The organism is Syntrophorhabdaceae bacterium (genome assembly GCA_036504895.1).
Taxonomy (GTDB): Bacteria; Desulfobacterota; Syntrophorhabdia; order Syntrophorhabdales; family Syntrophorhabdaceae; genus PNOM01.
The window spans coordinates 1-52,183 of record DASXUJ010000040.1 but is presented as its reverse complement, the minus strand read 5'-3'; the positions used below and the strand labels follow the sequence as shown (position 1 = coordinate 52,183).

At 54.8% G+C, this 52,183-nt stretch carries 46 protein-coding genes and 1 tRNA gene; 16 read left to right on the top strand and 31 right to left on the bottom strand.

The window, feature by feature from the left end:
- Positions 1–325 precede the first annotated feature (325 nt).
- The 17 genes from VGJ94_05115 to mraZ form a co-directional block, all read right to left on the bottom strand.
- Positions 326–1,918 (bottom strand): radical SAM protein, encoded by a 1,593-nt coding sequence (locus VGJ94_05115; protein ID HEY3275979.1) that lies wholly within the window; start codon positions 1,916–1,918, stop codon positions 326–328.
- Positions 1,919–1,999: 81 nt separating this feature from the next.
- On the bottom strand, positions 2,000–3,154 hold the full coding sequence (gene ftsZ / locus VGJ94_05110) for a cell division protein FtsZ (protein HEY3275978.1): 1,155 nt from the start codon (positions 3,152–3,154) through the stop codon (positions 2,000–2,002).
- 10 nt (positions 3,155–3,164) lie between these two features.
- Positions 3,165–4,409: a cell division protein FtsA gene (ftsA, locus tag VGJ94_05105; GenBank protein ID HEY3275977.1), complete on the bottom strand. Its 1,245-nt coding sequence runs from the start codon at positions 4,407–4,409 to the stop codon at positions 3,165–3,167.
- A 1-nt stretch (position 4,410) separates the two neighbouring features.
- A complete protein-coding gene (locus tag VGJ94_05100) occupies positions 4,411–5,112 on the bottom strand; it encodes an FtsQ-type POTRA domain-containing protein (GenBank protein ID HEY3275976.1) in 702 nt (233 codons plus the stop codon).
- Positions 5,109–6,017, bottom strand: a complete 909-nt coding sequence (locus tag VGJ94_05095) for a D-alanine--D-alanine ligase (protein ID HEY3275975.1) — start codon at positions 6,015–6,017, stop codon at positions 5,109–5,111. The genes VGJ94_05100 and VGJ94_05095 overlap by 4 nt, the downstream gene beginning before the upstream one ends.
- Positions 6,010–6,861 carry a UDP-N-acetylmuramate dehydrogenase gene (gene murB, locus VGJ94_05090; GenBank protein HEY3275974.1) on the bottom strand — a complete coding sequence of 284 codons (852 nt, stop codon included), beginning with the start codon at positions 6,859–6,861 and terminating at the stop codon, positions 6,010–6,012. The genes VGJ94_05095 and murB overlap by 8 nt, the downstream gene beginning before the upstream one ends.
- A 26-nt stretch (positions 6,862–6,887) precedes the next feature.
- Entirely contained in the window at positions 6,888–8,264 is a 1,377-nt protein-coding gene (gene murC, locus VGJ94_05085) for a UDP-N-acetylmuramate--L-alanine ligase (GenBank protein ID HEY3275973.1), read from the bottom strand.
- Positions 8,251–9,318, bottom strand: a complete 1,068-nt coding sequence (murG, locus tag VGJ94_05080; protein HEY3275972.1) for an undecaprenyldiphospho-muramoylpentapeptide beta-N-acetylglucosaminyltransferase — start codon at positions 9,316–9,318, stop codon at positions 8,251–8,253. The genes murC and murG overlap by 14 nt, the downstream gene beginning before the upstream one ends.
- Positions 9,315–10,100 carry a hypothetical protein gene (locus tag VGJ94_05075; protein ID HEY3275971.1) on the bottom strand — a complete coding sequence of 262 codons (786 nt, stop codon included), beginning with the start codon at positions 10,098–10,100 and terminating at the stop codon, positions 9,315–9,317. Before VGJ94_05075 ends, murG begins: the two co-directional genes overlap by 4 nt.
- The gene (murD, locus tag VGJ94_05070) at positions 10,097–11,419 is read right to left on the bottom strand and encodes a UDP-N-acetylmuramoyl-L-alanine--D-glutamate ligase (GenBank protein ID HEY3275970.1); all 1,323 of its coding nucleotides are present in this window, start codon (positions 11,417–11,419) and stop codon (positions 10,097–10,099) included. The genes VGJ94_05075 and murD overlap by 4 nt, the downstream gene beginning before the upstream one ends.
- A 1-nt stretch (position 11,420) precedes the next feature.
- Entirely contained in the window at positions 11,421–12,497 is a 1,077-nt protein-coding gene (gene mraY, locus VGJ94_05065; protein HEY3275969.1) for a phospho-N-acetylmuramoyl-pentapeptide-transferase, read from the bottom strand.
- Positions 12,494–13,855 (bottom strand): UDP-N-acetylmuramoyl-tripeptide--D-alanyl-D-alanine ligase, encoded by a 1,362-nt coding sequence (gene murF, locus VGJ94_05060; GenBank protein ID HEY3275968.1) that lies wholly within the window; start codon positions 13,853–13,855, stop codon positions 12,494–12,496. The genes mraY and murF overlap by 4 nt, the downstream gene beginning before the upstream one ends.
- Positions 13,839–15,323 (bottom strand): UDP-N-acetylmuramoyl-L-alanyl-D-glutamate--2,6-diaminopimelate ligase, encoded by a 1,485-nt coding sequence (locus tag VGJ94_05055; protein HEY3275967.1) that lies wholly within the window; start codon positions 15,321–15,323, stop codon positions 13,839–13,841. The genes murF and VGJ94_05055 overlap by 17 nt, the downstream gene beginning before the upstream one ends.
- Complete coding sequence (locus VGJ94_05050; GenBank protein HEY3275966.1) at positions 15,293–16,324, bottom strand: hypothetical protein; 1,032 nt, start codon at positions 16,322–16,324, stop codon at positions 15,293–15,295. Before VGJ94_05050 ends, VGJ94_05055 begins: the two co-directional genes overlap by 31 nt.
- The gene (locus tag VGJ94_05045) at positions 16,317–16,631 is read right to left on the bottom strand and encodes a hypothetical protein (GenBank protein ID HEY3275965.1); all 315 of its coding nucleotides are present in this window, start codon (positions 16,629–16,631) and stop codon (positions 16,317–16,319) included. Before VGJ94_05045 ends, VGJ94_05050 begins: the two co-directional genes overlap by 8 nt.
- Before the next feature lie 11 nt (positions 16,632–16,642).
- Positions 16,643–17,509, bottom strand: a complete 867-nt coding sequence (rsmH, locus tag VGJ94_05040; GenBank protein HEY3275964.1) for a 16S rRNA (cytosine(1402)-N(4))-methyltransferase RsmH — start codon at positions 17,507–17,509, stop codon at positions 16,643–16,645.
- Positions 17,509–17,949, bottom strand: coding sequence for a division/cell wall cluster transcriptional repressor MraZ (gene mraZ / locus VGJ94_05035; GenBank protein HEY3275963.1), 441 nt, complete (start codon positions 17,947–17,949; stop codon positions 17,509–17,511). Before mraZ ends, rsmH begins: the two co-directional genes overlap by 1 nt.
- Positions 17,950–18,294: 345 nt before the next feature.
- Here mraZ and VGJ94_05030 point away from each other — a divergent pair, with 345 nt between their 5' ends.
- The 3 genes from VGJ94_05030 to hflX all read left to right on the top strand — a co-directional run bounded on the left by VGJ94_05030 (position 18,295) and on the right by hflX (position 21,238).
- Positions 18,295–18,909: a pentapeptide repeat-containing protein gene (locus VGJ94_05030; protein HEY3275962.1), complete on the top strand. Its 615-nt coding sequence runs from the start codon at positions 18,295–18,297 to the stop codon at positions 18,907–18,909.
- A gap of 113 nt (positions 18,910–19,022) precedes the next feature.
- Complete coding sequence (locus tag VGJ94_05025; protein ID HEY3275961.1) at positions 19,023–19,517, top strand: transcription termination/antitermination NusG family protein; 495 nt, start codon at positions 19,023–19,025, stop codon at positions 19,515–19,517.
- 209 nt (positions 19,518–19,726) lie between these two features.
- On the top strand, positions 19,727–21,238 hold the full coding sequence (gene hflX / locus VGJ94_05020; protein HEY3275960.1) for a GTPase HflX: 1,512 nt from the start codon (positions 19,727–19,729) through the stop codon (positions 21,236–21,238).
- Here the strand turns inward: hflX and VGJ94_05015 are convergent.
- From VGJ94_05015 to VGJ94_05005, 3 genes are all read right to left on the bottom strand, one after another.
- A complete protein-coding gene (locus VGJ94_05015) occupies positions 21,235–21,570 on the bottom strand; it encodes a LysR family transcriptional regulator (protein ID HEY3275959.1) in 336 nt (111 codons plus the stop codon). The two genes, hflX and VGJ94_05015, sit on opposite strands and share 4 nt — an antisense overlap.
- 115 nt (positions 21,571–21,685) lie before the next feature.
- A complete protein-coding gene (gene radC, locus VGJ94_05010; protein ID HEY3275958.1) occupies positions 21,686–22,378 on the bottom strand; it encodes a DNA repair protein RadC in 693 nt (230 codons plus the stop codon).
- A 109-nt stretch (positions 22,379–22,487) separates the two neighbouring features.
- On the bottom strand, positions 22,488–23,834 hold the full coding sequence (locus VGJ94_05005; GenBank protein ID HEY3275957.1) for a TAXI family TRAP transporter solute-binding subunit: 1,347 nt from the start codon (positions 23,832–23,834) through the stop codon (positions 22,488–22,490).
- A gap of 262 nt (positions 23,835–24,096) precedes the next feature.
- Between VGJ94_05005 and VGJ94_05000 the strand changes: the two genes are divergently transcribed.
- From VGJ94_05000 to VGJ94_04985, 4 genes are all read left to right on the top strand, one after another.
- Positions 24,097–24,372: an NHLP leader peptide family RiPP precursor gene (locus VGJ94_05000; GenBank protein ID HEY3275956.1), complete on the top strand. Its 276-nt coding sequence runs from the start codon at positions 24,097–24,099 to the stop codon at positions 24,370–24,372.
- Between the two features lie 287 nt (positions 24,373–24,659).
- Positions 24,660–26,909: a TOMM precursor leader peptide-binding protein gene (locus tag VGJ94_04995; protein HEY3275955.1), complete on the top strand. Its 2,250-nt coding sequence runs from the start codon at positions 24,660–24,662 to the stop codon at positions 26,907–26,909.
- Between the two features lie 8 nt (positions 26,910–26,917).
- Entirely contained in the window at positions 26,918–28,270 is a 1,353-nt protein-coding gene (locus tag VGJ94_04990; protein HEY3275954.1) for a SagB family peptide dehydrogenase, read from the top strand.
- Positions 28,271–28,832: 562 nt separating this feature from the next.
- Positions 28,833–29,756 carry an MBL fold metallo-hydrolase gene (locus VGJ94_04985; GenBank protein ID HEY3275953.1) on the top strand — a complete coding sequence of 308 codons (924 nt, stop codon included), beginning with the start codon at positions 28,833–28,835 and terminating at the stop codon, positions 29,754–29,756.
- A 652-nt stretch (positions 29,757–30,408) separates the two neighbouring features.
- Here VGJ94_04985 and VGJ94_04980 read toward each other — a convergent pair.
- Complete coding sequence (locus VGJ94_04980) at positions 30,409–30,789, bottom strand: cytochrome c3 family protein (protein ID HEY3275952.1); 381 nt, start codon at positions 30,787–30,789, stop codon at positions 30,409–30,411.
- A gap of 186 nt (positions 30,790–30,975) precedes the next feature.
- Here VGJ94_04980 and VGJ94_04975 point away from each other — a divergent pair, with 186 nt between their 5' ends.
- From VGJ94_04975 to VGJ94_04955, 5 genes are all read left to right on the top strand, one after another.
- Positions 30,976–31,722 (top strand): cytochrome c3 family protein, encoded by a 747-nt coding sequence (locus VGJ94_04975; GenBank protein ID HEY3275951.1) that lies wholly within the window; start codon positions 30,976–30,978, stop codon positions 31,720–31,722.
- Positions 31,723–31,745: 23 nt separating this feature from the next.
- Positions 31,746–32,510 (top strand): 4Fe-4S dicluster domain-containing protein, encoded by a 765-nt coding sequence (locus VGJ94_04970; GenBank protein HEY3275950.1) that lies wholly within the window; start codon positions 31,746–31,748, stop codon positions 32,508–32,510.
- A 1-nt stretch (position 32,511) separates the two neighbouring features.
- Complete coding sequence (gene nrfD, locus VGJ94_04965; protein HEY3275949.1) at positions 32,512–33,753, top strand: NrfD/PsrC family molybdoenzyme membrane anchor subunit; 1,242 nt, start codon at positions 32,512–32,514, stop codon at positions 33,751–33,753.
- A 1,198-nt stretch (positions 33,754–34,951) separates the two neighbouring features.
- Complete coding sequence (locus VGJ94_04960; protein HEY3275948.1) at positions 34,952–36,301, top strand: DnaB-like helicase C-terminal domain-containing protein; 1,350 nt, start codon at positions 34,952–34,954, stop codon at positions 36,299–36,301.
- Positions 36,302–36,438: 137 nt separating this feature from the next.
- Positions 36,439–36,723: a helix-turn-helix transcriptional regulator gene (locus VGJ94_04955; protein HEY3275947.1), complete on the top strand. Its 285-nt coding sequence runs from the start codon at positions 36,439–36,441 to the stop codon at positions 36,721–36,723.
- 231 nt (positions 36,724–36,954) lie between these two features.
- On the opposite strand, the gene VGJ94_04950 is transcribed toward VGJ94_04955, so the two are convergent.
- The 4 genes from VGJ94_04950 to VGJ94_04935 are packed head-to-tail and all read right to left on the bottom strand — an operon-like array spanning position 36,955 to position 40,522.
- Positions 36,955–37,986: a rod shape-determining protein gene (locus VGJ94_04950; protein ID HEY3275946.1), complete on the bottom strand. Its 1,032-nt coding sequence runs from the start codon at positions 37,984–37,986 to the stop codon at positions 36,955–36,957.
- Between the two features lie 12 nt (positions 37,987–37,998).
- Entirely contained in the window at positions 37,999–39,375 is a 1,377-nt protein-coding gene (locus tag VGJ94_04945) for a GAF domain-containing protein (GenBank protein ID HEY3275945.1), read from the bottom strand.
- Complete coding sequence (locus VGJ94_04940) at positions 39,372–40,337, bottom strand: TIGR00269 family protein (GenBank protein HEY3275944.1); 966 nt, start codon at positions 40,335–40,337, stop codon at positions 39,372–39,374. Before VGJ94_04940 ends, VGJ94_04945 begins: the two co-directional genes overlap by 4 nt.
- Complete coding sequence (locus VGJ94_04935; protein ID HEY3275943.1) at positions 40,334–40,522, bottom strand: MoaD/ThiS family protein; 189 nt, start codon at positions 40,520–40,522, stop codon at positions 40,334–40,336. The genes VGJ94_04940 and VGJ94_04935 overlap by 4 nt, the downstream gene beginning before the upstream one ends.
- A 105-nt stretch (positions 40,523–40,627) precedes the next feature.
- Between VGJ94_04935 and VGJ94_04930 the strand changes: the two genes are divergently transcribed.
- On the top strand, positions 40,628–40,795 hold the full coding sequence (locus VGJ94_04930; protein ID HEY3275942.1) for a hypothetical protein: 168 nt from the start codon (positions 40,628–40,630) through the stop codon (positions 40,793–40,795).
- A gap of 112 nt (positions 40,796–40,907) precedes the next feature.
- Here VGJ94_04930 and VGJ94_04925 read toward each other — a convergent pair whose 3' ends face one another.
- The 4 genes from VGJ94_04925 to VGJ94_04910 all read right to left on the bottom strand — a co-directional run bounded on the left by VGJ94_04925 (position 40,908) and on the right by VGJ94_04910 (position 42,746).
- The gene (locus VGJ94_04925; GenBank protein HEY3275941.1) at positions 40,908–41,114 is read right to left on the bottom strand and encodes a hypothetical protein; all 207 of its coding nucleotides are present in this window, start codon (positions 41,112–41,114) and stop codon (positions 40,908–40,910) included.
- A 186-nt stretch (positions 41,115–41,300) separates the two neighbouring features.
- Positions 41,301–41,804, bottom strand: a complete 504-nt coding sequence (locus VGJ94_04920; protein ID HEY3275940.1) for an Hsp20/alpha crystallin family protein — start codon at positions 41,802–41,804, stop codon at positions 41,301–41,303.
- A 72-nt stretch (positions 41,805–41,876) separates the two neighbouring features.
- A complete protein-coding gene (locus tag VGJ94_04915; protein HEY3275939.1) occupies positions 41,877–42,278 on the bottom strand; it encodes an Hsp20/alpha crystallin family protein in 402 nt (133 codons plus the stop codon).
- Between the two features lie 21 nt (positions 42,279–42,299).
- A complete protein-coding gene (locus VGJ94_04910) occupies positions 42,300–42,746 on the bottom strand; it encodes an Hsp20/alpha crystallin family protein (protein ID HEY3275938.1) in 447 nt (148 codons plus the stop codon).
- A 343-nt stretch (positions 42,747–43,089) separates the two neighbouring features.
- Between VGJ94_04910 and clpB the strand changes: the two genes are divergently transcribed.
- Both clpB and VGJ94_04900 read left to right on the top strand, forming a co-directional pair.
- On the top strand, positions 43,090–45,675 hold the full coding sequence (gene clpB, locus VGJ94_04905; GenBank protein HEY3275937.1) for an ATP-dependent chaperone ClpB: 2,586 nt from the start codon (positions 43,090–43,092) through the stop codon (positions 45,673–45,675).
- Positions 45,676–46,052: 377 nt separating this feature from the next.
- Positions 46,053–46,127, top strand: a tRNA-Val gene (locus VGJ94_04900).
- 543 nt (positions 46,128–46,670) lie between these two features.
- Here VGJ94_04900 and VGJ94_04895 read toward each other — a convergent pair.
- Entirely contained in the window at positions 46,671–46,928 is a 258-nt protein-coding gene (locus tag VGJ94_04895) for a hypothetical protein (GenBank protein HEY3275936.1), read from the bottom strand.
- A 1,420-nt stretch (positions 46,929–48,348) separates the two neighbouring features.
- Between VGJ94_04895 and VGJ94_04890 the strand changes: the two genes are divergently transcribed.
- Positions 48,349–51,648, top strand: coding sequence for an ATP-binding protein (locus VGJ94_04890; GenBank protein HEY3275935.1), 3,300 nt, complete (start codon positions 48,349–48,351; stop codon positions 51,646–51,648).
- 159 nt (positions 51,649–51,807) lie between these two features.
- Here the strand turns inward: VGJ94_04890 and VGJ94_04885 are convergent.
- The coding region (locus VGJ94_04885) for an ion channel (protein ID HEY3275934.1) at positions 51,808–52,183 on the bottom strand (376 nt) is incomplete at its 5' end.

Below are 52,183 nucleotides of genomic sequence, written 5' to 3'. Positions count from 1 at the left end.
CTGTACCATACGAGTATTCATCTGGCTACCTCCTTTTCTTTGTTCGTGGTGAAGACGATCACCACGATCTTTCTTAAGAAAGAGGGTAGCCTTTTTTTCTTTTCCCTGTACATTGTCTTTTATACATAGCATCTGAGGAGGCACGACGAGTTGGGTGGCTGAGTGCCGGACGAGCCGTCTTTTAGTGGGTAATGGGCGCAGCCGAAGCGGAGAGGATAAAGCCCTCACGCTGCCGTGGCCCCCAAACTTGCAAGTGCAAGGCTACCCGCCAAGACTTTGCCTTTTCACTTCTTTTCCCTCTCCCGCCTTATCTCTCTTCCTTTTCCTAGTCTTTCAACCCCTTCACACAAACCTCCAACCTCTTCCTCAACATCTCCTTCCCCACCACCCCCTTGATAAAATCCCACGGAAAGACCTCATCCTCTCCCCGCTCCCTCAACGTAAAGAAATCAGGGTTCAACGGGCTCTCGCGCCACACCTTCGCAGGGGGCTCGCCTTCGGCGAGCTTTACTATCGCGCCTTTCAGCCTCCTGTCTCCTCTCGCGAGTATGCCCTGGAGGACGCTGTATTTTACCGACTCGTGGGTGAAGAAGGTGTTGTCCACCTTGCCGAAGATCCTCTTGAGCCTTGTGAGCTTTTCCTTCAGGCTTGCCTGGTCATCCATGGGGAGCCACTGGAAGGGGGTGGCGGCCTTGGGGACGAAGGGGCTCGCGTGGACGGTGATGCTGCCTATGTTTCCTCTTGGTGCCGCGGCTCTTAGCATCAGGTGCTTCAGGTGCTTTACCAGCTCCCCTATGCTGTCCACGTCGTCCGCGGTCTCGCCGTAGAGGCCGACCATGAAATAGAGCTTCAGGTTGAAGGGACCGATGTCCAGGATCGCCTGGATCTTGTCCAGGATCTCGTTGTCTGTGAGGGGCTTGCCTATCGACTTTCTCAACCTTTCCGTGCCTGCCTCCACACCGAAGGTGAGGGTCTTCACGTCGTCCTTTATCTGCTCGATCACGTCCAAGGGGACCTCGTCCATCCTCAGGCTCGGCAAATGGGGGACTTTGCCTTGCCGTTTCAGTTCCTTTATGGTCTCGATCAGCCTCGGGTGGAAGGAGACGCCTCCGCCTATGAGGCCTATATGAGTCTCATTCGTTTCGAAGGGGGACGTGTTGTCATGGGTGAAGCCGTAGGAATTCCCTAAAAGGCAGAAGGGGCACCTCGAGGGGCAGCCTCTCGTGCCTTCCACCAGGTACATATCGCTGAACTCGGTGCCGTCGGTCATGATCTGGGAGGTGCCCAAGGACTTCCCCTTATACCGCTTCACTTTCACCGTGTAACCGGCGGGCGTAAAGGAGCGGATTGCCCCGTCCTCGGTATAGGAGGGCTCCATTTGTCTTGGATCGTAGGCAAAATCGAAGCTCCCGAGCTTCTCCAGGACCTTTTCTCTCTTTTTTCCGCGCTCTTCCCGGTAGGCATCCATGATGTCCGGGATCACCGCCTCGATATCTCCCATCAAGAATAGATCGATGAAATCGTGGATGGGCTCGGGGTTCGCGGTGACCGTGATGCCTCCGGCGATGATGAGCGGATCGCCCTCCTTCCTTTTTCCGGCGGAAATCTCTATGCCCGCGCGCTTCAGGATCTTCGGGAGGTTGACATAGTCTAACTCGAAAGAAAGGGTGACGAAGACGATCTCGAAGGCATCGAGGGGCCTGTTGCTTTCCACGGAGAGGGCCTCGCCGCTCTCTTCCCAAAAGGTGCGCTCGCAGACCACGTCATCCATGCGGTTTAAGTGCTTGTAGAGCATGTGGACCGCGAGGTTCGACATGCCCATGTAGTAGGCGTTGGGGAAGAGGACGGCCACGGGGATCATGGACCGCCACTTCTTTACGATCGCTCCCCGCTCGTGGGGTGGTGCTGCTTTTTTCATCACTTCTTCCCTCTACACAAAGGGGCGCTTTCCGTTCTCGTGCTCACGGAAAGCGCCCCCATAAATTTAGCCTGTGCCCCTTCAGTCGGCCTGCTTCCTCAGGAAGGTGGGCACGTCGTACCGGTCGTCGTCGATGTCGATGGACTCTTTCTTATTCATATCCTTGTAGTCCACGGCTACTTTCTTTTTCATGAAGGGCGGCATGTCCTCTTCCTCGAAGAGCCTGCTTCCCCTTCTTATGGGCTCGATATTACCTTCTTCCTGGGTGACGGTCTCTTCGAAGCCGGTGGCGATCACGGTGATTCTCAGGTTGTCGTTCATATTGTCGTCGAAGACGAGGCCCCAGATCACTTTCGCGTCTTCGTGGGCCTGTTCCTGGATGAGGGTCGAGGCCTCGTGGACTTCATGGAGCTTCATATCCGAGTTGCCCGTCACGTTGATGAGCACTCCGCGAGCCCCATGGATGGAGATGTCTTCGAGAAGCGGGCTTGATATGGCCTTCTGGGCCGCTTCCTTGGCCCTGTTCTCGCCGGAGGCCATGCCCACGCCCATGATGGCCATGCCCCTCTCGCTCATGATGGTCTTCACGTCGGCGAAATCGACTACCACGTGGCCTGATCCTATGATGAGGTCGGAGATGCTTCTGACGGCATTGAGGAGCACTTCGTCCGCTTTGAGGAAGGCTTCCATGATGGTCATATGTTTGCCGCCTATGGAGAGGAGTCTCTGGTTCGGGATGGTGATGAGAGAGTCTACCCTTGTCTTGAGCTGCTGGACCCCGAGCTCGGCCTGCTTCATGCGGTCCCTGGCTTCAAAGGCAAAGGGTTTTGTTGCGATGGCCACGGTGAGGGCCCCAAGTTCTTTTGATATCTCGGCTACTACGGAGGATGCGCCGGTCCCGGTCCCGCCGCCCAGACCGCAGGTGATGAAGACCATATCAGCGCCCTCTAAATGTTCTCGTATCCTGTCCACATCCTCGAGCGCCGCTTTTCTGCCGATCTCCGGATTGGCGCCCGCGCCGAGGCCGCGGGTGAGCTGCTGTCCTATCTGTATTCTAGTCGGCGCCTTGCACATGGCGAGAGACTTTACGTCCGTATTGACGGCGATGAACTCGACGCCCTGCACATTCGCTTCCACCATGTTGTTCAGGGCGTTGCAGCCCCCGCCGCCGATACCTACTACTTTAAGCTTGGCCGAGAAACCATTGGACTCATCCATGTAAAATACAGTATTCACCGTGCACCTCCTAGAAAATTTCTTTGAACCAGTCTCTCATCCTGTCGATCATCTTGCCGCCCGAAAACATTTTTGTAAGTCCTGCAGCCCGGTCGTAGCCCTGCCTTTTGGCTTTTCCCCCCTTGAACCCATGGAGGAGAAGGCCTACGCCGGTAGAATATATGGGGTTGTTCACCACGTCGATAAGTCCTCCCACGCCGATGGGGTAGCCGCGCCTGGCCGGGAGGTTGAAAATGCCTTCCACGTACTCGGGCATGCCTTCCAGGTTCGCGCATCCGCCGGTAAGGACCACCCCTGAGGCGAGGACTTTCTCCGCGCCTGATTTCCTGATCTCTTCGTAGATAAGGGATGCGATCTCTTCGACCCGGGGCTCGATAATGTCGGCCAGGGTCTTGCGCATCAGCGTCCTGGGCTTCCTGCCGCCCACGCTCGGCACGTCTATGGTCTCGTTCGCGCCGATCATGCCCGAGGAGGCACAGCCGAATTTTTTCTTGATCTTCTCCGCCTCTTCCACGGGGGTCCTGAGGCCTATGGCGATGTCATTGGTGATGTTGTTGCCGCCGAAGGGCAAGACCGAGGTATACCTGATGCTCCCGTTCGAAAATACGGCGATATCGCTCGTGCCGCCGCCGATGTCGACAAGGGCGACCCCGATCTCCCTCTCTTCCTGAGTGAGGGTCGCTTCCGCGGAGGCGAGCTGGGCGAGGACGATGTCGGTCACGTTGAGGCCCGCGAGCTTGCAGCACTTCATGATATTCTGGGCCGAGGAGACGCTGCCCGTCACGATATGGACTTTCACTTCGAGCCTGACCCCCGAGATGCCGGTGGGCTCGTAGATGCCGTCCTGGTCGTCCACGATGAATTCCTGGGGGATGACGTGGATAAGCTCCCGGTCCGCGGGTATGGCCACTGCCTTGGCCGCATCTATTGCCCTCGTGATGTCGTCCGCCCTTACCTCTTTGTCCTTGATCGCCACTACCCCGTTCGAATTGAAGCTCTTTATGTGGGGCCCGCCGATGCCCGCCAGGCAGGACTCGATCTTGACGCCCGCCATGAGCTCGGCCTCCTCCACCGCTTTCCTGATGGAGTTGACCGTAGTATCCATATTCACGACCACGCCTTTTCGTAATCCGGTGGAAGGGTAGGAGCCTATTCCTATAATATTGATCTTGTCTTCCACGACCCGCGCCACGACCACGCAGATCTTGGTGGTGCCTACATCAAGGCCGACAAGGAGCCCGTCCTCTCTTTGCATATCAACCCTTCCTTTCCTGAATGATGGCGCCTTTCTCGAAACGTGCGTCGATACATTTTATCAGGAGCCCTCTCTTTTTTGCATCTTCGAACACTGCCACCGCTCTTTTCAGCCGCTTGTCCTGCTCTTCTTTTCCGAGAATGATCTCCACCCCGTTCTCAAGGCCGAAGAGGGTGATGTTCCCGTCATTATACGCTATTTCCGACAGGGCGTCCTTCTTGATAATTCCTTCCCTGACCCACCCGCTGATCTCCCGGTAAAGGCTCTTCGCCTCTGCCTTCTCGCGGGCGTTGATGATGTAGAGGTCCTTGTCGTCTCCCTTTTTCAGGCCTCTGTAAGGGGAGCCCGATTCATCGAGGACCATGATTTTCCCGTCGCCGTTTATCCACAGGGCGGAAGCCTGTTTCTCCTTCACGTCGATGACGATGGAGAAGGGGAAGACCCGCTTGATGCTTACTTCTCTCACCAGCGGGTTCGCGGTGATCGCCTCTTTCATCTTCGCGGCGTCGATGCTCAGGATGCTTTCCCTGAGAAAGGGGGCGACCCTGCTCATCACGTCCGTCTCTTCTATCTGGCGGACCCCGTTGATCTTGATGTTCTTGAGGAAGAAGAGGGGCTCTTCCTTGGAGAACAGGTAGATCACCGTGAGGGTCGAGATGACGCACAGGGGAATGAGGAAGAAGAGGGTGAGTGTTTTCTTCATATTTTCAGCGCTGCCCCCAGGAGTATCTCCTCCACCAGGTCGTCGAAGGTCCCGCCAAGCTCGGCCCAGGCCTTCGGCACGAGTGAGGTCTCGGTCATGCCGGGTGAGGTGTTGATATCGATCACCGAAGGTGTCAGCCCGTCGACCAGCATATCGATCCTCGCCGAGCCGGAGAGGTCGAAGGCGTGGTAGACCTTGAGGGCCGCCTCTATTGCCGCTTTTTCCGCCTCTTTGCTCATGGGGGCGGGCACGATGTAACGGGTCTTGCCTTTCGTATACTTCGCCTCGAAGTCGTAAAAGCCGCTTTCGGGCCTTACCTCCACGATGGGCAGCGCCCGGCCGTTCACCACGGCTACCGTAATCTCCTGGCCGGCCACGAACTGCTCGACGAGCACTTTCCTGTCGTAGCGGAATGCCGTCTCCAGGGCCTCTTTCCGCTCTTTCTGCTCCCGCACGATCGATATCCCGATGGTCGAGCCCTCATTCGCGGGCTTCACCACATAGGGCAGGGGGAATTCGACGCTCTCCCCCTGGATTGCCACTTTATAGGCGGGGGTCGCGATCCCCATGGCGGTGAGGATATATTTCATCGTGATCTTATCCATGGCGTTGGCCGAGCCGAGGACGCCGGAGCCCGTGTAGGGGATGGCCATCATCTCGAGGAGACCCTGGATGGAGCCGTCCTCGCCCCATTTGCCGTGGAGGACGATAAAGGCGGCATCGATCCGCTCCTGCGCGAGGGTCTCCACGAGCCTCTCGGCCGGGTCGATGGCAACGACCTTATACCCTTTACGTCTCAGCGCCTCTTTCACCGCGGCCCCGCTTTTCAGCGAAACCTCGCGCTCCGAGGACCTGCCGCCCAAAAGGAGTCCGATCTTCTTCATCAACATGTCGTCTCTACGCATCGAACCCCCAGAACTCCACCTCTTCCTCCAGTAATACGCCTGTTTTTTCGAATACCTCGCTCTTTACCTTTTTCGTAAGGGCAAATATGTCCGAAGCCCGGGCAGAGCCGAGGTTGATGATGAAGTTTGCATGCTTCTCCGAGACCCGGGCACCTCCCAAGGTATACCCCTTGAGCCCCGCCTGTTCTATGAATTTCCATGCGGGCTCGCCGTGTACGCTTTTAAACATCGAGCCCGAGGAAGGGAATTCCATGGGGTGCCTCTTCATTCGCTCGTTGAAGACATACTCCATTTCGGCGAGGACCTCCTCCCGCGGCTTTTCCGTGAGGAGGAAGCGGGCATTGACCACGCAGTCGGAGGGGGTGACCGGAGATTTCCTGTACCCGTACTCTTCCGCCATCTTCGGGCGCACTTCCTTCTTGCCTTCCCGGTCCATGACCCTTATCTCCTGAAGCGGGTCGGAGACTGACGCCCCGAAGCTCCCCGCGTTCATCCTGAGCGCGCCGCCCACGGTGCCGGGGATCCAGTAGAGCCGCTCGAGTCCCGAGAGCCCGCGCCGCGCGTTCTCCCTGATAAGGGCCGTCAGCGAGATGCCCCCTGCCACTTCCACCGAGATGCCATCCGATGTCTTCTTATAGGTCTTCTTCCTCATCTTCGTGAGCCGTATCAGGGCTTCGTCGATTCCCTGGTCGCTTACGATCACGTTCGTCCCGTTGCCCACGACCCTGGTATTCAACCCTTCGTCGCGGCATTTTCTCAATATGGCGGCGAGGTCCGCCTCATCCGCGGGAAAGGCCATGAGCCGCGCGGGCCCTCCCACTTTCATGGATGTATATCTTTTCATGGGGACTTTCTCCATGATCTGCCCTCTTATTCCTTTCCACTCCATACCGCTTTGAGCCTCTCGTCTATTCTGTTCACGTCCCCCGCTCCCAAAGTGATCACCAGGTCCCCCGGTTTCGCATGGGTGAGGACGAGCTCCGCCGCCTCTTCCTTGGTCGGGGCGAAGGTCACGTTCTTATGGCCGCTCGCTTTGATCCTCTCCGCGAGGACACTCCCCGATACCCCGTCGATCTTCTCTTCCGATGCCGCGTAGATCTCCGTCACGATCAGGAGATCGGCGTCGTTGAAGGAGGTGACGAAATCATCCATCAATGCCCTGGTCCTCGTATACCGGTGGGGCTGGAAGACCACGATGACCCGTCCTTTCCACATGCTTCTCACGGCGGATAAGGTCGCCTTGATTTCCGTGGGATGGTGGCCGTAATCGTCCATCAGCTTGATCTCTCCGTCCCACTTGACCTCGAGTCTCCTCTGGATGCCCGAAAAGCTCTTCAAAGCATCCCTGATCACGGTGAAAGGCACGTCGAGCTCTATGGCCACGCCCACTGCTGCGAGGGCGTTGCGCACATTGTGGATGCCGGGCAGGGTGATGCTGATCTCGCCCAGGCCGTACTCTTTATAAATGACCTTGAAAGTGGTCTCGAATCCGTTATAGGTGATGTTCTCCGCCCTCAGGTCCGCCTGCTTCGAAAGGCCATAAGTCATGTAGCGCCGCTTGAGAGACGGGATCAGGCTCTGGAGGTTGGCGTTGTCGATGCAGATGATATCGACGCCGTAGAAAGGCACCTTGTTGAGGAAAGTCTGAAAGGCGGCCTTTATCTCCGTAAGGTCCTTATAAAAGTCGAGATGCTCGAGGTCGATGTTCGTCACCACCGCGATGGTCGGGAAAAGAAGGAGGAAGGTCCCGTCACTTTCGTCTGCCTCGGCCACCAGATATTTGCTGTCCCCCAGCTTCGCATTGCTGCCCAGGCTATTGAGCTTGCCCCCGATCACGCACGTGGGGTCCATGCCTGCATGGCCCAGGACGGCGGAGACGAAGGAGGTGGTCGTGGTCTTGCCGTGGGCCCCGGCTACGGCGATGGAATACTTCATCCTCATGAGCTCCGCGAGCATCTCCGCCCTCTGGATCACGGGGATGAACCGCTCCTTTGCCATCACGATCTCGGGGTTATCGGGCCGCACCGCGGAGGAGACGACGACTACGTCCACGTCCTCCACGTTTTCCGCCTTGTGGCCGAGGAAGACCCGGGCCCCCAGCTGCTCGAGCCTCTCCGTGGTATCCGTCTTTCTCAAGTCGGAGCCGGTTACCTTGAAGCCGAGGTTGAGGAGCACCTCTGCGATGCCGCTCATGCCGATGCCCCCGATCCCCACGAAGTGGATTGTATCTATTTTATGAAATACCATGAAATATCCCCCTGATTATCTGCTCCGCCGCATCGTCTTTGTAAATGCGCCCAATGTTTACGCCCATGTCGCTGATAAGCCCCTTTTCTTTCATGAGGTGGCCCACCGCTTGATAGAGCCTTTCACCGGTCGCCTCGTCGTCGCCTATCACATATCCCCCGCCTATATTCTCCACATAGGTCGCGTTCTTCCACTGGTGTCCCCCCGCGGAATAAGGATAGGGGATGAGTATGGCGGCCTTTTTAAAAAAGGCGAGCTCGAAAATAGTGCTTGCCCCTGCCCGGGATATGACGACGTCGGAGAGTCCATAATATTTTTCCATGGCATCGGTGAAGGGGAAGACCTCATGGCGCACCCCGCTTTTCTCGTAGGCGTCCTTCACCATCTCATAGTCCTGGGGACCGGTCTGGTGGTAGATGACGACCTCGTCATGGCCTTCGAGATAAGGCAGGAGGGAGATGATCGAGAGGTTGATGCTGTGGGCCCCGCGGCTGCCCCCGAAGACGAAGATGCCGAAGGTCAACTCATCCTTTGGCTCATGGGCGGCGGTAAGCCTCTTCCTGAGCGGATTGCCCGTATGGATGACTTTTTTGCTCTTTATGTACTGCTCCGTCTCGTCGAAGCTTATGAAGATCCCCTTCGTGAACCGGGAGAGGATCTTGTTCGCAAGGCCCGGCTGGACGTTCTGCTCATGGAGAAAGCTGGGTGTGCCGGAGAGTACGGCGGCGAGGACCACGGGCACCGAGGTAAAGCCCCCCATGCCGAGGACCGCGTCGGGCTTCTCTTTTCGTATCATCGAGAGGGCGACCAGTATGCCTTTCACCACGGCCAGAAGGGTTCCCACTTTCTTTACGGCCGACTGCCCCAGGAACTGGCGTGCCTTGATGAAGAGGAGCCGGTATCCGTAGGGCGGGATGAGCGTGCTTTCAAGGCCGTAGGGCGTACCCACGAAGACCGCCTCATTGGTCCCGGGCAATCCGGAAAAGGCTTCCGCCACGGCGATGCCGGGGAATATATGTCCCCCCGTGCCTCCCGCGGAAATAAAGAGCTTCATGCCCGCCCCCTTTCCGCTCTCATCATCATTCCCATGAGAGGCGCGGCAATGAGAAGGGCGATGACCGGCTGATAGAGGAGGCCGGCGCTCAGCTTAAATCCGAGGACGAGGAGGAAATCGACGGCAATGTAGACGAAGCCGAAAAAGACGAGGATCTTGGCGAAATCGGGCTTCTTCATGAACCCTGCGAAGCTGAACATGAGAAGGATGAAGGTCGCAGCGAGAAGGATGTACCGGTCGATATCCCCCATTCTAAGCCCCATGCCTGAAAACCCTTTCCGGGCAAAGAGGAGGTAGACGAGGATGCCTGCCGTATAGAGGGCGATCACTGCCATGAGCTGGTGCCTGCCGATGACGAAGAGGAAAAGCATGATTGCGAGCGCCATGGCGAGGAATATCAGGGGTTTGCCCATGAGGAAGAAGTTGAAGCAGGAGCTTAAAAAGAGTATGGAAAGGGCCAGCCCCTCCTTGTAGAGACCCTTGCCCTTGTCTCCTAAAGAGATGAGGTAAAAGGCGATGGCATAAAAGGAGAGGAATATGACGACAGGCTCCATGGGGACCTTGGTGTGGAGCGGAGGGTAAAAGAAGAACCCTGCGGTTGCGAGGAGGGAGAGGGCGATAAAAGGGTATTTCATTGCCAGGATGTACCGCCCGGGAATGCGGGATACGAGGACAGCCGATGCAAGGCCCCCGAGGATGAAAAGCACTTTTACCAGGGTAAACTCACGGAATAATCCGTAGAGGAGAAGGGCGGCAAGTATGAGGATGGCGGCTTTCTTCATAATGACTCCACTATGCCCTTAAAGATGTTACCCCGTTCCTTGTAATCCCGGAACATGTCGAAACTGCTGCACATGGGGGAGAAGAGTACGCCGTCGCCTTTTCGGGCAATTGTGAGCGCCCGCTCCACGGCCCCCTGCATATCCGTTTCCATATAGACCTGAGTGATGTCTCCTATTTCCCGGGCAATACGCTCCTTCGCCTCCCCGATGAGCACCATGGCCCGGAGTTTCTCCTTGAGACCTGCAATGGATCGATAGCTGCCGCCCTTGTCCTTGCCGCCTGCAATGAGCACCACCTTTGAATTCATGCTTTCAAGCGCCCTTTTCGTGGCATCCACATTGGTTGCCTTCGAATCGTTATAAAAGACGACCCCTCCGATCTCCCTCACGGGCTCGACCCGGTGGGCGAGGCCTTTGAATTGATTGAGTGCCCCTTCGATGATCTCCTGGTCGATATCATGGATATGGGCCGTGATGAGGGCGGCGAGGAGGTTTTCCGTGTTGTGGACCCCCACGAGCCTGGAGAGGCTTCTTTTATAGAGAAATTCTTTGCCCTTCACCCTCACCTTCATGAGATCGCCCTCGAGGAAGGCCCCTTCTGCCACCGGCCCCGTGGAGGAGAAGAAGAGCGTATGTGCCTTCAGTCCCTCATGGGCCAGGCCCGCTCTCACCACGGCAAAATCAGTTGATGACTGATTCTCGAAGATCCGGTATTTTGCGTCTGTATATTCTTTGTAGCTTCCATACCGGTCGAGATGGTCCTCCGTAATGTTGAGGAGGAGCGCGGTCTGGGGCCTGAAGGTCTCCACCGTCTCCAGCTGAAAACTGCTCACCTCGAGGATCACGTAAGAACCGTCCTCTTTCGCGGCCACATGATTGATGAAGGGGTTTCCGATATTGCCCCCCACGAAGACCCCCTTGAAAGCCCGTGAAAAAATATCGCCCAGGAGCGTCGTGGTCGTGGTCTTTCCGTTCGTGCCGGTGACGGCGATAATGGGCTCGGACGTAAAGCGCGCGGCGAGCTCGATCTCCCCTATCACGGGGATGCCTTTTGCCTTCGCTTCCATGAGAAAAGGCAGGCGGCTGTCGACCCCGGGGCTTACGACTACAAAAGGGTAGGAGGCGAGGAAATCCCCCTCGTGGCCGCCGAAAAAGCCCTCGAATTGAATCCCTTCGAGTGCCTTGAGCGACGGCGCAAGGGCCTCTCTCGTTTTTGCATCCGTAATGGCGATCTTCCTGCCCGTTCCATAGAGGAATTTCGCAAGGGCGACCCCGGATTTACCGAGGCCCACGATCAATATATGGTCAGGTAAGGACATATCACCTCAATTTCAATGTGCTAAGCGCGATAAGGCCGAGGATCACCGAAATGATCCAGAACCTCACCACGATCTTGCCTTCGTTCCACCCTTTCAATTCGAAATGGTGGTGGATGGGCGCCATCCTGAAGACCCTCTTGCCCCGATACTTGAAGGAGAGGACCTGGATGATCACGGAGACGGTCTCGATCACGAATATGCCGCCTGCGATGACCAGGAGGGCCTCCTGCTTTATGATGATGGCGATCGCCCCCAGGGATGCCCCAAGCGATAGGGAGCCTGTATCGCCCATGAAAAGCTCGGCGGGGAAGGTATTGTACCAGAGAAAGCCGATGCCCGCCCCGAGCATGGCCCCGCAAAGGATCGTCAGCTCTCCCGCGCCCCTCACGTAAAAGATCTGCAGGTACTGGGCGAATTTCACGTTTCCCACGAGATAGGCGAAGAGGAGGAAGGTGGAGCAGACGGTGAGTACCGGGCCTATGGCGAGCCCGTCGAGCCCGTCCGTCAGGTTGACCCCGTTCGAGGAGCCCACCACGATGATTACCCCGAGGATGATATAGAAGATCCCAAGGTCGGGGGTGGCGTTCTTGAAAAAAGGTATGGTCAGCTCCGCGTTGAAACCCGGTCTCGAATAGACGAAGGCGCTGATGAGCAGGGCGAGCAGTATCTGGAGGAGGAGCTTCATCCGCCCCGTGATGCCTTTACCCTTGGTGCTTCCGAGCTTACGCGCGTCGTCGATGAAGCCTATTGCCCCGAAGCCGAGCATGGTGAAGGTGACGAGCCAGATATACTCGTTCGTCAGGTCGGCCCAGCACAGGGTAGGGATGATCGTGGAGACGAGAATGACGAAGCCTCCCATGGTAGGGGTCCCCGATTTCTGGGCGTGCCTCTCGGGCACGTCTTCCCTCGTATCGCTCTTGATCTTCCACTCGTTGAACTTCCTGATCGCGTAAGGGGTCAGAAAAAAGCTTATGATCAGGGCGGAGAGCGTGGCGAGCACGGTCCGGAAGGTGATGTACCGGAATACGTTGAAAAAGGTGATTGTCGTGTGGAGCGGGTAGAGGAGGTGGTAGATCATGAGATCAGGGCCTCCACTATTTCTTCCATTTTTGCCGCCCTCGAGCCTTTCACCAGGATTACATCTCCTTCTTCCAGTGCGCCTTCGACATATGTGATAAGTGCCGCTTTGTCGCTGAAGAGGCGGGCACGGTCAGCGCCCAGCTCAACGTATGCCTCCTTCATAGACTCGCCCACGAGGGCGATCACGGGAAGAGAGGTCCCTTTGAGAAACCTGCCCAGCTCCCTGTGGTAGAAGGCGCTCTTTTCCCCCAGCTCCCTCATGTCCCCGAGGACCGCGAGCCTTTTGCCCTGACAGGGCAGGCTTTCGAGCGTGCGGATCGCCCATTCCATGGATGCGGGGTTGGCGTTGTACGTGTCGTCCACCACGGTGAAACCCCGGGGGGATTTTTTCACCGTAAAGCGCATGGAAAAGGGACGGAAGGTCTCGATCGTCTGACCGATCGCGTCTGCGCCAAGCCCCGCCGAATAGGCTATGGCGGAGGCGGCGAGGATATTGTAGAGATTGTGCGTCCCGAGAAGCCGGGTCACGGCGCGGATCTCGGCCCCGGGAAAGGTAAGGGTGATCTCCGATCCAACCCAACCGAGGTCCCGATCCACCCTGAGGTGAAAGGGCGCCTCACGGGCAATTCCGTAGACACACGTTTCACGGCCTGTTTCCTGATAGGCGGCCGCGAGATAAGGGTCGTCGGCATTGATAAATACCTTGCCTCCTTCCCGGGTGGAATGGAAAAGGTCGAGCTTCTCCGCAAGCACGCCTTCGACATCGAAGAGCCCCTCGAGGTGGGACGGGTTGATGTTGGTGATGAGGGAACAATCGGGGAGTGTGGTCCGGGCTAAGGCCTTGATCTCGCCGGGGCTATTGGTGCCGAGCTCGAAGACGAGTACTTGGGGCTGCCCTTCAATGGAGAGGATGCTCTTCGAAACGCCTATAAGGTTATTAAAGTTCTTCTCGTTATATGCCACGGAGAACGAACGCTTCATCATATCTACGAGTATCTCTTTGGTGGTCGTCTTACCGTTACTTCCGGTGATGGCGATGCAGGTCCCGGTAAGGGTCTGCCTTTTCCACCGGGCGAGGTCGAGGAGCGCCTGGACCGTATTTTCCACGAGGATCACGGTGCCCTTCACCTTTTTATAGATCTCTTCCCGCCCCTTTTCGCACAGGGCGCCGCCCAGCGATGCCTCGTACGCCTGTTCCACGAAGAAATGGCCGTCAAAATTGGCGCCGGTAAGGGGGATATAGAGGTCGCCCTTGCCGATGGTCCTCGTGTCGGTCGATATGGAGGCGAAGCTCTCCCGCTCGACGCGGTACGCCGTGCCCCCTACCGCCTTTATCACTTCAGCCGTGGGCCACATTTAAATACTCCTCTGCAACTTCCCTGTCGCTGAAATGGAGGGTGCGATCTCCGATGATCTGGTAATCCTCGTGTCCTTTGCCGGCGATCAGGACCACGTCCCCCGGTCTCGCCATGGAGAGGCCCTCCGTTATGGCGTCCCTTCTATTCTCTATTGTTTTGAACGGGCCGCCGTTAAAACCCGAGACAATCTCTTTCACGATCTTTTCAGGCTTCTCGCTCCGTGGATTATCGGAGGTGACGATGGAAAAATCTGCCAGATGGGAAGCGATGCCTCCCATGATCGGCCGTTTTGCCGCGTCCCTGTCTCCGCCGCAGCCGAAGACGACGATGAGGCGGCCGGTCTTCAGGCGTCCCAAAAGTCCGAGAACTTTTTGCAGCGCATCCGGGGTATGGGCATAGTCGACGAAGACGGAGATGCCTTGTCCGTTGGCGACCCTTTCAAGCCTGCCGGGCACGCCGGTGAGGTGTTCCACCCCTTTCTGTATGGCCTCCCGGGGAAGAGCCGCGCCGTAGCCGAAAAGGCAGGCGGCGAGGATATTGGAGGCGTTGAACATCCCTACGAGACCGGATCGAAGGTCCATTGTCTCTCCCCTGAGGGAGACGCGAAGAGAGAGCCCGTCGATCGTCTCCGTGCCCGAGACGAGGAAGGCGTCGGCCTCTTCGTGTATCGAATAAGTCAGGGTCCTTACGTTTAATCCGGGCTGGAAGACGGCGACCTCCGGGTCGTCGAGGTTAAGGACCGCATATTTTCTCTTTTTCGCGCTCATTTCCAGGTAGCGCGTAAAAAGGAGCGTTTTCGCCTCCTTATACTCCTCCATGGTCTTATGGTAATCGAGGTGGTCCTGGGTCAGGTTCGTGAAGATGGCCATATCGAAGTCGATGCCTTCCACCCGCTTCTGGTCGAGGGCGTGGGAGGAGACCTCCATGGCCACGATTTCGGTGCCTGCGAGGCGCATCTCCTGAAGAAGGCCGTGGAGCTCCACTGCGCCGGGCGTGGTGTTGGGTGCGGAGAGGACCTGGCCGCCGTACCGGTAGGAGATAGTGCCGATGACCCCGGCGTTCCTGCCGGCTTCCCGCGCCATGGACTCCATGAGAAAGGTGGTCGTGGTCTTGCCGTTGGTCCCGGTGATGCCCGCCACGAAGAGGTCCTTTGAAGGCATGCCGAAAAACCGGGCCGCCACGTTCCCGAGAAGCTCGTCCACGTCGGGGGTCAGGATCAGGCAGGGGACAGGCCTCTCCGGCGTCTCCTCCGCTGCCACGGCCGTTGCGCCGAGCCTCAATGCTTCTTCTATATAGGCCATGCTTTTCTTTGTGGCGAAAAAAAGAGAACCCCGGCCCGCGGACCTGGAATCTTTCGTGATCCCCGTGATCTCCACTGCCCCGTCGCCCGTGATCCGGGTTACGTTCAGGCCGTCTATAAGGGCTGCCAGTTTCATTACCTGCTCGTTCTCCCGTAAATGATGCATTCCACTTCCCCCTGGGACCTCTGGAAGGGCTTCGGCTGCTGGTCGGTCACGTTCCCGCTTCCGAAGACCTGTATCTTCGAAGTCTTAGGGGAGATCTTGCTGATGGCCTCACGGATGGTAAGATTGGTAAGGTTGGGCATCATCCACTCTTCTCCCTCCTCGCGGCGCTCCTTTACTCCATCCTTCGGCCGGACAACCTCGAAACCGTTTTTGCCTTTTGCGATGCCCACGTGATCGAGGAGGAAGGGGAAAACGTTCTGATAGTCGGCGCTCACATGCCGGTCATAGAGGCTGAGGAGTTTCTTCTTCTCCACACTATAGCCGCGGCCGAGGATAAGGTCGTCGGCTGCAGGTTCTTCTTTTTGAATTATCCCCTCTTTTTTGAGAAATGCGAGTATCTGTTTTTTTCCGATAGCCCTGGAGATGCTTCGTAGACCTTCTTCGTCTCTATCTTTCAGTATGTCGAGGGGTTTCTTCCAACTGGGATTATTATAGCCACCTTTTTTGATGAAAATCAAACCTTCCCTCTCGATAAGGCCAGCTCGCAGCGCGTAGCAGACGATGGGGGGCGCCATGAGGAAGCCCGGCTCCGCCGAAACCCCGTCACGAAGAAGGGCCGTGACAGGAAGGATCGTCTCTTTCGGGGCCAAGGCTGCTTCCGGTTTTGCGGGAGCGGCAGCCTTCTGCTCAAGGGGCTTCGTTGGGGTTACAGGTGCGGGCTCGGGCAGGGGCGCGGCATAAGGGACGGATACGGGCTCCGTGAGGGCGGCACTCTTCGTAGCGGCCGCGGCCGCCGCGGGTGTGACGGAGGCGACAGGCGCCGGAATCTGCTCTCTTATCGCCTTTGCAGGTACGAGACCCATAGGCTTTGCCTGTATCCCCTCCTTGTCTGCAATCCTCTTCATGCTCAACTTTTCGGTAAGGTTCAACCCCACTATCACATACATCACGAATATGGCCGCACATATAAAAAAGGCTCTTCTCCTGGCCTTTTTATTCATGTCTTAAAACCAGAACCTCTTCCTCTTTCGGTCTTGTGAGCCCGAGTCGCTCTTTTGCCTTGAGCTCGATATACCTGCTCCTCGTGATGCCGGAAAGCTCCACCTTCAGCTTCTCGTTTACCCGGGCGATCTCCCGCTCCTTCTTCAGCCTCTCGATCAACTCCTCTCTCCGGTCGTTGAAGGCCCCTCTCATGAGGAGCGAGCCGAAGATGAAGACCGCGAAGCTTATGACCACGATTAAGGTGGTATTAATGCCCCTATGGTATCCCACGTCTCTCTTTAACGGAACATACGATCTGGGCTGCATGAGACCCCCGGTTATACTTTCTCGGCGATCCTGAATTTTGCACTCCGCGCGCTCGGGTTCTCGAGCGCCTCGGACCTCAGGGGCCGGATCGGTTTCTTGGTGACCACGTCCAGGTCGGGAGAAGTCTTGAACATCTCCTTTATTATCCTGTCTTCAAGAGAATGAAAGGAGATGACGCCGATGCGGCCTCCCGGGACAAGCATGGAGACAGCGCCGGTCACCCCGGTCCTGATGTTGTCGAGCTCCTGGTTCACTTCCATTCTCAAGGCCTGAAACGTCTTTGTGGCGGGGTGGATCCTGCCCTCCCGCCTTTTCGCCTTCTGTACGACCGCTGCCAGTTCCTTCGCGGTGGAGATCGCCTTCTTTTTTCTTTCTTCCACGATCATGCGCGCGATCCTCGGGGCCTTCCACTCCTCCCCCAGCTCCTCTATCACCTTCTTCAATGCTTCGTATCCGTAGCCGTTGACCACGTCATAGGCAGTGACCGGGCTCCTGTTATCCATTCTCATATCAAGAAAGGCGTCATCATTGAAACTGAACCCCCGCCCTCCCATGATCTGAAATGTGGAGAGGCCGAGGTCGAAGAGAATGCTGTCAGCGGCAGGGATATGAAGAGAGCGTACTATATCGGCCAGATCCCTGAAGTTGCCCCTCACGAGCGTAACCCTTTCTTTGAACGGGGCGAGCTTCTCTTCCGCAAACTTCAGATTATCCTCATCCACATCGAGGCCCACGAGCCTCAATTTATTGTATCTTTCCAGGAGGGCGGATGCATGGCCCGCCCCGCCGAGGGTGGCATCCACATATACCCCTTCTTCGTTCCTCACCATGTTGTCCGTCACTTCGGCGAGAAGAACAGGTATATGAGCGACGCCCATCAGAGGCCGAATCTCGCGATGACCTGCTGCATCTTGTCGCGGTCCTCAGTGACCCTGCGATATTCCTCATCCCACTTTTCGAGTGCCCAAATCTCGATCTTCCGGTAGTTTCCCACTACCATGACGTTTTTCTTTATGGCCGCATAGGTCTTGAGGGAGGGGGAGATGAGGACCCTTCCCAGCTTGTCGATAGGGCATTCAACGGCGCCGGAGCGGATGAACCTCAGGATGGCCGCCTCGTCGCTTGTCATATTTTCACGAGTCGAAATCTTTTCCTGTAAATCGACCCACTCTTTATAAGGATATGCTACAATGTAATCGGCATGGTTAGTCAGGATAAGTCTCATATCATAGGCGGCAGAGAGGGTTTCCCGGAACCTGGCCGGGATGCTTACCCTGCTCTTTTCGTCCAACCCGTATTCATATCTTCCAGAGAACACTTTTATCCCACCTTATCCCACAATTTACCACTTTAGACATATATACTTTCGCCACAGGCTTTTGTCAAGGCTTTTTTAAGATATCTTGAGAAGGAGTTTTGCATTGTGGTTATTGGAAAAACGCGGGGCTCGGGATGAGCGGGGATGGTCCGGGGCAGGGTCCCCGCCACGGGAGGGGAGATGGCCCGGAGTGGAGGGTCGAGGTGATCTTTTTTTTCACCTTTTGGTCTTATTTTTACCGCTGTTGATGGACGGTGGGAAGGAAGGTCTTTCGGACCGCCCCTGTATTACAATATATAATATCCCGATAGGATGGTATGGGAAAAAGAGAAAAAGGAGGAGTATATGACAACCTTCTTTCTTGTCGCGGCGGGGATGGCGATGGTCTTTCTTGCCCTCTCGCCGGGAATTGCCGCAAGCCCGGGGGATATGGAAACCCTCAGGAAAAGCGGTCAATGTGCGCGATGCGATTTATCCGGGGTAGATCTTTCCGGCCGGGACCTTTCCGGGGCGAACCTGTTTCAGGCGGACCTCTCCGGCGCGAATCTGGCGGGGGCGCGGCTCACCCGGGTAAGACTGAACCTCGCCCGCCTGGATGGAGCGAACCTTTCCCAGACCCAGCTCGTGGGGGCGAACCTGTCCCGGGCGACCTTGACCGGCGCACACCTCTCCGGGGCGAATATGAGAGGTATAAACCTCCATGCCACGGATATGAGAGGCGTAGATCTCAGGGGGGCGGACGTGAGGGCCGGGAATCTCTCCTATGCAGTCGTAACGGGTGCGAGGCTACAGAATGCAAACCTCTCGGGGACGGACCTTACGGGCGCCGATTTCTCAAACTCCGATCTCACGGGATCGGACCTGACGGGAGCGAAAATAGCCGGTTCCGACCTGTCCCGTTCAACCTATGTCGACGGGACCTTGTGCGGTGACGATTCCTTCGGCCTTTGCAAAAAATAGCCTTTCCCCATCCGGGGCGGCTCACGTGAAGAGCCGAATGAGCAGGCCTCGTCCTGACGGCCATTTGCGGGGCAGAGCTTGCAAATTGGCTCGTTTTGTCCCATAATAGAATTATGAAGCGCTGGTATGTGGTAGCCACGAAGCCGAGAAATGAAGAGCGGGCAGCAAATAACCTCGAACAGGGAAATATAGAGGTCCTTGCGCCGAAGATCAAGATCAGGAGATTCAAGGAGGGACAGTTCCACAATGTGGTCGAGCCCATGTTCCCCGGCTATATATTCGTGAGGTTTCACCCCATCGACGAATTCCGGCTGGTGAAATATACGCGGGGCATCAAAACGATCGTCAATTTCGGCGGCCGGATCGTTCCTGTCACGGACCAGATGATCGATTTCATCAAGGCGAGGCTGGACGACGGGGTGGCGACTATTCAGCAAAGGGCCTTTCGCGAGGGCGAGAGGGTGCTTATCAAGGACGGACCTTTCAAGAACCTGGGCGGCGTCTTCGAAAAAGAACTGGACGGGAGGGAGAGGGTAGCCATTCTCCTTGAAGGCATCAATTTCAGCGCCCGCATGGAGATCGACAGGGACCTGATCGCGAGCGCCTGAAGGGATCTGAGATTGCCGGCCCCCGCCATTCATCCAGACAAAGAGCGGCGTAACACCACGCCGCCTTCACCCAAAGACAGAGGTATGCCATAGACATATACGGAAACATTCAGGGCCTTGACCACCTTTTTAAACGAAGACTCGAAAAACTCTACACGAAAAGAATCGAACCCGCGTCGGTGATCTCAGTCGACACTGCAAGGAACCTCATGCAGATATCGAAAGAGACGAGACGACAGGTGGGCCTCCTCGTCAATAGGAGGGGAGTGGTGGAGTCCGTGGTGGTAGGGGAGAAAGGAAAGATAGAGATCCCCCGCCTCACCTCCGAGAGGGTGGGGCGCGCCCGTTTCCGGGGCCTCAGGTTTATCCATACCCACCTCGCAGGCGAGCTTCTCTCGAAGGAAGATTTGAGCGACCTCGCGGTGCTTCAGCTCGATCTCGTGGCATCGATCCTGGAGAGAAAGGGGGAGTCTTCCGAGGCGATCCATATCGCCTACCTCATTCCGGAGAGTAAGGAAGGCAGGGCATGGGATTTTATCGGACCCCTTCCCCTGACGGAGCTCGAACTCGATTTTACCGAATTTGTCACCGAGCTCGAAAATGAGTTCGTCAAAGCGAGGGGGAGGTATTACCTCGTGGAAGGCGACAGGGAGCGATGCATCCTCGTCTCCGTGGTGCCGCCCAAATCGAATAAGGAAGTGGAGGAGCATATCGCCGAGATGAAGGATCTCTGCTACTCCGCGGGCATTACCGTCCTCGACACCTTCGTGCAGAGGCCCAAAGAACTCAACCCCCAGTACCTCGTCGGCAAGGGGAAAATTGAAGAGGTGGTCATGAGGAGCCAGCAGCTGGGCGTCGACCTCCTGGTCTTCGATGAAGAGCTCTCCCCCGGCCAGATCATGAATATATCGGCCCTCACGGATTTGAGGGTGATCGACAGGAATCAGCTCATTCTCGATATTTTTGCAGGCAGAGCAGAGACCACGGAGGCGAAGATCCAGGTGGAGCTCGCCCAACTGCGTTATATCCTCCCCCGCCTCGCAGGCAAGAATACCGCATTATCCAGGCTCACGGGCGGAATAGGCGGCAGGGGTCCCGGAGAGACGAAGCTGGAGATCGACAGGAGGAGGACGCGGGAAAAAATCAGTTTCCTGGAGCGCCGCCTCGAGGAGATCCAAAAGGTAAGGGATAAGAAGAGGCAGAAGAGGAGGCTCTCCGGCATCCCCATCGTCTCGATCGTGGGGTATACGAATTCAGGCAAGTCGACGCTCCTCAACCTCCTCACCAAGAGCCGGGTGGAGACGGAGGACAAGCCCTTCAGCACCTTAAACCCCACCACGAGACTGATAAAATACCCGGAACGGAAGAACATCATCGTCACCGACACGGTGGGATTCATCAAGGGCCTGCCCCAGGTGCTCGTGAGGGCCTTTATGGCAACCCTCGAGGAGCTTAAAGACGCCCATCTTCTCCTCCACCTCGTGGACCTGAGCGCCCCTGATTTCGAGGAGCGGATGGGGGTGGTCGATTCCATCCTCGCTACCCTGGATTTAGGGGAGAAAAACCGCTTTATCGTGTTCAACAAAAAAGACCGGGTGGAGCCTTCTTTTTCGAGGCTCGTGGAGGAGCGCTACGACGCGGTCTCCATATCATCTCTCAATAAAGAAGGCATCGAGCGTCTTGTGATGGCAATAGAGGAGAAGCTGCGGTACCCTGATTAGCCGAAGTGCTTCCGGTAGACCGATTCGAGCGCGTCTTTCACGTCCGCGCGAAACGCTTCATAATCCCTGATGAAATCCGCTCCCCGGGGAGTAATCGTCGAGCCTCCGCCGGAAAGCCCGCCTGTATGTCTCTCAAGAAGGGCAAATCCGAGTCTCTCTTCGATAAAACGGACCGTGAGCCACGCCTTGCGGTAGGACATCTTCATTTCCATGGCAGCCTGGTGGAGAGAGCCCGTCTTTTCCACGAGCTTCAAAAGACGGTAGGGGCCTTCTCCGAATGCCTTGCCGTCTTTATCGAGCCAGACCTTGTACGCAAGCTTCATATTTTCCATAGGTCTCTTTTACACCTCACCGGGGGAATCTGTCAAGAGATTTGGGAGTGCCGTCGGTGCGGGCGCGACGGCGAGGCGAAAGGGTCGTTATTCCAATTCCAAATCAGAATTGGAATTAGAGCAGGCCCTTGCCTTTAAAGCTGAAATATCCCGTATTGGTGACGATGAGGTGGTCAAGGACCTCGACCCCCATGATCTTCCCTGCATCTTTTAGCCGTTTTGTAATCCTGAGGTCTTCCTCCGACGGCTCGCAGTCGCCGGAAGGATGGTTATGGGCAAGGATCACCGAATAGGCATTGTGCACGAGGGCCTCCTTGAAAACTTCCCTTGGATGGACGAGGCTCGCGTTCAGAGTGCCTACCGAGATGGTGGCGATGCGGATGATCCGGTTGCGCGTGTTGAGCAGGATGAGCTTGAAATGCTCTTTGGCCTTGTCCGTTATGCTCGTACGCACTGCCCTGACCACGCTTTCCGGGTCCGTGATCTGGTAATCGTCAAGGTCCCGCTCCAGCTCCTGCCTCTTGGCAAGCTCGAAGGATGCCTTCAGTTGGGCCGCTTTCGCAATGCCTATTCCCCTTATGAGGGAGAGCTCCTCAATGGTCGCGCTGCTTAAGGCCTTGATGCTTCCGAACCTGGTCATCAGCTCCTGGGCGATATTCATGACCGACTTCTGGGAGACGCCGCGGCCGATGATGAGGGCCAGGAGCTCCTGCGAGGAAAGGGCCTCGGGACCGAAGCGCTGGAGCCGCTCCCGCGGCCTCTCGGGCTTGGGGAGGTCATGAACGGTAAAGAAGGCCTGATCTTTCATAGATGAGATTTACATTATAGAAGAAAAGGGATTATTTACAAAGGATAATCGAAAAAAAAGGAATAAAAAAGAGAAATAAAGAGAATCGGCCTGCGAACCCCCGCGCCGCCTATACTCCCTGAATCGGATCGCCGGTCCCCTTCCCTGAGGGGCGTGCCGCGGTATCGAGCTTGAACCTCACGATCTGGACGTGCTCTTTCAGGAAAAAGAGCTCGTCATAAAAGGCGACGGACGTGCGGATCCTGCTGATCGCCTCTTCGATGCGATCGAGTCGGTCCATATAGGGGGCCGTGTCAGTGCCCGGCCCGTAGTCGATGATCTCCTTCTCCAGTTTCCTCAATTCGCGGTAGAGGGGATAATATTTCTTCCGGTTTCGCCACGTGTAGATCCACGGCGCGACGCCGATCAGTGGCACGATGATCATTCCGAGGGGTATGAGGATAAGGGTCACCCGCTCGACAAACGTACCGGCCCAGAAGGGTAGATAGGCATAGAACCAAAGGGGTCCGGACTTGTAGAACCGCCGGGCCTGCTCGCTGATCGGGTCGTCCTGTTTTGTGAGGGTGGGGAACTCCCCTGCCCTGTTGACCCAGCCTGCGCCGTTAAAAATTTCGACCGACGCCTTGAGGAGCACATAGACCAGGGCAGGATGCAGGTCCTTACGGATAATGAGATTTACCGTAGGGGAGAGGAGGTGCACCTCCGTCGGGGGGTTGTGACTTCCCGGATCGAAGACGCCCCTCGGGAGCACCACGTGGGAAAGATCGGGAAAGCGGCGGGAATAGGCCTCTGCCTGGCTCATGCTCATGAGCTTCACGTCTTTTGCCGTAAGGAGTTCTTTGATCAACCGGTTATCGGGCGAGCCGAAGGTCATGATCGCATCCGCCCTGCCGTCGAGGAGCGCGCGGTTTGCCTCGGCATAGGGCAGATCGAGAAACTGTGTGGGCGGACCCGTGACGCCCGCCGCCTCGAGGAGGGCAAGGGAGAACTGCCTCACACCGCTGCCTTCGGGGCCGATCGCGATCTTTTTGCCTTTCAGCTGGGTCAGGTCATGGCAGACAACATTTCCTTTGTAAAAAATCCAGAGCGGGGTATAGGCAATGCCTCCCAGTGAAACAAGGTTCGACGCTTCATCGATCGCCCCGAGCATGCCCTGCATGAACCCTGCGGCAACATCGTGGCTCCGGTCTTTGAGGAGCCTCATATTCTCGACGGCTCCCGTTGTGGGACGGGCCACCACCCGGATGCCGTCACGGGCCAATACCTGCCGGTAAGACTCACCGAAGGCTGCATAGGAGCCGCCTTCCATGCCCGTGGCAATCACAATGGTTTTCGGCGGGAAGGGCTGCAGGAAATGAAAGCTCATCCATGTGACGAGAACGAGTAATACCACGGTAACGGCGATGGCAAGAGACCACGCGCTCAGTGTCAGTTGCCTGACCTTCTGACGGCCCATTTTCGTCTATCTCCTTTTTCCGGCATGAACAGGGATCATTTGGATGGGTATATTATAATGATTCTGACAAAGGTTATACAATCCCCCGCTCATTGGAGCCTCTTCCGTGGGGCGGAAGGGGCCGGAAAGGAAGGACGGGGCCCTATCCGGAACCGCGCCAATGTGGCGGTACTTATTGAGTTTCTTCCATTAATATGTCACACTATGGGCACCGGTCCTGGGAAATCCGGATCGGGACCGATTTTTGAGAGGGGTAGGTAAGATGGACGAGGAAAAAAAAGCGCAGAGATTAAAGATGGCCAAAATAATCGCGAAAGCATGGAGCGATGGGGCTTTTAAAAAGAGACTTTTCAGTGAGCCGAAAGCAGTGCTGGAAGAGGATGGAATTACCCTGCCCCCGGACCTTGAAGTGCAGGTGGTGGAACAGACGGATGAACGTATGTATGTGGTTCTCCCCTTCAAATCGCAGGATGGCAAGCGTGGACCGTGGATGTGCGAAGATGACGCATACGATTTGCCCTGCGCCGGGTGCGACTGAGGAACGGCGTGCCCTTCACCGCGAGTCTCTTCGGCATAACCCTCATTTTGCTGTAATCATTGGCCCATCCTTACAGACTTTTGTGCCCCCTTCACCCCCTGCAAAATTGTGGTTCCCACTGTCGTGATTTTTTCCGTCGCGCCATGGTGGGCGAAGATCGGATCACTGATTGGCTATAGAACTCGCCTGCTGTGCGGGAAAAGGGTGCTGAATCACAGGGCATTGCGGCGCGGGCATGGATGGGTCGACGGCCCGGCTGACCGGAAAAGAATGAGAGGCGTCGTTATATGGGCACATTCAGAATAAGGACCGGATATGCCGTAATTAAAGGCAAGGACGGCGGACGGTCGCTTATAGACGAAGAAGGAAGGGAAACCCTTTTCTCTCACCCGGCGTCCGAAATAATAGACCTTATACAACAGGGTGTGGTGAACGAGGACGCCCTGGTCGCCGCGCTCATGGAGAGTTTTTCCCCCGACCGACTCTATTATAGCCTTATTCAGCTCCAAAAGGCGGGGATCGTCGTTGCCGATCGGGCAGCGCCCGAGTCCCCTGCCGACCTCTTTCGCGCGAGGCTCACCGGCGATTCAGATTCCATACCCGCCATGACAATAAAGATTCTCTTCATGGGAGGCGCCGAACGGCCCGCCGCAGCCCTTGCCGCATCTCTTTCCCGTTCCGGGGCACTGAGTGTCGAAGGGGTCGGGAAGGGGGGCATGGCGGGAGAATACGATACCAATGCAATCTACGTGGCGGTCACGCCCGATTATCTCGAACCGGAGCTCGAAGCCTTCGGCCGCCTGGCCTTGAAGAAGGGCGTGCGATGGCTCCCGGTCAAGCCGCAGGGGATAATCCCGTGGATGGGTCCCCTATTTATCCCCGGAGAAACCGGCTGCATCGCGTGCCTCCTGGACCGGGTAAAAGGACACCGCCGGGCAGAGGCCGAAGAGATCCGGCTACGGGGCGGAAAGGAGTCGCTACGCCTTTCTGTGGGCCATACCGCGTACTCCCTTGATACAATCGCGGGACTTCTCGCGACCGAACTGGAAAAAACAGCGGCCGGAGGTGCCTCTCCTATGGGAGGCGCTCTGTTTACCTTCGATTTCCGGAGCCTTCAGCTTACCCGCCACGCCCTTACAAGGCGCCCCCAATGTCCCCTCTGCGGCACTTTTCCGCCGGGCGACACTGCCGTGCCGGAGGGGCCGCTGCGGCTCGGGTCGCGGAAAAAAGCGGAATATAGGGACGGCGGCGAGCGGGTCTGCGCCGCAATCGAGACCCTGGAAAAGTATGCCCCTTTGATAAGCCCTATCACCGGCGTGGTGGGACGGCTCGCGGCCGTCGAGGGTATTCCCGCCTGTTTCGGGACGGTGGTGCGAGGCGATTGGATCGTGCGGGGAAGGTCACATGGGGCGGCAATGAGCCGTAATGGTCGCCTCTCGCCGACCGGAATCAGCTCGGGCAAGGGCCGCAGCCTTCCCCAGGCCCAGGCGAGCGCCTTAGGCGAGGCGATCGAGCGCTACTGCTCGCAATACGAGGGCTACGAACCATGCATAGGGGCCCCTTTTACAGATCTCGGGGACGAGGCGATTCATCCCCACGACCTCATGGGCTTCAGCGAGCGCCAATATCGGGAGCGCGAGGCCTGGCGCCGGAAGGGGGAAACTGCGTACGTGCCCGATCCTTACGATGACGCACGCCCCATTGATTGGACGGCCGCCTGGTCTCTTACGCAGGGACGCCGGCGGCTCATCCCGAGCGCCTATGCGTACTACTCTTATCCGGTGGAAGGGGGAGGCGACATCTGCCCGGGGTGCAGTAACGGCGTGGCCGCGGGCAACTGTCTCGAAGAGGCGACTATGCAAGGGTTCTTTGAGCTGGTGGAACGAGATGCGGTTGCGATCTGGTGGTATCATAAGCTTCTGAAGCCTGCGGTGGACTGGCGCGGCTTCGACTCGCCTTATACTGCTCAAGTGGATCGCGCAATGGAGGAGAAGGGCATGGTCCTCGAGGTCCTCGACCTGACCCATGATCTCGCGATTCCCGTATTCGCGGCAAATCTCTTCGACCGGAACAAGGGATATTGCTTCAGGTCCATCGGGCTGGGCGCTCATCACGATCCCCGTATCGCGCTGGAACGGGCGATAGCGGAGTTGGGCCAGTCCTGGAGAATGGCCGACCGGGACGAGGGCAGCATCAGGTTTCAGGAAAGTCCCCACAGCAGGGAACCTTTCTTGCGGGCCGATCCCGATCAGGTCCCAAAGAAGCTCTCTGATTTCATCGTGCATAAGAGCGATGATTTTCTCGATGAGATCACGCGCGCGGTGCGGATGCTCGAGACCAGGGGACTCGAAATGGTGGTCATGGACCTGACCCGCCCCGATGTAGGCTTCCCGGTCGCGAGGGTCATCGTGCCGGGGCTTATCCACTTTTGGCCCCGCTTCGGGTGCCGCCGGCTTTTCGAAGTGCCCTTGAGGGCGGGATGGATTGATGAAGATAAGGGCGAGGACGACCTTAACCCCGTGCCCTTTTATCTATGAATATGGATATGGAAAAAGAGACAATAGGACCGAACCCTTCCGTCTCCGTAAAATTTCGTGACGACGTCACGATCGGGCAGTCGGCAGCAAGACGTCTCATTCTCTCGAGGAGAGGGCTGAAGGCCCTTGAAGTGCTTCCTCATCCTCTCATAGACAGGCTCATGAAAAATTGGATGACGGAGGCGCAGATCGATCGATCGGCGGGATCGGACGGGAATCCGCGACTCCTCTATCTCCTTTATGAAAAACTCGTCTCCCTCGATCTCCTGCAGGCACGATGCACCCTTGACGGAGATCCTCTCTTTTCCCTTCTCCCCGCCCCGGAATGGAGCGCCTTGCGGAAAGAGGCGCCGCCGGCAATGGCACGGCTTTCGTGTCATGCGGGCCTCAGGCGTGAAGGGCGGGATCTCATACTCGAAATGCCCCTTTCCAAAAGAAAGCTGCTGATCCACGATCAAAGGTGCCTCCAATGGATAATGGGGATGGCGCGGGAAACCCCCTCCGCGGCAGCCGGGGATGGGGCCTCTCTATTCTTCTTCCGGGCCCTTTCCCTGATAGGCGCCCTGGATGGGGGCGAGCCCGCCCGCGGCGGCTGGGAGCCTCATGACCTCACCTTCTTCCACCAGTCAAGCATCGGATTTCATGACGACCCCATAGGCGCGATGCGCCCTCTTGAAAAGATGCCTCCATCGGCGCCTGTCTTCAAGCCCAGTACGGGAGAAACTGTCTTACTCCCCGAGCCCGGTCAAGGGCTCATGGAAAAGCTCCGGGCTCCTTTCGCCGAAGTGCTCGCCCACCGCAGGAGCGGCCGCATCGCGGGAGATAATCCTCCCACCATAGAGGAGCTGAGCGCCCTGCTTCACGCGTCCGCCCGCGTGCAGGAAATAAAGGACGATGCGGTCCATCCATGGCAGGTCTCCCTCAGGCCCTCGCCCAGTGGGGGCGCGCTCCATTCACTCGAAATCTATCCCCTTGTCCGGAAATGTACCGGCCTCGCCCCCGGAGCCTGGCGCTACGATCCGGCGGGGCACCGGCTCGAAGCTATTCCTGCTGATGACAGGCTCCTCGATGAGTATCTGAAGACCAACCCTTATATGCTGCCGGACCTGGAGCCGCCCCACATCCGAATGGTCATTACCTCACGGTTTCAGCGTAACTCATGGAAGTATGAAAAGATCGCCTTGCGATTGGTGCTCCAGGACCTGGGCTGCCTCTGCCAAACCCTCAGCCTCACCGCCACCGCCCTGGGAATGGCATCATGCATTCTCGGCACTGTCGACGCCCGTCGTCTGGGTGAGGTCCTCGGCCTTGAGCCCCTTATCGAGCCGATAATCGGCGAAATGACATTATCTTCTCCCTGACTTTTTCCGTAAATGGCCGTCCCTCTTACATGCACAGTAACCCTTTAGTCCAGGTTAAAATCCTTATTAGCCGCAGATAACTACGGATAAAAGCGGACGAAGGCCGATGAAAAGAGGATGTAGGCGATTTGCCCGGCCGACTTTGGCCGGGCAAATACTCTCGGCCCTCCGGGCTGGAGCGTGTCCAACCGGCAGTGTCGCCGGTTGGACTAAAACGTTTCTATCCGCCCCTATCCGGTTTTATCTGCGGCAAAAAAAAGCCTTGCCCTGAAAGGGAGGACCCCCTAAAGACTGCATTTCAGCCTTGACTTCATGTATCAAAAATAGTACAAGTTCTATGAGGACATGATGAGCCTATTTCACAAAAGCTTTTTCTTTTTTACCTTTAGGAGGGGTTCACTCATGCCTCTTTAGCTGAAAAACGCTAAGAGCGAGGCCATGAGTGAGCCCACAAAAGCTCCCATGGCTTTTTTTGTGTCCTATTGACAGGCCGTGGGAGATATTCCCCGGCCTTCTTCATTGAGAGAGGCCGGAAGATCACGAAAAAGGAGATACAAAGAGGATGATTCACTTGCGTCATAACCCGATCCCGATCACGCCCCACTTCATTCAGCTCGGCACGCCCGATTTCCCCACCTACCTTTCCATGGGAAAGGACGGGCTGCTCATAGAGGGCGGTACGGGGGCGACCTTTTCGATCATGGTCGACCAACTCCGCTCCCTCGCCATCGATCCGGAGAGAATACAATATATCGTCCTCACCCACAGCCACCCCGACCACATAGGCGCGGTGCCCCACTTCCAGGCCCTGTGGCCCCACATAAAGCTTCTGACGAGCCCCATAACCGGGCAGGTGCTCAATAGGACCGAGCTTTTCAGGGAATTCCTCCTCACCGACCTGGGGATAGCCCAACTGATGAAAGCGAGGGGAGAGATCGACTCCCTGCCCGAACCGGTCGAAGAATATGTATTCAAGGTGGATTTGACGTTTCAGGAGAACGACAGGATCGATCTCGGAGAAGGCATTGCCTGGACAATATACGAAACGCCGGGCCATTCACCCTGCCACATCTCCCTCCTGGAAGAAAAGGAGGGCATCCTCGCCATAGGCGACAGCACAGGTTTCTGCGTCCCCGAAAAAAACACCATCTGGCCCAACTACTTCAATTCCCTGGAGAGATACTGCGACAGTATCAGAAAACTCTCCACCCTTAACGCGAAACGAGGCGCCCTGAGCCACAACGGCATGATCCGCGGAGACCTCGGCGACTATCTGACTCACGCAATGAAAGCAACCGAAGCCTACCACAACGCCATACAGGAGCGGATCGGCAGAGGAGAGGAGACAGGAGAGATCGCCCTGGACCACGCCAGATTCGTCGACAGCCTGACCGATATACAGCCCTTCAAAGTCATGTACGACCTGTGCAAGGTCCTGATAAAGAATTCGCAAAAAAACCGGAGCCCGGATCATTTTATAATGTAAGAAGCAAATCGCCCAGGAAGATCCGCCGGAACTCGCGTAAAAGGGAGATATTCAGGCATCAAAAGAAGATTAGTAGTTTGATTTGTCGACTAACGACTAACGACTAACGACTAGAGACTCTCTTTATGGTTGTTTGGAGCGGGATGGCCGTGCTGCGGGGGTCATTCCTTCCGCTCCGCCTGCTTAAGGGCCTGGACCCAAGACGCTCCCGGACTCCTCGCGCTCAGTGCGCAGTGTGTTTTTGAGGTAAGGAATATTGGTCGTCCGCAAACCGGCTGGTTCTGTCGTGCCCGATCCACCTATCCGAACGCGCGTGCCGGCTACGCCGTCACCGGAGCCCTCCGCTGCAGGGTCCCCTCAGGCCCTGCGCAAGTCGCTCCAGGAACAACCCTCGCAGCCCGACCATCAGGATGTTTCGCCGTGAATTCCAATATTTCACCAACACCCCATCCCAATCTTAAGCCGGCCATCAGGAGATTTCGCACATTAATGTCGCAACAAAATGGGAATCTCCACCATTTTGTAATGTGAGATCCCCTGAGTTCTGCCGAAAGGAGTTGCCGGGAACGGTAGTCTTCAAACGACTAACGACTAGACACTAGATAAAGAAAGAGGCGGCGTGAAATTCGGCCTGTCCGCGGCCAATCGGTTATTATTTGTGGCACTCCGCGCATTTTGTCGGAGCGTTCTTCACACCCTTTGCCGCATTCTCTTTATGGCAGGTCTGACATTTCTTGTGGAACGCATCTTTTGCGGCAGGGGCATTATTCTTCCCCTCTGTCGCCTGATGACATGTGGTGCAGGCTCGAGCTTCCTTCGGGTCTTTATCCTTGTGGTGGCAGACCGCGCACTCAACTTTTGCCTTTTTGACGTGGGTGAGATGAGAGAATGGTACGGGCGCCATTTTTGCTCCTTCAAGTTTGAGCGTCACCGTATCGGGAACCTTTTTCTCCGCCGAAGCGCTTCCCGGAGAAAACATACACATACAGACAAAGGCCGTCAGGGCCGCCATAAGATACGCTCTTGCCTTCATTCCGCACCTCCGGAGAGTCTTCTTATATTGATGGTAGGTTCCGGAAAGCCCAATGTCAAGACTGGACGTGGGACCATAGGCGTCACTTCTATCGTGTCAAGGGAGCAATCGGAATGAGGCGGCTTGATTTTTGTGGTGGCAAGGCCTTATTTTTATTGAGAGATAATAAAGTCAGGGTGATAGATAATGCTCCCGTGGCGCAGAATACCTGAACAGGTCCGACACCTTCTCGTACCCTTTGTGGTGATAATTGTCGGCTATCTCCTCGCACGATGGATGCTGGTGCCCGCTGATTTCGGTCTCTTAGGCCATTATCGCGCCTCCTCGATCAAAACGAACATGCAAAAAGAGATCCGGTATGCGGGGGCAGAGGCGTGCAGCGAATGTCATGACCGGATTGTGGCGACAAAGAGACAGGGGTACCACCGGGGTGTTTCCTGCGAAGCGTGCCACGGTCCTACCATAGCCCACACCCAGGACCCCGGGAACGTCAAGCCGGCCGTTACACGGACGCGAACGCTCTGCCTCTTGTGCCACGAGTATCTCCCTACGCGGCCAACCGGGTTCCCCCAGGTCATTTCGGAGTCTCACAACCCGACGAAGCCGTGCGTCTCCTGCCACCGGCCTCATGATCCCAAACCGCCACAGCCGCTAAGAAAGTGCGAGGCCTGTCACGCAAAGATTCAACGTGTTCTCGCCTTGTCCAACCATTCCGACCTTGCGTGTACAGGGTGTCACGAGACGCCCGCACTGCATTATACTCAACCCAGGGAATTTCCGCCGAAAAGGATACAAAACCGGAACGTGTGCCTGAGATGCCATGACAAAACCGCCTCCGGACCACGGGAAATCCCCAGGATAGACGGTGTTACTCATGGTGAAAAGTATCTATGCTGGCAGTGCCATTATCCCCACATGCCGGAGGCGCGTTAAATGAGACAAAGGACGCTCATACGATGAAGGCGGGAAGACGGGAATTCTGCACAATCATTCTGGGAGGTATCTCACTCCTGCTCATTCCGGGAAAAACAGGCCTCGCCAGGGGCAAAGGTGATTATAAGCCATGGTATGGAGAACGATACATCCCGTCGGGCCACCGGTACGGCATGGGGATAAATGTCGATCGTTGCATCGGCTGTGGCCGGTGTATCGACGCGTGCAAAAGGGAGAACAATGTCTCCGATGACCCCTTTTACTTCAGGACATGGATCGAACGATATGCGATCGCGGGAAACGGCGAAGTGACGGTAGATAGTCCAAACGGCGGGAGGGATAGTTTCAAGGACCATATCCGGGAAAAAAACGTGGTCAGGGCCTTTTTTGTCCCCAAGATATGTAATCAATGCGACAAGCCCCCCTGCGTTCAGGTGTGCCCTGTCGGCGCCACATATAAAACAGACGATGGGGTGATCCTGGTAGATGAGGAATACTGCATCGGATGCCGATACTGCATCCAGGCTTGCCCATACGGCATGCGTTATCTTAATCCGAAAACACGAACGGCGGATAAGTGCACCTTCTGCTATCACAGGATATTGAAGGGCCTTGTACCTGCGTGTGTTGAAGCCTGTCCCACGGAAGCAAGGATATTCGGGGACCTGTCGAAGGTGGCAAGCCCCTTGAGCCGCTTTGTCAGGATAAATAGGATCATGGTCCTGAAACCACAGCTCAATACGGAACCGAAAGTCTTCTATGCGGGCCTCGACATGGAGGTGAGGTGACATGGACCACGGTGCCCCGGATTTATGGCCCCTGCTCAAACAGGTCACAGGCTTCATTTTCCCTAATGAGATCGAGCTGCACTGGAACCTTCTTATCGTCATTTATCCTTACATAACGGGCCTTGTTGCGGGGGCCTTCATTCTCGCGTCTCTCGTCAAGGTCCTTAACGTGAAAGAGGTGCAGCCCGTATACCGGCTATCTCTTCTCACTGCCCTTGCCTTCCTGATCGTGGCGCCTCTACCCCTTATCGCGCATCTCAGCCACCCGGAGCGCTCTCTCGAGATGTTCCTGACGCCGAGCACCAGCTCGGCAATGGCTATGTTCGGGTTTATCTATATATGGTATCTGATGGCTGTCCTGCTTCTTGAAATATGGTTCGGCGACCGAAAAGAGCTGATCCTTCGGGCTGAAAAGGGGAGAGGCTTGAAACGCGTCTTCTTCAGAATCCTTTCCCTTTATTCAAAAGACATTTCACCGCGTGCCCTGGCCTTTGACAAAAAGGCGGTCTACGTGATCACCGTCATCGGCATACCCTCCGCCTTTCTTCTCCACGGATATGTGGGATTCATTTTCGGCTCAGTAAAAGCAAATCCCTGGTGGTCTAGCGTGCTCATGCCGATCGTGTTTCTTTTCTCTGCCATAGTTTCAGGAATAGCCCTCATGCTCCTGCTTTATATGATCATCACCCTTTTCAGCCATCGGAAGCTTGATATGGTGTGCCTCGACAAACTGGCCAGTTTCCTGTTCTACATGATGCTCGTCGATTTCTCCCTCGAAGGACTCGACTTCATTCAGCGCGTCTACCAATCCGAGGAATCCATAAAGATTCTTGGAGAACTGATCTCCCAAAGGCTGTTTATCAGCCTGATCGTGATCCAGCTGCTCCTGGGAATGCTCTTTCCTCTCATCTCCCTTTCCGCTGCGAGGATCTTCCGTTTCTCACCGGAATTCAAGAGGCTTATATATTTCGTATCGGCTGTTCTCGTGCAGTTTGGTATCTTCGCGACACGGTGGAACGTGGTTATCGGAGGCCAACTGTTTTCCAAAAGTTTCAGAGGCCTCACCGTCTATAAGATAGGCATCGGGGGAATGGAGGGCCTCCTCGTATCGCTCTCATTTCTTGTTCTTCCTTTCATGATCCTCTATATCCTCGCAAAAATATTCCCCCCCTGGGAAGAGGCATACGCCCCATCAATTAAAACCCACCACAGATCACCCACGACGTATCACGGTGCCCCCTGAAAATGGGAGGTTGCAGGCATTCTAAAAACTCAGGCCTCATCAAGGCGACCGGAAGGAGCGGGCAAGGCAATGCATCAGCCTGACAGGCGGTGAGAACCGATCAAGGAGCGACAAAAGCCGCTCACCGGATAATCCATAAGCGGCGATACCATGCACGACTAGAGACTAGAGACTAGAGACTAGAGACTAGAGACTAGAGACTAGAGACTAGAGACTAGAGACTAGAGACTAGAGACTAGAGACTAGAGACTAGAGACTAGAGACTAGAGACTCGTACATGTTTGTTGGGAGCGGGATGGCCCGGCTGCGGGGGTCATTCCTTCCGCTCCGCCTGCTCCGGGCCTGGACCCAAGACGCTCCCGGACTCCTCGCGCTCAGTGCGCAGATTGTTTTTGGGGTGGGGTACATTGGTCGTCCGCAAACCGGCTGGTTTTGTCGAGCCCGATCCACCTACCCGGCGCGCGTGCCGGCTACGCCGCCACCGGAGCCCTCCGCTGCAGGGTCCCCTCAGGCCCTCCACAAGTCGCTCCAGGAACAACCCCCGCAGCCCGACCATCGGGAGGTTTGCGGGGGAAATGTCATATACAGACGAACCCTGCTTTGCCCCGATTGATTACGGTCTGGGCAATAATAGAATGAAATCTCTGTCCCGTGTCAGGGGGGAGACCCCTCTGCATTTTCCTTTGATTTGACAATGTCGGTAAGTTGATGCACAATTGAATTTATGAGAGAGACGGTCTGGAGAACGTTCAGTTCGGGATACGGTGAATCGCTATGAGTCGGGCGCGTCCTAATGGCCGCATTCCCGCTGACAACAACCGAGGTATACGCATCATCAGTGTTCCACCAGGCGAAGCCCCGAATCATATACGTCAATCGTGGATCAATGTTGTGATTCCACTCTCATCACCTTACGATAAGACACGTCACATCTCCAGTGTGGGAGTGGTTTCCGGTCCGAAGACAGTTCTCGGAATGATTTTGGCTCTCGTACGAGGCCGGTGTTTCAAATGGGACGGATATGCAGTAGAGGCACTGGCCGCAGTCGAGGCCTTAGCAGAGAAAAACTCGGAGGCCGCGCAATGGTGGCGCCAAAACACCCCTCACCTGATGAGAGAGGGGCAACGCCTCGTTTTCCCCGCCGAGGTTTGTGAGGAAGTCCCGCTCTCCATGGCAGACGTTCCGGCTGATATCTTCAATGGCAGAAAATAAAGTTAAAATATTCTATAGCTATTCCCATAAAGATGAAGTTCTCAGAGACGAACTTGAGACATCTCTGGCGATTCTGAAGCGGCAAGGCCTTATCGAAACATGGCATGACCGCAAAATAATCCCGGGTAAAAAGTGGGATCGTGAGATTGACTCGAATATTCATAAAGCCGATGTCATCCTTTTGATGGTGAGTCCTGATTTCATCGCTTCTGACTATTGCTATGGCAAGGAACTTAACTCAGCCCTTCAAAGGCATGATGTGGGGCGATCTCGAGTAATACCCTTGATTATTCGCCCCGCCGACTGGCATGAAGCCCCCTTTGCTGGTTTGCAAGCCCTTCCAAGGGATGGCGTACCCGTTACAACCTGGGAAAACAGAGATCTAGCGTGGCTCGATGTGGTTAAGGGTATAAGGCGTGCGATCGAGGAAATCTTGGCGGACCGAGAATCATTATCGGTAACTCCAGAGTCACTGGCATTTGGGGCCCTCCTCACTCACGAATTCGAACGAATTTATTCCCGCTTGGAAAAAAAGGCCCGCACCAGCGGATTCCCTACCGGTTTTCATGATCTGGATACTGTGATTGATGGACTTCATAATAATGACATTATCGTAGTCGCCGGGCGGCCTTCTACGGGTAAAACCGATTTTGTTTCAAACATCTCTTTTTATTTGGCTTCACAAAAAGCATTACCAGTGGCTTTTTTCAGCATGAAATATACACCACAAAAGTGGATGGATCGAGTGATTTCATCAGAGACCCAGATATCATTGAGCAGAATTTTGCGGGCTACACCAAAAATACATGACGTGCCAAAACTGGCTAGAATGCGTGATATTTTTGATAAAATTCCCATTTTGTTTCAGAGTGGCGTGTCCTTTACAGATATCGAGATTCTTGAGAGGGCGACCCAAATAAAGAAAACAAACGGATTAGGGTTGCTAGTGATTGATGGCCTTGAGCACGTGACCCGAGATAATAGGGGTCCCAAGCCAAAAGATGATATAACGGGCATTCTAAAAAATCTCAAAATTATCAGTCGGACTCTGGATGTGCCACTTTTAATCACGGTTACCACCGCAAGAGAAGCGGATCTGCGCGAAGACAAAAGACCCCGAATTAAAGATTTAGATGAATGGGAAACGTTGGCGACAGAAGTCTCAGATATCGTCATTTTACTGTACAGACACGATGTGTATTGCAGTTCTCCAAACGAGCTAAGCGGAATAGTTGAGGCCATTGTGGCCAAGAATCCTTATGGACAATCTGATACTGTTCGCTTAGCCTATATGCACCAGTACTGTGCGTTCCGCAATCTCTATATCGAAAAATAGTCTGATTCGTCGAACGCGGTAATGGGGTCACCGCACTGACCCCCTGTGCTTCATGCGTTTCAAAAGAAGACGCGAAAAACGGGCAGACATGACCATTGATCTGGCCCGGCAACGTATAAGCAGATTGGAGGACCGCCATGAGCGAAACTATTAGTGATTCTTCCGGAAATGTTTTCGCCGATCTTGGATACCCGGCGGATGAAGCCGCAATCCTTCAGATGCGTGCGAACCTTATGGCCGATCTTCGGAAGTTTATTGAAGTCAGGAAATTTACGCAGGTTGAAGCAGCAAAAATTCTTGGGGTGAGTCAGTCAAGGGTCTCGGACCTCACCCGGAGCAAGTGGGAGAAATTCAGCCTCGAAATGCTTATCACCCTCGCCACAAGGGCAGGAATGCACGTCACCCTCAAAGTAGCAGCTTAACAAAAAGCTCCGTGCTGCGTGAAGCGCACCGCGCAGCAGTAGACAAAGGAGGTGCCTTGAGCAAGGTGCATTTTCGAAAGTTCTTTCCGAATGAGGGCGCGAAGCAAACCGCTCCCTGACCGCAAAGTCTTTCGCATATCAAGGCGACCAGGAGGAGCCGACGCAGGCGTACTACAGTACGTCAAGGAGAGCGACGACGCAGGCAACGCGGAGATGCGGAAGAATCTGCGGTCAGGAGATGAAGACCTTTTTGAACCGCCCCATATCCTCCAACGCCATTCCCGCTCCCAATACTACCGAGAAGAGCGGATCTTCCGTTACATAGACCTTGATGCCTGTTTCGGCTTCTATGCGTTTATCCAGGCCCCTGAGCATGGCTCCGCCGCCGGTCAGGATCATGCCGGACTCGTTGAGGTCGGAGACGAATTCGGGCGGGAGTTTCTCGAGGGCCCTTCTTACTGCGTCTATGATTGCCGATATGGGTTCTTCGATCGCTTCCTGCACTTCATCCCTGGTCACCCTCAGGCTCTTCGGGATGCCGGTCAGGAGGTCCTTGCCTACTACATTTATGCCGTCCGGCCGGGAGTCGCTCGTCGGGGACGAGGTGCCTTCGATTTTCAGCTTTTCGGCTGCGCTTACCCCTATGGCTACCTGGTGCTTTTTCTGGAGATAGCGCATGACCGATTCATCGAGCTCGTCGCCCGCGACTCTCAGGGATTCGCTGTATGCGGTTGCGGAGAGACTTATGATGGCTACTTCCGTGGTGCCGCCGCCGATGTCTACTACCATGTTTCCCCTGGGGAGCTCGATGGGCATGCCTGCGCCGATCGCCGCGGCCATTGGCTCTTCTATCAAGAGTACGTCCCTGATTCCTACCTGGAAGCAGGCGTCGATGACCGCTTTTTTCTCTACCTGCGTAATGCCCGAGGGGACTCCCACCACCATTTTCGGCTTCGAGATCTTCCTGTCCTTGCTCACTACCGTGAGATAATATTTTATCATCGCCTTGGTCACGTCGAAATCGGCGATCACCCCGTCTTTCAGGGGGCGTATGGCGCTTATGTTGGGCGGGGTCCTCCCGATATACTCCTTGGCTTCTTTGCCCACGGCAATCACTTTTCCCGTATAGTTATCAATGGCGACTACGGATGGCTCGTTGAGGATGATGCCTTCTCCCTTCATGTAGATGAGCGTATTCGCCGTGCCGAGGTCCATGGCAAGATGGGTCGAGAGAAAGCCGAACAGTCTCCTTAAAAAATCCATATATCCCCCTCCTTAGTGTGGGCCTTCGCTTTGTTTCTTCGATTCGGTTTTTTCGAGCAGGGTCCAGAGGTCTTTGCCGTCCTCGGGGAAAGAGGCGATGCCCGATTTGACTGCCCCATCGCTCTCTCCGGTCTTGTCCGGGGAAAGGCTCTTTTTGATCGTATGGTTGAGCACCCTGACGAGGTTCTTTATCTCGGCGGGGTCTGCGCCCCTTACGAGGGCATAGAAATGGCCTCCCCCTTTTCTCGTGACAAAGGCGCCCGTTCCCGCGCAATATTTGATTACTTTCGCCGTGCGGGTAAGGATTGCGTTGGTGAGCTCATATCCCATCTTTCTATTATACACATGGAGATGGAGAAGTTTCACGGACAAAAGGTTGAATCGGTCGCCTTTGGCGATCATCTTTTCCACAATGCCCAAAAAGGTGGTGAACTGGATCGCGCCCGTGATCGGCTCGAATTCCTTTATCTTCTCCAGGTGCTCCTGCATCCACAGATAGGCATAGTAGAGGGAGAGCAGGGACGACACGATGCGGAGCAGCCCGATGGCGCCTTCTTTCAATTGAATATCGGACCGGGAGCCGAACCCCATGACGCCCACGATTATATCCTCGGCCATAAGAGGGAACCCGAAGAACTGGCGGGCTTTTATGGGCTCTCCCGGGAAAAAGAGGGGCCTTTCCTTCAAGTAGCCGCTGTTATGGGGCAGGAGCAGCTCTCCCCCTCCTTCCATTACCATGGAGGCGATGCTCCCCCCGGGAAGACATTCCTTTTTCAAGTAATCTCCCCGGGCAATCCCGAAGATGTCGTAGATAAAGATCCTGCCGTTTCTCTCCATGCCTACGAAGGCAAAATCTGCCCCCGACAGGGTGAGGACTTCTTTCATAATGTCCTTCGCCGAAATTTTCGCGGCATTGAGCTCTGAAAAGAGGCTTATGATCCGTTTTTCCCCGTGCAGCTCCTCAACCCGCTCTTCGAACTCCCGGGAATTCTTCTCCCGCTCCATCTCCTCATGGATCATTGCCGCGAAGCTCCCCAGTATCTTCTTCTCCTTATCGGTAAAGACATATTTCTTCTTGCTGTCGACGACTATCACGCCGTCGCCGGCCAGGGGATAAGCCATGAAGGATTTGATCTCCTCCCGGCTGCCGTAGTAGCCGAGAATATCCTCGTCCTTGTCGAAATTAGGGATTATAAGGGGCTCACCGTGCTTGACGGCCCACCCGGGAAGACTTCCCTCCAAGGGAATGGACCGCTTCTTGTCGAAACTCGTGGAGAAGGTCACGGAGGAGAGGCAGACGAGCCTGTCCGCCCGCTTCACGTAAAGGGCGACGGTAAAGGCTTCGTAGACGTTGAAGATGAGCTGGGAAAAACTGTCCAACATGATCATGGAGAAAGGGTTGCCTCTTGCGGGACCCCTTCGACAATGGCCGGGCTATATTCCTCGAAAGTCACGTCCCCTTGGAACTCGAACCGTTCCAGGAGCCGGCAAAAATTGCAGACCTCTCCGAAAGAGGGATATCCGCAGCGGCCGCAGAAGCCGCCCACTTTCTCGGGGGCTCCCCGCTCCTTCACCACCTTCAGGTATCCTTTTATGAACTGGAGCTTCGTGCCCGGTGATTTTTCCTCGAGCTTATTGATCATCGCCTTGTAAGTGAGCGACTTCGCCTTCAGGGAAAAAGGGCACTCTTCATAGATGTAGTCGATATTGTTGATAATCGCATAGGCGGCCATCTCCCTTTCGGAGCAGAGAAACAGCGGCTTCACCTTCTTCGAGAGGTGGCCCTCGGTGCCTTCGAGTGCGACGTTCTTCTTCCAGAGGTACTCGTCCTTCCAGTAGAGGACGTTGCCAAAGAGGGCGGCTGCCTCATCATCGAGGTTGTGGCCGGTCACAAGGGTGTTGTACCCTTTGTCCATGCACACCCTGTTCATGATGTACCTCTTTACCGTGCCGCAGGCGGAGCAGGGCGGGCGGCGGATGGCGCGGGCAAGCTCTTCGATGCCCCTTTGAAATACGTTGCGGAATCCGAAGACATAGACCTTTCTCCCCAGAGCGTCCGCTACCGTCCTGATCTTTGCGAGAGAAGGTTCGGAATAATCTTTAATGCCGAGATCGATATAGATCCCGTCCGCCTGATAGCCCAGCTTATTCATGATGTGCCAGAGGGAGAGGCTGTCTTTGCCGCCCGATATGGCCACCACGGGGGTATCGGTCTCCTCGATGAGGTGGTATTTCGCGATGGTGGTCGCCACTCTTTTTTCAAGGAAGGCATTGAAATCGGAAGCGCACAGGGCGGTGTTATATGCCTTCAGGCTGATGGTTGCGGTCTGCCCGCAGACCCGGCACTTCATCCGCCTGAGATGACCCTTACCAGTCTGACCTCATCCTCCTTCTCGAGGCGTGAGTCTTCGGTAACCAGCTTATTGTTCACCACCACGAGGTGGGACTCCCGGTTGAGGGAGAGGTGCGCGAGGAGCTTGAGGATCGTCATCGGTTTTTCGAATTCGTGGACCGTGCCGTTATATTCAACTTTCATAGGTAATGTTTAGCATGGAAGAGCGGTCATTGTCAAAGCGGGCTCTCCCCTCCCGGCACTGATTTTGCATACCTGGTATGCAACATTTGAGGGAGGGGGAGATTAATGGCAAAACATGCAATAAAGGCGGCATCAGCGGCAGACACGGAAATGAGTCAGGCAATGAGAAAGGTGCGAAAAGGCGTGGTAAGCTCGATCATGAGCACTACCCCGAGGGTCAGCGCCGCAAAATGGCTTCAGGAGAAGGATGCATCCAGGGGACCCCGGAAGTGAACCCTTCGGCCGTCAAAATACTGATCAAGTGTGTCAGAATTTACTTCGTCTACGGGATGACGCTGAAAAGACAGAAGGGTCTGAAGGAGAGAATCGAAGCACTCTATGGAGATCAGAGGGAGGATATGTCGGTCTGAGCCTTTTCCGCGACCCTTCTCCCCATGCGCTCGAAGAGTATCTTCTTGCCCTCGTCCGACACGCTTACCTCGTCCTTCACGTCCCTGTCCCGTGTTGCCGAGATCACGTTGGTGAGAGTGTCTCTCTTGTTTTTTAGGTAAGTTCGTATTACCGCGCCTACCTGATGGTCTGTTATTGTCATCCTGACCTTTTTCTCCTGTTCTAGTTATCGCGCGAACCAAAGATTACTTAAGTTTTTTTTCGGGAAAAAACAGAATAAATTACCGATCAAAGAAAACAGCCCATATATCGGGTGCTTATCGGAAGCTTGGATAGAGAATAAAAGGAGATCGGGGCCTTTGGGTGAAGACGGCCCCGACTTTTTCGCTCATTCCGCCCTGATAGGGATTTTTTTGGTGCCCTTCAGCACGGCCTCCGCCTTGGGAAGGGTGATCGAAAGGACCCCGTTCTTGAAAACGGCTTTTGCCTCGTCTCCCCTGACCTCGACCGGCAATGAGACGGACCTTGAGAAGGAGCCGTAGGAGCGCTCCAGGAGGTGAAAATCTTTCCCCTTCTCCTCCCTCTCCGCTTTCTTCTCCCCTTTGATGGTGATCGCGTCTTTTCCGAGGGAGATGTCGATATCGTCCCGGCTCATTCCCGGCAGCTCCGCCGTGACGGTCAGCTCCTTGCCGGTGTCGACCACATCGACGGACGGAGTAAAGGCCCCGGGTTTTCCTGACGCCGGCGCCATGCCGAAATCATTGAAGAGGTTATCGATCATTTTGTTCATATCCCTCAAAAAAGAAAAGAAGGGATAATCGGACTGTAAGGGTTTTCCCGGAAGCGCCTTCTTGGCCTTTTCGGCTGAAGGCATGAGGGTTTTGGCTGCCATAATTTACCTCCCTGTATGCGCCGGGCCGGGCTCCAAAGAAGCACGCCCGGCGTCCAATTTCTTTGATCCAGGTCAGTCCCCCGACCGCACTTCGATCTTCCTCGTCTTCATCGCCTCAGACTTCGGGAGAATGACCTTCAACACGCCGTCTTTTACCCGGGCTTCAATCTTCTCCCTGTCGATCTCTCCCGATATGGTGAAGACCCTCTGGTAATCCCCGACACCGTATTCCGCGTAGGCGAGCCGCATCTTCCCGGGAAGATCGGGGTTGACCTTCCCGTATATGGTGAGGACGTTCTTCTCGAGGGTAATATCGACCGAACTCTCATCGACCCCGGCCATGTCCGCGACCACCACTATATTGTCCTTTTTTTCGATTATATCGACGTCCGGATTATAAATCCTGCCTGCACGGGTGCGCTCGACCCGCTCGGGCTGATCCGATTCCTTTTTTTTAATCTCTGTATCGGCCATTGTGTCCCACCTCCCTCGACTCTATTCGGATTGAATGCTTATTTTTCTGGGCTTTTCCGATTCCGCCCTGGGCAGGGTGATGAAGAGTACGCCTTTTTTAAATTGGGCTTTCACCTTGTCCGCCTCCACGTTGAAAGGCAGTTCCACGACCCTTGAAAATTGCCCGTACCAGCGCTCCCTCCGGTGGTACGACTCTTCCCCCGTCACCGGTTCCTGGTCCCGCGAACCCCGCAGCGTGAGAGTTTTGCCGGTGACCGAGATATCGAGGCTTTGAGAGTCAATGCCCGGTACCTCGGAGGTCACTACTGCCTGGTCCGTTTCCGTCCACACGTTTACCGCGGGGAATTCACGGACCGAGGGTGATGAATACCTGGACAGGACCCGATTCATCTCGTTTTCCATGCGTTCGAGATGAGCCCACGGGTCGAGCCCACTCCCAAATGTGCCGAATCCTTCTGTCCACAACATGGCTCCTCCTCCTTATGTGATATTGTTCTTTATTGGGACCACCGTTCCCGGGGTCCCCGGCCTGTTTAATCTCTCCAGATTCATTATTTTCATCGGGTATGCCCTTTGTCAAGGGGTGTCTTCCAAAGAAGCGAAAATCTCGGATGTGCCTATTTTCGTACACAAGAGAGCGTTGATTTCGACAAAAAAATGCTTATATTTAATAAAGGATTTAATCAAGGCTTTCGGCGTCAGCTCTTCTCAAGGGGGAGAGTCGCCACTGAGATGATCAGGAGTGTCAGCCTGCAAAAGGCCGGACATCTTTATCGAGGACTGACGGCGGGACCTAAACCAGAGGTGAAGGATGAATTGGGAAAAACTGACCATCAAGGCACAAGAGGCTATCGCAGAGGCCCAGAAGAAAGCCGAGGCCCTCGGCCACCAGCAGATCGAGGCGGACCACCTCCTCTTAAGCCTGGTGACCCAGAAAGAGGGCGTGGTAAAACCAATCCTGGATAAGCTCGGGGCCGCAGCGGACGCCATCGCAGGGGACCTCGATAAAGAGCTCAAGAGGGCGCCCCGCGTGGAAGGAGGAGCCCAGGTATATATATCTCCCCGGTTAAAACAGGTGCTCGACATCGCATTTACCGAGGCGGAGAGGCTGAAAGACGAGTATGTGAGCACCGAGCACCTCCTTATTGCCGTCACGGAAGTCCCGGAAGGGGCAGCCTACAACATTCTGAAGCGTCACGGCGTCACCAAAGACGCGATTTATGCGGTGCTCAAGGATATCAGAGGCTCCCAGCGGGTCACGGACCAGGCGCCTGAAGAGAAGTATCAGGCCCTCCAGAGGTATACGAGGGACCTCACCGAAGAGGCGAGGAAAGGGAAGCTCGACCCCGTGATCGGCAGGGACGAAGAGGTGAGGAGGGTCATGCAGGTCCTCTCCAGGAGGACGAAGAATAACCCCGTCATTATCGGCGAGCCGGGCGTAGGAAAAACAGCCGTCGTCGAGGGGCTGGCCCAGCGCATAGTGAGCGGAGATGTGCCCGAAACCCTGAAGAACAAGCGGGTCCTTGCCCTCGACCTCGGGGCAATGCTCGCAGGGGCGAAATTCAGGGGCGAATTCGAGGACCGGCTGAAAGCCGTGCTCAAGGAGATCGACGAGGCCGCGGGCGCCGTCATCCTCTTCATAGACGAGCTCCATACATTGGTAGGCGCGGGCAGCGCCCAGGGCGCCATGGACGCGTCCAATATGCTGAAGCCCGCCCTCGCGCGGGGAGAGCTCCGGTGCATCGGCGCGACGACCCTCGACGAATACAGGAAATATGTGGAGAAAGATGCGGCCCTGGAGCGGCGGTTCCAGCCCGTCATGGTGGGCGAGCCCTCCGTGGAAGAGACGATCGCGATCCTCCGCGGCTTGAAGGAACGGTATGAGCTCCACCATAAGGTGAGGATCCAGGACTCCGCCCTCATCGCCGCGGCGACCCTCTCCCACCGGTACATCACGGACCGCTTTCTGCCGGATAAGGCCATCGACCTTGTGGACGAGGCCTCCTCGAGGCTCAGGATGGAGATAGACAGCGTGCCCACGGAGATCGACGAGGTGGAGCGGCGGATCATCCAGATCCAGATCGAGGTGGAGGCGCTCAAAAAAGAGAAGGACGAGGCCTCGAAGGAGCGCAGGGGAAAGCTCGAAGAGGAGCTCGCGGAGCTCCGTAGCGATGTGGCGGTGAAAAGAAGCCATTGGGAAAAGGAGAAGGCCCTCATCACCGGCATGTCCGAGACAAAGGAAAAGATCGACAGGGCGAGGATCGAGGCGGATGAGCTCGAGCGAAAAGGCGAATTCGGCAAGGTGGCGGAGATACGCTACGGCCTGGTTTCCTCCCTCGAAAAAGAGGTGAATGAGAGAAACCTGCAGCTCCAGGAGCTTCAGAAGGACCAGAAGATGCTCAAAGAGGAGGTCGACGAGGAGGATATCGCAAAGGTCGTCTCCAAGTGGACGGGAATACCCGTATCGAAGATGCTCGAAGGCGACATGGAGAAGCTCGTCCAGATGGAAGAGAGGATGCACCACCGCGTCATAGGCCAGGATGAGGCCATAGAGGCGGTATCGAATACGATCAGGCGCGCCCGCGCAGGGCTTCAGGACCCGAACAGGCCGCTCGGCTCTTTTCTCTTTCTCGGCCCCACAGGGGTGGGAAAGACAGAGCTCGCCAAGGCGCTGGCCGAATTCCTCTTCGACGACGAGCAGGCGATCGTCCGGATCGACATGAGCGAGTTCATGGAGAAGCATTCCGTGGCCCGCTTGATCGGCGCCCCTCCGGGCTACGTGGGATACGAAGAAGGGGGCTACCTCACCGAGGCGGTGAGGAGAAAGCCTTATTCCATCGTGCTCATGGACGAGGTGGAAAAGGCCCACCCGGAGGTATTCAACGTGCTCCTCCAGGTGCTCGACGACGGGAGGCTCACCGACGGCCAGGGCAGGACGGTCGATTTCAAGAACACGGTCATCATCATGACCTCGAACATCGGAAGTCAGTGGATCACCGAGCTCGCGGGCCAGGATTACGAGGAGATGAAAAGAAGGGTGACGGAAGCGGTCACAGGCCATTTCAAGCCCGAATTTATCAACAGGATCGACGAGATGATAATCTTCCGGTCTCTGACGGTGGACGACATCAAGAAGATCGCCGACCTCCAACTCGCCTTCCTCGCGAAGAGAGTGGAAGAGCGGGGCATCGAGCTTACCTATACGGAAAAGCTCAGGTCCCTGATCGCAAAGGAAGGATACGACCCGATATACGGCGCCCGGCCGTTGAAGCGGCTCATCCAGAAGAAGCTTCAGGACGGGTTGGCTCTCAAGATCCTGAAAGGGGAGATAAAAGACGGGGACAAGGTCAAGGTGGATGCCGACCCAAAGGGCGGTGTGGTCTTCAAAACGGCATAAGGATGTAAGGATAAGAAAAAGCTCCTTTCCATAAGGTAAGGGAAGAGGCGGTCCGGCCGGACCATGGGGCCGCCTCCCCTCGATCAAAAAAATCCTTTTTAGCCGCAGATAAGGGCGGATAAAACCGGATGAAAACAGATGAAGATAGAGTAACGCGATTTGCCCGGCCGACCTTGGCCGGGCAAATACTCTCGGCCCTCCGGGCTGGAGAGTGTCCAACCGGTAGTGTCACCGGTTGGACAAAGAGACGCCTTCATCCGCCCCTATCCGGTTTTATCTGCGGCGAAATAAAGGGTGTGAACTTGCACTTAGCACTTACACCGGCGCCACATTCCTCTTGACACTCAAGCGGGGATGGTTTAGATTTGATTTCCTGTAGGCGCGTAGCTCAGTGGGAGAGCGCTACCTTGACACGGTAGAGGTCAGGGGTTCAATACCCCTCGTGCCTACCATTTTTTTTGAGCCTGCCCCGTAAACGGGACTTGCAGGCTCACCCCCGCCTTTCCGCCATCTCCGGCGGTGACTCAATCTCGAAATCCTCAAGGTAGCCTCCGCTACCCCGCTTAGAAGCGCCTACTTTTGGCTCCGGTTTCACTCAATCCTCCCCACTGAATCTGACGAAAACTCGGGCGCGATCCTTTTGCAAGTCCCGCCTACTAGGCAGGCTCTTGTCGCTCCTTAGATACTCTCGCGCCCGATGGGCGTAAGAGTCAAAGGCGAAAAAAGAATCTTATTTGCCGCAGACATCCACCATCAACTCCATATTCAATTATCAAAGAGCCACGCTTCATAATTCCCATTCTGCTCAACGAAAGTGGTTTCACGCCCCCCCATCGACATTTCCCGGCTTGTGCCTCTTGTGAGTCACCATGGGGGGGAGGGGGGTGTCGTTTCGTTTTCGCGGAATTATTGGGGTTTTATCTCCTCAAACAAACTCATCTGTCAGTTTGAAGACCTGATGGACGGACGTCTTATCGAGGGTTTCAAAGAACCCCTCATATCGCTTTCTCTCTCGCTTCAAGACCTGCGATAAGCCCATCCCTGTTCAGATCTTTCACTGTCCTATCCTCTTTCTGTTCTCTTAGGGCGCGGCTCTTCCAGCCGCATCGGTCTCTCCATGCCGAGATCGTATTCCTGTGTATGACAAGCCCCTCTGCCGCGAGGCGCCGCGCCGCTTTCCTGGCGTTATTCCCGCATTCCTTCCATACGAGATATGCCCTTTCAGCCGTATCTTCATCATACCGTACCCGCATGGGAGTGCTCCTATCGGCGCCGGGTACTATTCAAAGGATGCCGACCCGTGCGTCTCGTGAAGACTAACAAAAGGGCCTCCCCAAGTCCTTCAAAGCAGTTGAAAAAACTCTCTCAGACGCACGCCTCACCCTGCTCCTGCCGGACCAAAAGAGTACTTCAGCCGAAAACCTGCGTGCCGCCAGTAGCTACGGCTATTGAAATACTGAAGGTCGGGCCGATTGCTCATGGTTTAGGCTTATATCGAAGGACGCGGAACGCTACCGACATGCTGAATTAGAAAGACATCTCCTTACGTCATGCGTGCAGGTCGAAATTACAATTTTCTCTGTTTTTGTTGTTGGCCCGATTGTCACCGCCTTCGTGAAAGTGACGAAGGCGGCCGATCTTTTTTGTCTCATCCAGCCAAAAAGACGTTGAACAATGCGACGACGTGCACACATAAACGAGGGGCGGGAAGAACTGGGAGCTAGGGGGTTCAAACAGACGTTGTTGGAAAACTTTATCGTGCATTGGGATTCATGGCGCCGACAATAGTTCACTTTGAACCAACGTCCCTCAACCCTTCCAACGAAAGTGGTTTCACGCCCCCTTTTCGACTTTCCCGGCTTGTGCCTCTTGTGAGTCACCATGGGGGGGAGGGGGGTGTCGTTTCGTTTTCGCGGAATTATTGGGGTTTTATCTCCTCAAACAAACTCATCTGTCAGTTTGAAGACCCTCCCTGGCGCCGGGTACTATTCAAAGGGACGTCCGACCCGCCGCGTCTGTGAAGACTAACAAAAGGGCCTCCCCAAGTCCTTTAAAGCAGTTAAAAAAAATCTCTCAGACGCACGCCCCACCCCGAACGTGCTCCTGCTGGATCGAAAGAGGGGCTTTTGCCGAAAACCTGGGGGGCGCATGCAGTTGGGGCTACTGAAATACTGAAGGACCGCTCGGTCATATGGGTGGTGCACTTTGAAATGGAATTCACCAAGAAGATTGGCCAGTAATGCGCTTTCCTGCTATAGGTATGTGGCAAGGCGGGAGCGGCCGGAGTATATGCCATCTGCAAACGCGGGGTCGGTGGGTCGGGTGACATTCTTGTGGAGCGGGCGATCAAGGAGGTTGACGGTACTACTAGATTTAACTTGAAATATTTGATGATTTGACTATTCAATAATACATTCACTGTACTGGTGGGGGCGCATAGCCCGTTTGTGTAGCGCCCATACTATTCAGTTCGCCCAGAGGAAGGGAACGTTGGCGCCTAATCATCCTTTAGCAAAGAGCAAATCGCTGTTTGATCAACTTAGCCAAGAATATCAAAGAATACTCGAAACAATCAGGTCACACGCGGAGCCCGTTCTCAGCAATATTCAAAGGCGTTTTCCTGCATTTACATTGCATGACTGGAAACACTCGCTGTCCGTCGAGGAAAACCTGGTGGAATATCTCTTTGATGACAATAAGAGTGGTGGCCTGAACGACGAAGAACGATTTGTCCTGGTAGCCAGCGCATGGCTACACGATATAGGAATGGCTTATGTGATTGATCCAGATGATGATATTGAGACTGTTAGGAACGATCACCATATTCGATCTTCGAAGTACATTCGGGATCATCGCCACGAATTGTCGCTGACAGAGATAGAGGCAATAATCATAGGAAAGATATGTGAGAGTCACTGCCTCAAAGATTTGTCGTCCCTACCTGAAACGGAGCCCATAGGGAAGCACTCCATTCGGAGCAAGTTGTTGGCCGCTTGCCTGCGAATTGCAGATATTTTAGACGTTACCCCTATTAGGGCGCCGGAGACGGTTTTTCCTCTGGTTAAGGGAAAGGACGCGACTTCAGACGAACATTGGGGCAAACACTTAAGCATAGCCGGTCTATCAAAGGAGGATGGTAGATTAGTCCTCGCAGCGCGCTTCCAAACCCGGAAAGGAAAGGCGAAATTAGAAGAATTAGTAGCATCCATCGAACAAGAGCTTCATCTCTGCCATAAAATATTGAGCAAGAACAATGTGTTTCTGAATGAACAAGTTGAGCCACGAATAGAAGAGACCGATTTCGATTTCTATAACAGTCGATTTGAAAATGGTCTAAACGCCAAAGGTGTACTGGAACTTCTTACTAAGGGAATATACAACAGAAATGACATTGCAATACGGGAGATAATCCAAAATTGTTTCGACGCCTATAAACGGCGGCGAAAGGAAACGGGGGATGACGGAGGAAGTCATGATATCCACATAAGCCGGTATCATTGCCAGGACGGAAAAGCCTATCTCAGCGTCAAGGACAGCGGGATTGGCATGTCTGCCAATGATATCAGCGAGTACGTCGCGGTGATCGCGAAGAGCATTAACGATAGTGAAGAGATCAGATCTATTTTCCAGGGAACGGATGCTTTGATTTCTCAGTTCGGAATCGGACTTCTCTCCTGTTTTGCCATTTCGAAATCGGTCACCATACGCAGCTCGAGGGAAGGATATCTTCCGGTAGAAGCCTACATAAAGAATGCTACCTCGAGATTCAGATACAGTAGGCTCTCTCAGCATGACATCGGCACGGAGATTTTGCTGGAATTAAATGATGCCGGAAAGAAAATTGATGTGCTGAAGGCAATCAAATACTATATCCGCAAGGCAACCTACAGACTGTTCTATGGAGAGGCAGAGGTTTTGCCCGAGGAAGATATTGATGATTGTCGAATTGCGTACCAACCAGTAGATGTGAACATGACGTTTAGTCGCAAAGAGTGTGGCCGAGATTTTGAAACGGCGGATTATAATGGGCATATTGGTTTATCCGATAGCGACGACGAAGGCATTATGGTCCTTCAGGAAGGAATATTGGTGACAGAGTCCTGTAAGAACCTCGTTGATAGTCCATTGAGTATCTTCTCCGGATACATTCTGCTTCGCCCAAAGCTTATTGATTTAACAGCATCTAGAACTGAGATAGTGCAAAATAGGAAATTCAATAAACTTAAGGAAGAAGTTACAAAACATGCGAAGCAACTACTGATTGATTCTATAAGATTGGATGTTAAGAATAAGAGAATCCATGGCCGTAAGGATAATCGTCTTACTGAGAGGGCGGAATTGTATTTCAGATTAGCATATGATCACAAATATGCTGCTGCAATTACCGGCCTTTGTGACAACCTCGAATTTGTTGTTCATGCTAAAGATGGCCACAAGAGGATGCCATTATCTAAAGTCAGGCCACGCGATAAAACTCTGTATTATCTGCAGAGCGATAAGGGCTATGTAAACTATTTCGATGAATTTGATGGAGTGAGACTGTATAGAGAAGACGATGGGGTAACTCTTTCGAAGCTCCTCAAAGAGATTTATTCGAAAATGGGCGATCCCGTCGTTGAAGCAAATCTTTACTACGGCTCAAATGACCGTAAGTATTCCGCTGTCGAATTATTAAAGCTTTACTTTGGTCCCCGCCGCATCCAAATCGTAGACCTTGCTCATATAGAAATCAACGATTCCAACCATCCACTACCCCATATTGCTAAGCACGTACCTCCTCGTGGAGTAAGTCGTCTCTTGCCAAAAGATATGTCGTGCATATCCATTCCAGGCCATAGCAAGCTTTGTCTATCTTATGAGGGCGAGTTTTGGCTCAACTACGATCATCCGAGTGTACAGAAGATAGCGAGTAAGCATCAGCTGATAAGCGCCAGTCCGTCATACAGTCTCCTCCTGAGAATATACTTCAAGCTCATAACTTTTAAATTTGGCGCAGCCAGAGAGGAGGTTGAGGCGCTCCTAGCAATGTCCGATGTGATTGAGAAAGACATAGATCCAGTAACAAAAAAACAGATTGCCGAGGTGGCCAAGAATATAGGTGTTTTAGGGGGGCCAGGAGAACTCAGCAAAAAGCTTTCATTGCTTCAAGAATTGAAGAGCGCGCGCGCGGACCTGCAGAAGCTGAATCTTGAAGACTATTTGCATCAAAACCATTATGAATTGAGCCGAGAGTTCTCTCGGCTAAAGCTGATAGCAGATCTTCATGCGCTATTCGAAGAAGTTCGTGGCTATGACAAAGAATGTGATTACACAAATCTAAGCGAGCGTGAACTACAGTATATCAAAGACCGGTTCTTACTGACAAAGGAAATCATTTCTATCACTAAATCCATAGACGGCAGAGCGATGTCGCCGTACCTAAAGTTGAGTTTTAGCGAATTGCAGGAATTAAAAAAGAGGACCCTGCTCGCAAAGGATATCATGTCAATCAAAAGGTCTTTTGACGGCAGAGCGCCAACCGAACGTTACAAGAATATGTCGCGTGAAGAATTAACCGTAGTTTATAGGAAATATAAGATGCTCTATGAAATAGCTAACATCAAATCATACTTGGAGACAGACGAGCTGACTGAGACCCTAATAGAGGAGGATGAGACAGCGTTGTTGGAGCTCGTAGAGCGTGCTTCGAGCGTCGCCGACGAACTCAACGATAAGATAGGTTTGATCCAGAACAGCAAAGTCTGTGAAGCCATATCGAAGGGACTGATCGACGCATATATAGCCCGACGCAAAGCTGAATTTCTTTTGGAGAACAAGGAGTTCTTTATTGCCTACGAGGATGAATCGTTGGAAGGTATAGACGATATTCATGCGTATTTGGATGAAATTCAACGAACCCACGACTTCTTGAGCCTGAGAATTACCGAAATAGAAGAGGAAGCGCAGAAAGACGAGGGGGATGAGGAAGGTTAGCCATGCCTTTTGGTAGTGCCTAGGGGACGTTGGTTCAAAGTGAACTTATTATTGGCACCATGAACTTCGAATCAACGCGATGCACACTCCAAAACTTCACTTTGAACCAACGTCCCCTAGTTCCGCCTTGTCTTTTGCCATAGCGATTTCGTGCCTCCTTTATGATTGTTTTGGACGCTCCTCTGTCGGAGGTGCCTTATTTGTGGCGCCAGGAAGGCCTGTAAGAACAAAGAAGATGTATGAAAATGAGCTTCCTATGAAAAAATATCCGAGAAGGATCTGAAAGATGCTAACAAGTTTCGGCAGTACCGCCACTGGCAGTATATCTCCATACCCAACAGTACTCATGGTTACAACGCTAAAATAAATAAAATCAACGAGAAGGTTATTGCTAGCGTGCATAATGGTAAAAGGCCTTTCGCCGGTCGGATTAGTGTCAAAATAAATCAATAAATAAATACAGGCAAAAGATAGCGCTATCATGAAGTATGCTCTAAAGAGCAGGTTGTATACGCCCTGTAAAAGAGTCGTCGCC

Bases quoted from the DNA above. Each gene is read 5' to 3' on its own strand.
- VGJ94_04910 (HEY3275938.1), bottom strand. From the start codon at position 42,746: ATGTTGTGGACAGAAGGATTCGGCACATTTGGGAGTGGGCTCGACCCG.
- VGJ94_04945 (HEY3275945.1), bottom strand. From the start codon at position 39,375: ATGATCATGTTGGACAGTTTTTCCCAGCTCATCTTCAACGTCTACGAA.
- VGJ94_04940 (HEY3275944.1), bottom strand. From the start codon at position 40,337: ATGAAGTGCCGGGTCTGCGGGCAGACCGCAACCATCAGCCTGAAGGCA.
- VGJ94_05030 (HEY3275962.1), top strand. From the start codon at position 18,295: ATGACAACCTTCTTTCTTGTCGCGGCGGGGATGGCGATGGTCTTTCTT.
- VGJ94_05045 (HEY3275965.1), bottom strand. From the start codon at position 16,631: ATGCAGCCCAGATCGTATGTTCCGTTAAAGAGAGACGTGGGATACCAT.
- VGJ94_04915 (HEY3275939.1), bottom strand. From the start codon at position 42,278: ATGGCCGATACAGAGATTAAAAAAAAGGAATCGGATCAGCCCGAGCGG.
- VGJ94_04985 (HEY3275953.1), top strand. From the start codon at position 28,833: ATGATTCACTTGCGTCATAACCCGATCCCGATCACGCCCCACTTCATT.
- VGJ94_05005 (HEY3275957.1), bottom strand. From the start codon at position 23,834: ATGGGCCGTCAGAAGGTCAGGCAACTGACACTGAGCGCGTGGTCTCTT.
- VGJ94_04970 (HEY3275950.1), top strand. From the start codon at position 31,746: ATGAAGGCGGGAAGACGGGAATTCTGCACAATCATTCTGGGAGGTATC.
- murB (HEY3275974.1), bottom strand. From the start codon at position 6,861: ATGAAAAGATATACATCCATGAAAGTGGGAGGGCCCGCGCGGCTCATG.
- VGJ94_04995 (HEY3275955.1), top strand. From the start codon at position 24,660: ATGGGCACATTCAGAATAAGGACCGGATATGCCGTAATTAAAGGCAAG.
- VGJ94_04935 (HEY3275943.1), bottom strand. From the start codon at position 40,522: ATGAAAGTTGAATATAACGGCACGGTCCACGAATTCGAAAAACCGATG.
- VGJ94_04955 (HEY3275947.1), top strand. From the start codon at position 36,439: ATGAGCGAAACTATTAGTGATTCTTCCGGAAATGTTTTCGCCGATCTT.
- ftsA (HEY3275977.1), bottom strand. From the start codon at position 4,409: ATGCAAAGAGAGGACGGGCTCCTTGTCGGCCTTGATGTAGGCACCACC.
- mraY (HEY3275969.1), bottom strand. From the start codon at position 12,497: ATGATCTACCACCTCCTCTACCCGCTCCACACGACAATCACCTTTTTC.
- VGJ94_05050 (HEY3275966.1), bottom strand. From the start codon at position 16,324: ATGAATAAAAAGGCCAGGAGAAGAGCCTTTTTTATATGTGCGGCCATA.
- VGJ94_04925 (HEY3275941.1), bottom strand. From the start codon at position 41,114: ATGACAATAACAGACCATCAGGTAGGCGCGGTAATACGAACTTACCTA.
- VGJ94_05075 (HEY3275971.1), bottom strand. From the start codon at position 10,100: ATGAAGAAAGCCGCCATCCTCATACTTGCCGCCCTTCTCCTCTACGGA.
- murC (HEY3275973.1), bottom strand. From the start codon at position 8,264: ATGGTATTTCATAAAATAGATACAATCCACTTCGTGGGGATCGGGGGC.
- VGJ94_05000 (HEY3275956.1), top strand. From the start codon at position 24,097: ATGGACGAGGAAAAAAAAGCGCAGAGATTAAAGATGGCCAAAATAATC.
- VGJ94_04975 (HEY3275951.1), top strand. From the start codon at position 30,976: ATGCTCCCGTGGCGCAGAATACCTGAACAGGTCCGACACCTTCTCGTA.
- VGJ94_04895 (HEY3275936.1), bottom strand. From the start codon at position 46,928: ATGCGGGTACGGTATGATGAAGATACGGCTGAAAGGGCATATCTCGTA.
- VGJ94_04920 (HEY3275940.1), bottom strand. From the start codon at position 41,804: ATGGCAGCCAAAACCCTCATGCCTTCAGCCGAAAAGGCCAAGAAGGCG.
- VGJ94_05025 (HEY3275961.1), top strand. From the start codon at position 19,023: ATGAAGCGCTGGTATGTGGTAGCCACGAAGCCGAGAAATGAAGAGCGG.
- VGJ94_04980 (HEY3275952.1), bottom strand. From the start codon at position 30,789: ATGAAGGCAAGAGCGTATCTTATGGCGGCCCTGACGGCCTTTGTCTGT.
- VGJ94_05100 (HEY3275976.1), bottom strand. From the start codon at position 5,112: ATGAAGAAAACACTCACCCTCTTCTTCCTCATTCCCCTGTGCGTCATC.
- rsmH (HEY3275964.1), bottom strand. From the start codon at position 17,509: ATGGGCGTCGCTCATATACCTGTTCTTCTCGCCGAAGTGACGGACAAC.
- radC (HEY3275958.1), bottom strand. From the start codon at position 22,378: ATGAAAGATCAGGCCTTCTTTACCGTTCATGACCTCCCCAAGCCCGAG.
- VGJ94_04960 (HEY3275948.1), top strand. From the start codon at position 34,952: ATGGCAGAAAATAAAGTTAAAATATTCTATAGCTATTCCCATAAAGAT.
- VGJ94_04950 (HEY3275946.1), bottom strand. From the start codon at position 37,986: ATGGATTTTTTAAGGAGACTGTTCGGCTTTCTCTCGACCCATCTTGCC.
- VGJ94_05115 (HEY3275979.1), bottom strand. From the start codon at position 1,918: ATGAAAAAAGCAGCACCACCCCACGAGCGGGGAGCGATCGTAAAGAAG.
- VGJ94_05055 (HEY3275967.1), bottom strand. From the start codon at position 15,323: ATGCATCATTTACGGGAGAACGAGCAGGTAATGAAACTGGCAGCCCTT.
- VGJ94_05095 (HEY3275975.1), bottom strand. From the start codon at position 6,017: ATGCGTAGAGACGACATGTTGATGAAGAAGATCGGACTCCTTTTGGGC.
- VGJ94_04930 (HEY3275942.1), top strand. From the start codon at position 40,628: ATGGCAAAACATGCAATAAAGGCGGCATCAGCGGCAGACACGGAAATG.
- murG (HEY3275972.1), bottom strand. From the start codon at position 9,318: ATGAAGCTCTTTATTTCCGCGGGAGGCACGGGGGGACATATATTCCCC.
- clpB (HEY3275937.1), top strand. From the start codon at position 43,090: ATGAATTGGGAAAAACTGACCATCAAGGCACAAGAGGCTATCGCAGAG.
- nrfD (HEY3275949.1), top strand. From the start codon at position 32,512: ATGGACCACGGTGCCCCGGATTTATGGCCCCTGCTCAAACAGGTCACA.
- VGJ94_04990 (HEY3275954.1), top strand. From the start codon at position 26,918: ATGGAAAAAGAGACAATAGGACCGAACCCTTCCGTCTCCGTAAAATTT.
- VGJ94_05015 (HEY3275959.1), bottom strand. From the start codon at position 21,570: ATGGAAAATATGAAGCTTGCGTACAAGGTCTGGCTCGATAAAGACGGC.
- murD (HEY3275970.1), bottom strand. From the start codon at position 11,419: ATGTCCTTACCTGACCATATATTGATCGTGGGCCTCGGTAAATCCGGG.
- murF (HEY3275968.1), bottom strand. From the start codon at position 13,855: ATGTGGCCCACGGCTGAAGTGATAAAGGCGGTAGGGGGCACGGCGTAC.
- hflX (HEY3275960.1), top strand. From the start codon at position 19,727: ATGCAGATATCGAAAGAGACGAGACGACAGGTGGGCCTCCTCGTCAAT.